This window comes from Bacillus sp. AFS031507 (assembly GCF_002584635.1).
In the GTDB taxonomy this organism is placed as follows: domain Bacteria; phylum Bacillota; class Bacilli; order Bacillales; family Cytobacillaceae; genus Neobacillus.
Genome location: NZ_NUOW01000012.1, coordinates 173,014 through 230,684 on the forward strand (window position 1 = coordinate 173,014; position 57,671 = coordinate 230,684).

General features: G+C 37.8%; 58 protein-coding genes (2 of these 58 only partly in view). 38 read left to right on the forward strand and 20 right to left on the reverse strand.

Annotated elements, in window-relative coordinates:
• The 7 genes from hemH to COE25_RS12170 form a co-directional block, all read left to right on the forward strand.
• Positions 1-484, forward strand: the 3' portion of a protein-coding gene (hemH, locus tag COE25_RS12140; RefSeq protein ID WP_098932832.1) for a ferrochelatase. The gene continues 449 nt to the left of window position 1, outside the view; the window shows 484 of its 933 coding nt (coding positions 450-933); the start codon falls outside the window, past its left edge; the stop codon is at positions 482-484.
• Between the two features lie 30 nt (positions 485-514).
• Positions 515-1,957, forward strand: coding sequence for a protoporphyrinogen oxidase (gene hemY, locus COE25_RS12145; protein ID WP_098932833.1), 1,443 nt, complete (start codon positions 515-517; stop codon positions 1,955-1,957).
• Positions 1,958-2,169: 212 nt separating this feature from the next.
• A complete protein-coding gene (locus tag COE25_RS12150; protein ID WP_257208795.1) occupies positions 2,170-4,524 on the forward strand; it encodes a YhgE/Pip domain-containing protein in 2,355 nt (784 codons plus the stop codon).
• 112 nt (positions 4,525-4,636) lie between these two features.
• Complete coding sequence (locus COE25_RS12155) at positions 4,637-5,371, forward strand: MBL fold metallo-hydrolase (RefSeq protein ID WP_098932835.1); 735 nt, start codon at positions 4,637-4,639, stop codon at positions 5,369-5,371.
• 16 nt (positions 5,372-5,387) lie between these two features.
• Positions 5,388-6,377 (forward strand): lipoate--protein ligase, encoded by a 990-nt coding sequence (gene lplA / locus COE25_RS12160; protein ID WP_098932836.1) that lies wholly within the window; start codon positions 5,388-5,390, stop codon positions 6,375-6,377.
• A gap of 151 nt (positions 6,378-6,528) precedes the next feature.
• The gene (locus tag COE25_RS12165; protein WP_098932837.1) at positions 6,529-8,091 is read left to right on the forward strand and encodes a fatty acid--CoA ligase family protein; all 1,563 of its coding nucleotides are present in this window, start codon (positions 6,529-6,531) and stop codon (positions 8,089-8,091) included.
• Positions 8,092-8,186: 95 nt separating this feature from the next.
• Positions 8,187-9,458 carry a M48 family metallopeptidase gene (locus tag COE25_RS12170; protein ID WP_098932838.1) on the forward strand — a complete coding sequence of 424 codons (1,272 nt, stop codon included), beginning with the start codon at positions 8,187-8,189 and terminating at the stop codon, positions 9,456-9,458.
• A gap of 160 nt (positions 9,459-9,618) precedes the next feature.
• Here COE25_RS12170 and COE25_RS12175 read toward each other — a convergent pair whose 3' ends face one another.
• A complete protein-coding gene (locus tag COE25_RS12175; RefSeq protein WP_088086018.1) occupies positions 9,619-9,855 on the reverse strand; it encodes an IDEAL domain-containing protein in 237 nt (78 codons plus the stop codon).
• A gap of 192 nt (positions 9,856-10,047) precedes the next feature.
• Between COE25_RS12175 and COE25_RS12180 the strand changes: the two genes are divergently transcribed.
• A complete protein-coding gene (locus tag COE25_RS12180; protein ID WP_257208788.1) occupies positions 10,048-10,623 on the forward strand; it encodes a competence protein ComK in 576 nt (191 codons plus the stop codon).
• A 21-nt stretch (positions 10,624-10,644) separates the two neighbouring features.
• On the opposite strand, the gene COE25_RS12185 is transcribed toward COE25_RS12180, so the two are convergent.
• Positions 10,645-11,010 carry a YhjD family protein gene (locus COE25_RS12185; protein ID WP_088086020.1) on the reverse strand — a complete coding sequence of 122 codons (366 nt, stop codon included), beginning with the start codon at positions 11,008-11,010 and terminating at the stop codon, positions 10,645-10,647.
• Between the two features lie 271 nt (positions 11,011-11,281).
• On the opposite strand from COE25_RS12185, the gene COE25_RS12190 reads away from it, so the two are divergent.
• The 5 genes from COE25_RS12190 to addA all read left to right on the forward strand — a co-directional run bounded on the left by COE25_RS12190 (position 11,282) and on the right by addA (position 20,913).
• On the forward strand, positions 11,282-12,217 hold the full coding sequence (locus COE25_RS12190; RefSeq protein WP_098932840.1) for an LCP family protein: 936 nt from the start codon (positions 11,282-11,284) through the stop codon (positions 12,215-12,217).
• Positions 12,218-12,258: 41 nt separating this feature from the next.
• On the forward strand, positions 12,259-12,924 hold the full coding sequence (locus COE25_RS12195; protein WP_088086022.1) for a TVP38/TMEM64 family protein: 666 nt from the start codon (positions 12,259-12,261) through the stop codon (positions 12,922-12,924).
• A complete protein-coding gene (gene lepB, locus COE25_RS12200) occupies positions 12,914-13,468 on the forward strand; it encodes a signal peptidase I (protein ID WP_088086023.1) in 555 nt (184 codons plus the stop codon). The genes COE25_RS12195 and lepB overlap by 11 nt, the downstream gene beginning before the upstream one ends.
• A 171-nt stretch (positions 13,469-13,639) precedes the next feature.
• Positions 13,640-17,122 (forward strand): helicase-exonuclease AddAB subunit AddB, encoded by a 3,483-nt coding sequence (gene addB, locus COE25_RS12205; RefSeq protein ID WP_098932841.1) that lies wholly within the window; start codon positions 13,640-13,642, stop codon positions 17,120-17,122.
• Positions 17,119-20,913, forward strand: coding sequence for a helicase-exonuclease AddAB subunit AddA (addA, locus tag COE25_RS12210; RefSeq protein ID WP_098932842.1), 3,795 nt, complete (start codon positions 17,119-17,121; stop codon positions 20,911-20,913). The genes addB and addA overlap by 4 nt, the downstream gene beginning before the upstream one ends.
• 47 nt (positions 20,914-20,960) lie before the next feature.
• Here addA and COE25_RS12215 read toward each other — a convergent pair whose 3' ends face one another.
• The 6 genes from COE25_RS12215 to COE25_RS12240 are packed head-to-tail and all read right to left on the reverse strand — an operon-like array spanning position 20,961 to position 22,966.
• Positions 20,961-21,179 (reverse strand): spore germination protein, encoded by a 219-nt coding sequence (locus tag COE25_RS12215; RefSeq protein ID WP_098932843.1) that lies wholly within the window; start codon positions 21,177-21,179, stop codon positions 20,961-20,963.
• A 57-nt stretch (positions 21,180-21,236) separates the two neighbouring features.
• Positions 21,237-21,644, reverse strand: a complete 408-nt coding sequence (locus COE25_RS12220) for a spore germination protein GerPE (RefSeq protein WP_098932844.1) — start codon at positions 21,642-21,644, stop codon at positions 21,237-21,239.
• Positions 21,645-21,649: 5 nt separating this feature from the next.
• Positions 21,650-21,826, reverse strand: a complete 177-nt coding sequence (locus COE25_RS12225; protein ID WP_098932845.1) for a spore gernimation protein GerPD — start codon at positions 21,824-21,826, stop codon at positions 21,650-21,652.
• Complete coding sequence (gerPC, locus tag COE25_RS12230) at positions 21,823-22,437, reverse strand: spore germination protein GerPC (protein ID WP_088086029.1); 615 nt, start codon at positions 22,435-22,437, stop codon at positions 21,823-21,825. Before gerPC ends, COE25_RS12225 begins: the two co-directional genes overlap by 4 nt.
• A gap of 34 nt (positions 22,438-22,471) precedes the next feature.
• On the reverse strand, positions 22,472-22,726 hold the full coding sequence (locus COE25_RS12235; protein ID WP_088086030.1) for a spore germination protein GerPB: 255 nt from the start codon (positions 22,724-22,726) through the stop codon (positions 22,472-22,474).
• A gap of 18 nt (positions 22,727-22,744) precedes the next feature.
• Positions 22,745-22,966, reverse strand: coding sequence for a spore germination protein (locus tag COE25_RS12240; protein ID WP_088086031.1), 222 nt, complete (start codon positions 22,964-22,966; stop codon positions 22,745-22,747).
• Positions 22,967-23,079: 113 nt separating this feature from the next.
• Here COE25_RS12240 and COE25_RS12245 point away from each other — a divergent pair, with 113 nt between their 5' ends.
• From COE25_RS12245 to COE25_RS12265, 5 genes are all read left to right on the forward strand, one after another.
• Complete coding sequence (locus COE25_RS12245) at positions 23,080-23,949, forward strand: type II secretion system F family protein (protein ID WP_257208790.1); 870 nt, start codon at positions 23,080-23,082, stop codon at positions 23,947-23,949.
• A 113-nt stretch (positions 23,950-24,062) separates the two neighbouring features.
• Entirely contained in the window at positions 24,063-24,971 is a 909-nt protein-coding gene (locus COE25_RS12250) for a fumarylacetoacetate hydrolase family protein (protein WP_098932846.1), read from the forward strand.
• 140 nt (positions 24,972-25,111) lie between these two features.
• Complete coding sequence (locus tag COE25_RS12255) at positions 25,112-25,471, forward strand: YisL family protein (RefSeq protein ID WP_088086033.1); 360 nt, start codon at positions 25,112-25,114, stop codon at positions 25,469-25,471.
• A 129-nt stretch (positions 25,472-25,600) separates the two neighbouring features.
• Positions 25,601-25,873: a ubiquitin-like small modifier protein 1 gene (locus COE25_RS12260; RefSeq protein WP_088086034.1), complete on the forward strand. Its 273-nt coding sequence runs from the start codon at positions 25,601-25,603 to the stop codon at positions 25,871-25,873.
• A gap of 1 nt (position 25,874) precedes the next feature.
• On the forward strand, positions 25,875-26,147 hold the full coding sequence (locus COE25_RS12265) for a MoaD-like domain-containing protein (protein WP_088086035.1): 273 nt from the start codon (positions 25,875-25,877) through the stop codon (positions 26,145-26,147).
• A 116-nt stretch (positions 26,148-26,263) separates the two neighbouring features.
• Here COE25_RS12265 and COE25_RS12270 read toward each other — a convergent pair whose 3' ends face one another.
• Positions 26,264-28,096, reverse strand: coding sequence for an aldehyde ferredoxin oxidoreductase family protein (locus COE25_RS12270; protein ID WP_098932847.1), 1,833 nt, complete (start codon positions 28,094-28,096; stop codon positions 26,264-26,266).
• A gap of 243 nt (positions 28,097-28,339) precedes the next feature.
• Between COE25_RS12270 and COE25_RS12275 the strand changes: the two genes are divergently transcribed.
• On the forward strand, positions 28,340-29,368 hold the full coding sequence (locus tag COE25_RS12275; protein WP_098932848.1) for a ThiF family adenylyltransferase: 1,029 nt from the start codon (positions 28,340-28,342) through the stop codon (positions 29,366-29,368).
• 46 nt (positions 29,369-29,414) lie between these two features.
• Here the strand turns inward: COE25_RS12275 and COE25_RS12280 are convergent, their stop codons facing one another.
• Positions 29,415-29,978, reverse strand: coding sequence for a DUF2777 domain-containing protein (locus tag COE25_RS12280; RefSeq protein WP_088086038.1), 564 nt, complete (start codon positions 29,976-29,978; stop codon positions 29,415-29,417).
• 220 nt (positions 29,979-30,198) lie between these two features.
• Here COE25_RS12280 and asnB point away from each other — a divergent pair, with 220 nt between their 5' ends.
• Positions 30,199-32,046: an asparagine synthase (glutamine-hydrolyzing) gene (gene asnB, locus COE25_RS12285; RefSeq protein ID WP_098932849.1), complete on the forward strand. Its 1,848-nt coding sequence runs from the start codon at positions 30,199-30,201 to the stop codon at positions 32,044-32,046.
• 114 nt (positions 32,047-32,160) lie between these two features.
• Positions 32,161-33,672, forward strand: a complete 1,512-nt coding sequence (locus COE25_RS12290; RefSeq protein WP_098932850.1) for an alpha-amylase family glycosyl hydrolase — start codon at positions 32,161-32,163, stop codon at positions 33,670-33,672.
• A 214-nt stretch (positions 33,673-33,886) separates the two neighbouring features.
• On the opposite strand, the gene COE25_RS12295 is transcribed toward COE25_RS12290, so the two are convergent.
• Complete coding sequence (locus tag COE25_RS12295; RefSeq protein ID WP_098932851.1) at positions 33,887-34,759, reverse strand: SDR family oxidoreductase; 873 nt, start codon at positions 34,757-34,759, stop codon at positions 33,887-33,889.
• 113 nt (positions 34,760-34,872) lie between these two features.
• The gene (locus tag COE25_RS12300) at positions 34,873-35,370 is read right to left on the reverse strand and encodes a YajQ family cyclic di-GMP-binding protein (protein ID WP_088086042.1); all 498 of its coding nucleotides are present in this window, start codon (positions 35,368-35,370) and stop codon (positions 34,873-34,875) included.
• 136 nt (positions 35,371-35,506) lie between these two features.
• Between COE25_RS12300 and COE25_RS12305 the strand changes: the two genes are divergently transcribed.
• A complete protein-coding gene (locus tag COE25_RS12305) occupies positions 35,507-36,370 on the forward strand; it encodes a CvfB family protein (RefSeq protein WP_098932852.1) in 864 nt (287 codons plus the stop codon).
• A 67-nt stretch (positions 36,371-36,437) separates the two neighbouring features.
• Positions 36,438-36,569 carry a DUF3941 domain-containing protein gene (locus COE25_RS12310; protein ID WP_024028473.1) on the forward strand — a complete coding sequence of 44 codons (132 nt, stop codon included), beginning with the start codon at positions 36,438-36,440 and terminating at the stop codon, positions 36,567-36,569.
• Positions 36,570-36,613: 44 nt separating this feature from the next.
• Here COE25_RS12310 and COE25_RS12315 read toward each other — a convergent pair whose 3' ends face one another.
• Entirely contained in the window at positions 36,614-37,474 is an 861-nt protein-coding gene (locus COE25_RS12315) for a DegV family protein (RefSeq protein ID WP_098932853.1), read from the reverse strand.
• Positions 37,475-37,598: 124 nt separating this feature from the next.
• On the opposite strand from COE25_RS12315, the gene COE25_RS12320 reads away from it, so the two are divergent.
• Complete coding sequence (locus tag COE25_RS12320) at positions 37,599-38,441, forward strand: YitT family protein (protein WP_098932854.1); 843 nt, start codon at positions 37,599-37,601, stop codon at positions 38,439-38,441.
• A 42-nt stretch (positions 38,442-38,483) separates the two neighbouring features.
• Here COE25_RS12320 and COE25_RS12325 read toward each other — a convergent pair whose 3' ends face one another.
• From COE25_RS12325 to COE25_RS12330, 3 genes are all read right to left on the reverse strand, one after another.
• Positions 38,484-38,669 (reverse strand): DUF3813 domain-containing protein, encoded by a 186-nt coding sequence (locus COE25_RS12325; RefSeq protein WP_098932855.1) that lies wholly within the window; start codon positions 38,667-38,669, stop codon positions 38,484-38,486.
• A gap of 1 nt (position 38,670) precedes the next feature.
• Entirely contained in the window at positions 38,671-38,823 is a 153-nt protein-coding gene (locus COE25_RS30725; protein WP_168242474.1) for a hypothetical protein, read from the reverse strand.
• A gap of 112 nt (positions 38,824-38,935) precedes the next feature.
• Entirely contained in the window at positions 38,936-39,751 is an 816-nt protein-coding gene (locus COE25_RS12330; protein WP_088086047.1) for a Cof-type HAD-IIB family hydrolase, read from the reverse strand.
• Positions 39,752-40,028: 277 nt separating this feature from the next.
• Between COE25_RS12330 and COE25_RS12335 the strand changes: the two genes are divergently transcribed.
• Positions 40,029-40,337, forward strand: coding sequence for a metal-sulfur cluster assembly factor (locus tag COE25_RS12335; RefSeq protein WP_088086048.1), 309 nt, complete (start codon positions 40,029-40,031; stop codon positions 40,335-40,337).
• 210 nt (positions 40,338-40,547) lie between these two features.
• Entirely contained in the window at positions 40,548-41,669 is a 1,122-nt protein-coding gene (locus COE25_RS12340; RefSeq protein WP_088086049.1) for a TIGR04053 family radical SAM/SPASM domain-containing protein, read from the forward strand.
• An 84-nt stretch (positions 41,670-41,753) separates the two neighbouring features.
• Here COE25_RS12340 and COE25_RS12345 read toward each other — a convergent pair whose 3' ends face one another.
• A complete protein-coding gene (locus COE25_RS12345) occupies positions 41,754-42,452 on the reverse strand; it encodes a Crp/Fnr family transcriptional regulator (RefSeq protein WP_098932856.1) in 699 nt (232 codons plus the stop codon).
• 359 nt (positions 42,453-42,811) lie between these two features.
• Between COE25_RS12345 and moaA the strand changes: the two genes are divergently transcribed.
• Positions 42,812-43,828: a GTP 3',8-cyclase MoaA gene (moaA, locus tag COE25_RS12350; protein WP_088086051.1), complete on the forward strand. Its 1,017-nt coding sequence runs from the start codon at positions 42,812-42,814 to the stop codon at positions 43,826-43,828.
• Positions 43,829-44,108: 280 nt separating this feature from the next.
• Here the strand turns inward: moaA and ric are convergent, their stop codons facing one another.
• The gene (gene ric / locus COE25_RS12355) at positions 44,109-44,804 is read right to left on the reverse strand and encodes an iron-sulfur cluster repair di-iron protein (protein WP_098932857.1); all 696 of its coding nucleotides are present in this window, start codon (positions 44,802-44,804) and stop codon (positions 44,109-44,111) included.
• A gap of 240 nt (positions 44,805-45,044) precedes the next feature.
• Here ric and COE25_RS12360 point away from each other — a divergent pair, with 240 nt between their 5' ends.
• The 3 genes from COE25_RS12360 to COE25_RS12370 all read left to right on the forward strand — a co-directional run bounded on the left by COE25_RS12360 (position 45,045) and on the right by COE25_RS12370 (position 47,901).
• Positions 45,045-46,310, forward strand: coding sequence for a molybdopterin molybdotransferase MoeA (locus tag COE25_RS12360; RefSeq protein ID WP_098932858.1), 1,266 nt, complete (start codon positions 45,045-45,047; stop codon positions 46,308-46,310).
• The gene (gene mobB / locus COE25_RS12365) at positions 46,298-46,846 is read left to right on the forward strand and encodes a molybdopterin-guanine dinucleotide biosynthesis protein B (RefSeq protein WP_098932859.1); all 549 of its coding nucleotides are present in this window, start codon (positions 46,298-46,300) and stop codon (positions 46,844-46,846) included. The genes COE25_RS12360 and mobB overlap by 13 nt, the downstream gene beginning before the upstream one ends.
• A 323-nt stretch (positions 46,847-47,169) precedes the next feature.
• Entirely contained in the window at positions 47,170-47,901 is a 732-nt protein-coding gene (locus COE25_RS12370; RefSeq protein ID WP_373605351.1) for a YwiC-like family protein, read from the forward strand.
• Positions 47,902-48,047: 146 nt separating this feature from the next.
• Here COE25_RS12370 and COE25_RS12375 read toward each other — a convergent pair whose 3' ends face one another.
• Positions 48,048-48,740: a Crp/Fnr family transcriptional regulator gene (locus tag COE25_RS12375; protein ID WP_098932861.1), complete on the reverse strand. Its 693-nt coding sequence runs from the start codon at positions 48,738-48,740 to the stop codon at positions 48,048-48,050.
• A 279-nt stretch (positions 48,741-49,019) separates the two neighbouring features.
• On the opposite strand from COE25_RS12375, the gene COE25_RS12380 reads away from it, so the two are divergent.
• Both COE25_RS12380 and clpB read left to right on the forward strand, forming a co-directional pair.
• On the forward strand, positions 49,020-49,199 hold the full coding sequence (locus COE25_RS12380; protein ID WP_088086056.1) for a YjzC family protein: 180 nt from the start codon (positions 49,020-49,022) through the stop codon (positions 49,197-49,199).
• A 167-nt stretch (positions 49,200-49,366) separates the two neighbouring features.
• Entirely contained in the window at positions 49,367-51,961 is a 2,595-nt protein-coding gene (gene clpB / locus COE25_RS12385) for an ATP-dependent chaperone ClpB (protein ID WP_098932862.1), read from the forward strand.
• Between the two features lie 47 nt (positions 51,962-52,008).
• Here clpB and COE25_RS12390 read toward each other — a convergent pair whose 3' ends face one another.
• Entirely contained in the window at positions 52,009-52,194 is a 186-nt protein-coding gene (locus COE25_RS12390) for a YjzD family protein (protein WP_088086058.1), read from the reverse strand.
• Between the two features lie 242 nt (positions 52,195-52,436).
• Here COE25_RS12390 and COE25_RS12395 point away from each other — a divergent pair, with 242 nt between their 5' ends.
• The 6 genes from COE25_RS12395 to fabF form a co-directional block, all read left to right on the forward strand.
• Positions 52,437-53,159, forward strand: a complete 723-nt coding sequence (locus COE25_RS12395; RefSeq protein ID WP_098932863.1) for a lipase family protein — start codon at positions 52,437-52,439, stop codon at positions 53,157-53,159.
• A gap of 84 nt (positions 53,160-53,243) precedes the next feature.
• Complete coding sequence (locus COE25_RS12400) at positions 53,244-54,083, forward strand: Rossmann-fold NAD(P)-binding domain-containing protein (protein ID WP_098932864.1); 840 nt, start codon at positions 53,244-53,246, stop codon at positions 54,081-54,083.
• Between the two features lie 219 nt (positions 54,084-54,302).
• The gene (locus COE25_RS12405; protein ID WP_098932865.1) at positions 54,303-55,250 is read left to right on the forward strand and encodes a BMP family ABC transporter substrate-binding protein; all 948 of its coding nucleotides are present in this window, start codon (positions 54,303-54,305) and stop codon (positions 55,248-55,250) included.
• Between the two features lie 18 nt (positions 55,251-55,268).
• Entirely contained in the window at positions 55,269-55,460 is a 192-nt protein-coding gene (locus COE25_RS12410; RefSeq protein ID WP_088086062.1) for a ComZ family protein, read from the forward strand.
• Between the two features lie 288 nt (positions 55,461-55,748).
• A complete protein-coding gene (locus tag COE25_RS12415) occupies positions 55,749-56,681 on the forward strand; it encodes a beta-ketoacyl-ACP synthase III (protein ID WP_088086063.1) in 933 nt (310 codons plus the stop codon).
• A gap of 61 nt (positions 56,682-56,742) precedes the next feature.
• A protein-coding gene (fabF, locus tag COE25_RS12420; RefSeq protein WP_098932866.1) for a beta-ketoacyl-ACP synthase II crosses the window boundary here: on the forward strand, positions 56,743-57,671 show its 5' portion. Its footprint extends 310 nt past the window's final position; the window shows 929 of its 1,239 coding nt (coding positions 1-929); its start codon is at positions 56,743-56,745; its stop codon lies off the right edge, out of view.

A 57,671-nucleotide genomic window follows, 5' to 3' on the forward strand; every position in this document is an offset into this window, starting at 1 on the left:
ACCACAGTTTATCGATTATTGGGCAGGAAAGATTAAAAAAATCTTTGACCAAATGCCTGAAGAAGAAAAGGATGATGCAGTTCTCATCGTTTCAGCGCATAGTCTGCCAGAGAAAATTTTGCAGTTTGGGGATCCATATCCGAGTCAACTGAAAGAAACAGCTGACTTAATTGCTGAACAGGCTGGGGTAAAAAAATACGTTGTTGGGTGGCAAAGTGCTGGGCAAACTCCTGAGCCTTGGCTGGGCCCAGATGTTCAGGATTTAACAAGGGATTTATATAAAGAGCATCATTATAAGGCATTTGTTTATGCACCTGTAGGGTTTGTATCTGAACACCTTGAAGTGCTTTATGATAATGATTATGAATGTAGAAAAGTGACGGAAGAATTAGGTGTAAGCTATTATCGACCGGAAATGCCGAATGCAAAGGAAGAATTTATTGATGCATTGTCGATAGTTGTTCTTAAAATGACAGCTGAATAAGATTCAGATTAGTGGAAGAAGGTGAGTACCGTGGCAGAAGAAAAACAAAAGATTATTATCATTGGGGGAGGAATTGCTGGGCTCACATCAGCTTTTTATCTTCAAAAAGCAATTCAAGACCATAATCTCCCGTATGAAATTAAACTCATCGAAGCATCACACCGTCTCGGTGGCAAAATGCAAACCGTTGTCAGGGATGGTTATACGATTGAGAGAGGCCCGGATTCATTTTTAGCACGAAAGACAAGTATTTCCAGGTTAGCTGCGGAAGTAGGGATGGATGATCAATTAGTCCATAATTCCACGGGAAAATCATTCGTTTTAGTTAACGAGAAACTTCACTCAATGCCCGGTGGTTCGATCATGGGAATTCCAACGGAAGTAGGACCTTTTCTCACAACAGGTCTTTTTTCTATTCCTGGTAAACTAAGAGCTGCGGCAGATTTCCTTTTACCTCGGTCCGAAAGCGGAAGAGACCAATCATTAGGCGAATTCTTCAGAAGAAGACTAGGCGATGAGGTTGTCGAAAATTTAATTGAACCATTATTATCTGGGATTTATGCCGGTGATATAGATCAATTAAGCCTCATGTCTACTTTCCCGCAATTCTATGAGGTAGAACAGAAATATAGAAGCCTGATCATTGGCATGAAAAAATCTACCCCTGCCCAACCCAGCAAACCTGTAAGTAAGGAAAAAGCTAAAGGCGCTTTCTTAACATTTAAAACGGGGCTTCAATCCTTTGCAGAAGCCATTGAAGCAAAATTGGATCCAATATCTATTTTAAAAGGACATCGTGTAGACAAAATCACCAAAGTTGAGAATAAGTATGAAGTTTATCTCAATAATGGGGAAACAATGGTGGCAGATAGCGTCATTGCAGCGACTCCTCATAAAATAACACAGGCGATGTTTGCAGAGTATAGTTTTTTTGATCCCTTGAAATTAGTCCCTTCTACCTCAGTAGCAACAGTAGCTTTAGCATTTCCGGAAGAGGCAGTGAAAAATGACATCGATGGAACAGGTTTTGTTGTTTCTAGAAATAGTGATTATTCGATCACTGCATGTACTTGGACACATAAAAAGTGGGATCATTCAACTCCAAAAGGGAAAGTATTACTCCGCTGCTATGTTGGGAGGTCTGGAGATGAAACCATCGTTGACCTCTCTGATGACAGAATTATTAAGATTGTACTAGATGACTTGAAGAAAACGATGGACATCACAATGAATCCGGATTTTGCAATCATTTCACGTTGGAAAAATTCAATGCCCCAATATACAGTGGGACATAAACAACGTTTAGCTGACATTTTAAAGCATATGAAAACGGATCTACCTGGTGTATTTTTAGCAGGTTCTTCTTATGGTGGTGTTGGACTTCCGGATTGTATTGATCAAGGAGAGGCAGCTGTCAAAGACGTCCTGGAGTTTTTAACAAGAAAAGATTTTTCAAAAGGAGCTGTTCATTGATAACAGCTCCTTTTTTCTGCTTGCAATCAGGCAGGAATCATTGTATACTCTAAAAGTATTAAATGACCGAATTGTTCAAGTGGTCATAATTTATTAGGTAGGGTAATAGTCAATTTTAGGGTTGTCTATGGGATAGTCCTAATTTTTTAAACAAAAATGACTAAATGAACAAAATAGTCATAAATTTAAAAGGAGGGTCATAAGTGAAAAACATGCTATTTAAGGAAGAGCTCCTTGCTATTGTAAGAAATAAAAAAGTGTTAATCCCAATTATTGCTGTCATGTTTGTCCCCGTATTATATGCAGGAATGTTTTTATGGGCATTCTGGGATCCATACGCAAAACTTGATGAACTTCCAGTTGCCGTTGTCAACGAAGATGCGGGTGCAACGCTCGATGGGACCCATTTGAAGCTTGGTGATGATTTAGTATCTAAGCTAAAGAAAAATAAACAATTTGGGTTTGAGTTTGTCGGTAAAAAAGAGGGCTACGATAACTTAAAAGAACAGAAATATTATATGGTCATCGAAATCCCCAAGGATTTTTCAAAAAATGCGACAACTTTATTGGATGAGCAACCGGAAAAGCTGGAATTGGTTTATACACCTAATGAAAGTTATAACTTCTTATCTGCGCAAATCGGCGCCACGGCTGCAGAAAAAATCAAAACAGCTGTTGCTGAAAAGGTAACTGAAACTTATGCTGAAACCATGTTTGATAAAATCAGTGAGCTTGCCGATGGTGTTGTAAAGGCGAGCGATGGTGCAGTCCAGTTAAGTGATGGTTCTGTTGACCTTGAAAAGGGCTCAATGGATTTAAATGATGGGCTAGCAACCCTTGCTGAAAAAACAAGTGAATTTAACGATGGAATGAAAGCTGCTGATGCCGGATCTAATAAGCTTGCAGTTGGATCGAAGGATTTGTATAACGGACTTTCTACTTTAGCCAAAAAGTCGATTGAATTCGACAATGGTGTGAAGGCAGCAACTTCCGGCTCTAAACAAGTAGCCAGAGGATCGACTGAGTTGAAAAAAGGGCTAGCCAAAGCTGATGCCAATCTTCTGTTGCTTATTGATGGAACGAAGGAGGTATCTGCAGGTGCAGAACAATTAAAACGTGACCTTCCCGCAGGGATTGCTGCAGGAATTGAAAAAGAATTGACTGGAAGTGTTGGAGAACTTAATTCGGGTATTGATCAATTTCAATCACAGTTAACTAACACATTAGCAACCCAAATTGCGGATCAAACAATAACGCAACAAACAGAGAAAATGCAGAAACTAGCCCAAACCTTAATTGAGAACAAAGTGGATCCAGCACTGGTTCAAGGAATAATGGCTAATGAGAAAAAAAATGCACCAACGAAAGAACAGTTAGAGCAGCAAATTTTATCAGAACTTAACCCTAAAATGGAGGCTGGTTTTAACCAATTCAAAACAGGGGTAGATGGAAAATTAGCAGGTTCATCGAAGGGCTTAGAGGATAAAATAAAAGCTCAAACAACCCCTTATTTTGATCAATTAATTGCCGGCATTGGCAAAGTTAATGGCGGTCAGCAGGAATTGCAAAAAGGGATCCATGATTTATATGCAGGTTCATCAAAATTAACAGATGGCACCAACAATCTTTCTGAAGGAATAAGTCAGTTGGCAGATGGTGCTGATAAAATTTCCACAGGAACCGGACAATTAGCATCAGGTTCGGGAAATCTGAAAAAAGGGGCCGCGGATCTTACAAATGGTATGAATCAATTAACAGCGGGTGCGTCTGCCCTAACATCTGGAACGGGACAATTGTCAGATGGTTCCGGGCAGTTAAAAGACGGTACATCGAAACTTTCTAATGGGGCCAAGGAATTAGCAGATAAACTATCAAAAGGTGGAAAGGAAGTTGCAAAGGTTCACTCAAATGAAAAGACTTATAATATGATGGCAGATCCGGTAAAGCTCGATAGTGAGAAAATTAATCATGTGCCAAACTATGGAACGGGATTTACACCATATTTCCTATCGCTAGGCTTGTTTGTAGGTGCACTTCTTCTCTCAATTGTCTTTCCACTTCGTGATACAGCGATTGCTCCGGCCAATGGATTTAACTGGTTTTCTAGTAAGTTTTCAATCATGGCTGGGATTGGAATTTTCCAAGCTTTATTGGCAGATGTGATTCTCCTTGGAGGATTAGGTCTAGATGTACAAAGCGTACCAAAATTTATTCTTTTTTCAATAATAACAAGCTTAACGTTTATCGCGTTAATTCAGCTCCTTGTCTCTGTATTTGCCGAGGCTGGCCGCTTTATTGCGATTATTATCTTGATTTTACAATTAACTACCAGCGCCGGAACATTCCCGCTTGAGTTAATCCCGAACTTCTTACAGCATTTCAATGCCTATCTGCCGATGAGCTATTCGGTTCAAGGCTTTAAGGCTGTTATTTCAAGTGGCGATTACAGTTTCATGTGGCAAAATCTCATAATTCTAATAGGCTTTATGCTTATTTTCTCTGTAGGAACCATTGCTTACTTTACAATAAGATTAAATCACAAATATAAACATCAAATGAATGAATAATTAATGAAAAACCAGCCGTGAAAAAAATGCGGCTGGTTTTTTGTACTATACTGAAAAGAAATCATTTTTTGAGTATATTAGAAATATAAACATTGAATTGGAGGAGTTTAATTTGAAACTTACGGTTATTGGTTTTTGGGGTGGATATCCGAAACTGAATGCGGCTAGCTCGGGTTATTTACTTGAACATGAGGGATTTCGTCTATTAATCGATTGTGGAAGCGGGGTACTTTCTAAGCTCCAAAATATTATCCAGCCCGAAGAACTGGATGCTGTTTTACTTTCGCATTATCACCCCGATCACATTGCAGATATTGGTGTTTTGCAGCATGCGAGATTAATCCAAGGGTTTTTAGGAAAGAAGACCCCAACACTAACTCTATATGGTCATGATATGGATCCATATGAATTTAGCAAATTAACCTATAAAGAGATTACAAAAGGAGTAGCCTATAATCCTAGTGATATTCTCACAGTTGGTCCATTTCAGGTTTCATTTCTAAAAACAGACCATCCAGTCCCTTGTTATGCAATGAGAATAGAGGCAAATGGAAAAGCAATCGTCTACACTGCTGACAGCTCCTTTAAGGAAGAATTTATCGAGTTTAGTCGGAATGCGGATGTATTATTGTGTGAGTGCAACCTTTACGGACATCAAAACGGTAAGTCTGCAGGACATATGAATAGTATCGACGCTGGAAAATTTGCTCAAAAAGCTGATGTTAAGCAATTAATTCTTACCCATTTGCCGCATTATGGCTCAATAACTGAGTTAATCACCGAGGCTGCCAGTGAATTTACTGGTATAATCATACTTGCAGAAGAATTTCAATCTATTTCACTATAAAAAGGGGAAGTAAACTATGTTATTCATCGATAATAAAGGGATCACCGATCCGCAGATAAATTTGGCAATCGAAGAGTACGCACTGAAGAATCTTGATATTAATGAAACGTATTTATTATTTTACATAAATGAACCTTCTATCATAATTGGAAAGAATCAAAATACTATTGAAGAAATTAATACGGAGTATGTGGGAGGAAATGGAATAAAAGTGGTCCGCAGGCTTTCAGGCGGTGGAGCGGTTTATCATGATCTTGGAAATTTAAACTTTAGTTTTATTACCAAGGATGACGGGGAAAGTTTTCACAACTTCCGTAAATTCACAGAACCGGTCGTGGCAGCATTGAAAAAATTAGGAGTAAATGCGGAATTAAGTGGCAGAAATGATTTAGAGGTTGGAGGTCGAAAAATCTCTGGTAATGCCCAATTTTCAACAAAGGGCAGAATGTTTAGCCATGGTACATTGATGCTTAATTCAGAAATCGAAAATGTAGTATCAGCTTTAAAAGTAAAAAAAGATAAAATCGAATCAAAAGGAATTAAATCAGTCCGCAGCCGGGTTGCCAATATTTCTGAGTTTCTTACTGAAAAGGTGGAAATTGATGAATTCCGGTCTTTATTGTTAAAGAATATTTTTGAAGGGCAAGATGAAATACCAGAATATGTTTTGACGGACGAGGATTGGGAAAAGATTTACCAGCTATCAAAAGAACGCTATCAAAACTGGGAATGGAACTATGGGAAATCACCTAAGTTCAATCTACAGCACTCTCACCGCTTCCCAGTAGGCTCCATTGATGTCCGCCTTGAAGTTAATAAAGGTGTCATTGAAAATTGTAAAATCTACGGTGACTTTTTTGGTGTTGGTGAGGTAAGTGAAATTGAGGAGAAGTTAATAGGCACTCGCTATGGAAAAAATGAAATTGACAAGGCGCTTGCAGATATTGATACAACCCATTACTTTGGAAGTGTTACGAAAGATGAGTTTTTAAACTTACTATACTAAGACCAGGGCACAGCGTTTATTGCGCTGTGTTTTCATTTTTGTGTGAATTTTTAGTATTATACTTGAATAGATTACTTTCTTTTAATATAATATATTTAGAAAATTGTAACAATTTTGTGAATGAGTATTCATTCAACTTAGGGGGAGAAATATGAATCTTTTATCACAGTTTGAAGAATCTGCGAAGAACTTTTCCACTAAACCGGCCTATCATTTTATGGACCAAATATGTACTTATGCTGAATTGGATGGGGCAATTACGAAATTTGCATCGGGTCTCGAAAAATTAGGGGTGGGAAAGGGGGATCATATCGCATTATTGTTGGGTAACTCCCCTCACTTTGTAATCAGCTTATATGGGGCATTACGGTTAGGGGTAACTGTTATTCCCGTGAATCCTATTTATACTGCAGATGAGATTAGCTACATATTAAATAATGGCGATGTCAAAGTAGTGATCGCTCTTGACTATGCGATCCCGTTAGTCGAAAAAGTGCATACTTTCCTACCTAAAATTAAGCATTATATTTTTTGTGAAACGACCCCAAATAGCAGAATAGAATCGAAAATTGAAAACCTCTCAGGCTCTTCAAAAATGAAATCGTTTACAGCGATCGTGGCTTCTGGAGAATTAAACTTTAAGGGACCAAATCTCGGAGACGATGATACAGCCATTATTCTTTATACCTCGGGTACAACTGGCAAACCAAAAGGTGCTATGTTAACTCATAAGAATTTGTATAGTAACGCTAAAGATGTCAGCGAATACTTGAAAATGAATCCCGATGATAGAATAGTAACGGTTCTGCCGATGTTCCATGTTTTCTGCTTGACAGTTGCTTTAAATGCACCTTTATTAAGTGGGGCGACACTATTAATTGCACCCAAATTTAGTCCAAAGGAAATTTTTGAGCTTATCAAAGATAATCAGGCGACTGTTTTTGCTGGTGTCCCGACCATGTATAATTTCCTCTTCCAATTTCCTGATGGCAATCCTGATGACCTAAAATCCTTACGCTTTTGTATTTCAGGAGGAGCTTCATTGCCTGTTGCCCTCTTAAAGAATTTCGAACAAAAGTTTAATGTTGTAGTATCTGAAGGTTATGGTTTATCGGAGGCTTCACCTGTTACTTGCTTTAATCCGCTAGACCGCCCGCGCAAGCCCGGTTCAATTGGAACATCTATCCTGCGTGTCGAAAATAAAATTCTGAATGAGCTTGGTGAGGAAGTACCCGTTGGTGAGGTGGGTGAACTTATTGTTCGTGGTCCCAATGTAATGAAGGGGTATTATAAAATGCCAGATGAGACGGCGGCGGCCATTCGGAATGGGTGGCTTCATACCGGTGACCTCGCCAGAATGGATGAAGATGGGTATTTTTATATTGTCGACCGAAAAAAGGATCTAATCCTTGTTGGAGGCTATAATGTCTACCCGCGAGAAGTGGAGGAGGTTATTTATAACCATTCGGATGTCCTAGAAGTGGCTGTCCTCGGCGTTCCAGACCCAAATCTTGGTGAGGCTGTTAAAGCCTATGTTGTAAGTAAGAATCCAGGGCTAACGGCAGAACAATTACTAGATTATTGCAGGGAACACTTGGCTAAATATAAACTTCCATCTTCGATTGAATTTATCGAAGAACTTCCAAAAAATACAACTGGGAAAATATTAAGGAGGGCACTAAAGGCACAAGTAGCCAAAACTGTCAGTAACTAATTCTTAAATAGTTGGGCAGGTCACTTTTACAGTTCTAATTTGTCCTTTTTTAACTAAACTAAGTATAGAGAGTCTGTACACAAAGGAGGACAAATATGGCGAGAAAAATGGGAGTCTATGCGGTTATGGGCTACATTCTATATGGATTATTTTTTTATTGGTATTTATTCCATTTTGCCGATACAAACCTGCCATTTGAATTCGAAGGATCAAAGGCGGACCCGACAACCTTTTTAAATGGCAGGGAACTTATGCTGAGCGAGGAGTATTCAAAAATAAGGAATTTATTATTTTTCCTATCTACTCCGTTTGAATGGCTTTTATATTTCTTAATTTTATTATTTGGTTTTTCCAAGGCATTCAAGCGCTGGGCGGAAAACTCATCAAAATATAAGCTCCTTCAAACAGCCATTTATCTTATTTGGTTATCGGTATTCGCTTATTTGGCGACATTTCCTCTCAGCTATATTAGTTTTTCTTTATCAAAAACATATCATATTTCAACTCAAACCTTCGCTTCCTGGATGAAGGATGAGTTGATTGACTTTTGGCTTAATTATGGGACATGGTTGATCATTGTCCCCGTATTATACTGGCTCATGAAGAAAAGTCAAAAGCGGTGGTGGCTTTATGGATGGCTTTTATCGATTCCATTTACATTATTTATGATGTTTCTCCAGCCAGTTGTTATTGACCCGTTATACAATGACTTTTATCCATTAACAAATAAGGAATTGGAAACGAAGATACTGGCTTTGGCCGATAAGGCTGATATTCCAGCACAAAATGTTTTTGAAGTGAATAAGTCAGAGGAAACGAATGCTTTAAATGCCTATGTTACAGGAATTGGCTCTAATGCTCGGATTGTCCTGTGGGATACTACCTTAAATAAATTAACAGATGATCAAATTTTATTTATAATGGCTCATGAAATGTGCCATTATGTCGAGAAACATATTTATTTTGGAATTGCTGGATATTTGCTAATTTCGCTGCTCGGATTGTATTTGACGTATCGGATTATGAATTGGGCAACAAGACGCTGGGGCAAGGAATTAAATATCTCAGACGTTAGAGATATCCGATCACTTCCATTATTTTTTATGATTCTTTCGATGCTCCTATTTGCTGCAAGTCCACTGACGAATTTTACTTCTCGTTATCAGGAAACACGCGCTGACAAATATGCGATTGAGATGACCAAAAATCCAGAAGCAGCGATTACTTCTTTTCAGGAATTAACCCGCTCTGGATTAAGTCAAGTAAATCCACCGCTATTGGTGAAAATTTTCCGCTATACCCATCCTTCAATGCTTGATAGAATTTCGATGCTTGAAGATTATGAAGTTAAACAAAGGAACAAATAAATACAATCCATGGAAGGCTGAGACATTTTGATATGTCTACAGTCTTTTTTTTTACAAAAATATGTTATTTACGAGCCTTCGTCCACTTACATTTTCTATTTATGCGTTAGAAAAATATACAATGAAAAAGCCGTCAATCTATGACGGCTTTAACAAAATTCTACGTTCCAAATCGTTTGTTGATTTCATTGAGCTGTCCGGATAGAAGGAGGAATGACTTTTTGTCTTGACAATCAATGGCCACATCAATTTTCTGTAATAATTTTTCTTTTTCTACTTTTAGTTGAATTTCGGACAACAGCATTTCGATGTATAAATCTTGGACGAAGTTCTCTTTCAGACGATTTCGTTTCATGGCTCCTAGTTTCATTAATTCCGTGTATGATTTTTCATTCATGAAAATCACCTCTGTTGCTTTTTAAAATTATATGGTTTTTTTTGAAGAATATCATTAGTTTTTATAATTTTCTGATAAATATTTCTTTGACATGAATTTTGTGAATAAATTAGGAACAATTCAGAAAAGTGAGGGAATTAAAAACCAATAGTGGTAAGATATGGTGGATAATATGAAAAGGAGTTGAATGGGTTGAAGCATCCTCAAATCGAAGAATATGAGATAAATACGTGGACGATGTTTGTAGAACCGGTGACATATGGAGGGAAAATTTATTCACGTGCAGTAGAAATAGAAGATGAATTCTTGTCACCCTTTAAGCCATTGGATATCATCAAAAAAGGCTGCGTTTATTTTGGTGTTGATTACGAAAGCAGGAAAAAGGGAACAAGACAACTAATTGGCTATACTCGAAAAATCCCAATTGTAATTGAACCAATTAACCACATCTATTTTTTTCCTACTGTATCGCCGCTAACTCCTGAGTGTATATGGATTTCACTTGAGCATGTGGAGTGTTATCGTCGCGTATCCTCTAAGAAAACGATGATTATTTTCCGCAATAAGCAATCTCACATTTTTCCAGTTCCAATTGGTACAATTGAGGGGCAAATGTTAAGAACCTCATTACTAAAAACAAAACTTTTGCAAAGAATAGAAAGTAATGGGAGAAAGTTATTTTATCAGCCTAACGGGCCCCAATCGTTAAATGCCTTAGAAAGATCCCGTGAATATGATGCTGATTCCCATTCAAAAGACCCGAAATAAAGGGTTGAATTTTCTTAACTATTAACGGGACAGATGTTTTTTTAATAAATAGGCCTCCATTAATTCTTGGACTTTGTTGCGGATTCTTGGATTAAAGTAATTATGATTTTCTTCATAGCCTTTATAAATAAACCTGTACAACGTAAAAGCATCGTCCCGTTTTGTTTCAATCACCTGAAGCTTATTCTTTTTCATATATAGTTTTACCTCAGCAAGTTCCCTTTGGATCTCCTTCATCGTTTCCTCAATCAAATCCAAATATGGTTGTTTTAATTTAAACGGGCTATTTGCAACTACAGTTAAATCCCTGTTTAAGATAATTAGAACCATTGGTAAATACATAGCCTTTTCCATTATGTCTCGATCATCTTCGGGGATTCTGGTCATTTTTTCAGTCACACCTTTCTATATTAAACGAACAAACGTTCCTCTTTATTTTACAAAAAAGAACCGTCAAAAGCAATAGGACTTTCCATTTACAAAAACTCGTCATTGGGCGAGTTTTATTTATTGAAATGTTTAGTTGATATATGAGAAAGTTTTTATTAATAGAAGGATATCTGATAGGGGAAAATGAATTAAATGAAGAAACCCTGAAAAAGAAAAAACAGTTATAAATTTAGAAGAATAAAAAACCTGGATGAATAGGTGATAAACAATGAGATCTGATAAATATCAAACCAAGAAAAAGAGAAGATGGCCATCCGTTTTACTTGTCTTCTTACTGATAATAGGTGCAGGGGCAGGTTATGCTTATTATCAATACAAGCAGGGCGTTAACCAATCATTAAAAAAAATGAATAACAAAGCATCTAATGTTGTCTATGATTTCGAAGGAAAAAAGGATCAGTATGGGGGGACAAATATCCTCGTGCTTGGTAGTGATGCTAGAGGAAAGGAAAAATCTCGGGCAGATACAATCATGATTGTTCATTATAATGAAGACAAAGGAACATTTAAACTAACTTCTATTATGAGGGACAGTTACCTTGAGATTCCGGGGCATGGAAAGCATAAAGTTAACTCCGCATTCGCACGCGGTGGTCCAGAATTAATGAGACAAACTATTAAGCAAAATTTTGATATTGACCTCCAATACTATGTCATTGTGGACTTTCAAGGATTTGTGCAACTAATTGATGAAGCATTTCCCAATGGTGTAGAAATCGATGTAGAAAAGAAAATGTCAAAAAATATTGATGTCACTTTAGAACCAGGTCTGCAAAAATTAAATGGAGCAGAAATGCTCGGGTATGTCCGCTACCGTCATGATGCGATTGGTGATTTTGGAAGGGTAGAACGTCAACAAAAAGCGGTTAAGGCCATTGGGGACCAATTGATGGGCCTCCAAACGATTCCAAAACTCCCGAAGCTAATTGGTGTTGTCACGCCTTATGTGAATACAAATATGAGCACTTCCGACATAACATTTATGGCTAAAGATTTCTTTTCGAATGATCGAGGAAATATCGATACTTTACGGATTCCTGTTGAAAATAGCTATTCCGATGCTCGAGTCTCAGGGGAGGGAGCCGTATTAGAGATCGATGTCGAAAAAAATAAAGAGGCACTCCATCAATTTATTACAAAGTAATCATAGGCACAGCTAATTAGTAAAAAATGAGGAGAAACCGGATGGATATTGAATCATTAAAAGCATGGTTTACGCTTGAACATATTATGAGTCTTATTCAAGAATACCGAGCCCTTGGACCCATACCAGGCGTATTGCTTATTGTCATTGAAGCATTCTTGCCATTTCTCCCATTGTTTTTATTTGTAATGGCTAATGCCAGTGCCTTTGGACTTTGGTTAGGATTTTTGTATTCATGGCTTGGAGCCTGTATCGGGGCAATGCTCGTATTTTCGCTTATTAGAAGGTATGGGCAAAAAAGGTTATTATCCTTTTTACCTAAGCACCCTCAAGTCCGTAAGCTAATGGACTGGGTAGATCGTCATGGGTTTGGCCCACTCTTTCTACTGCTTTGTTTTCCATTTACACCCTCGGCAGTTGTTAACATTGTCGCTGGTCTTTCCAAAATTCGATTTTCCCAATACATGCTGTCCGTGTGTATTGGGAAAATGGTGATGATTTTCACGATTAGTTTTGTTGGCTATGATATTCAGTCATTACTGACGAAGCCTCTTCGGACTGTTGTAGTATTGCTTGTTATTTTCATTCTTTGGTATGTTGGTAAAAGAATTGAAGGCAGAATGAATAAGGGCACGGAAACTGACCATAATGGTGAAATAGATAGAAATTATAAGCAGGAGAAACGGAGGAGCTTTAATGAAGATTGAATGGAAAAAGGAAGGCATGGAATGGGCAAAGGCTTTTGCGATTGGTATCATTATTTTTGCTTTTATTCGTACATTTTTCTTTTCAAATTATGTGGTAGAAGGCGAATCGATGATGCCGACGCTGCAGGATGGTAACAAACTGGTAGTCAACAAGCTTGGTTATCAAGTCGGGGAATTGAACAGATTTGATGTCATCGTTTTTCATGCCAATGAAAAAGAGGACTTTGTCAAACGTATTATTGGGCTGCCAGGGGATAAAATTGAATATCGTGATGATCTACTGTATATAAATGGGCACAAGTACGAAGAGCCATTTTTAAATGTTTATAAACAAAAATCACCTGGAATCAGGATTACTGGAGATTTCAGTTTAAAGGAAATAACCGGTGAAAATATAGTTCCTGATGGAAAATTGTTTGTCCTTGGTGATAATCGATTAGGTAGTTGGGACAGCCGCCAATTCGGTTTTATCTCAGCTAGTCAAGTTGTCGGCAAAGTTGATTTACGTTATTGGCCAATAAATGAAATGGACGTCCATTTTTAGATGAATAGATTGAGGGAGGAGCACGATAATTAAATCGTGTTTTTTTTTCTGTCATAAAATTACCATTTTTGCCTCTAATCTGTGTTATCGCAATACAAACGTTTGTGCTTGTTTTATGGTAGAATGAGAGATATAAAGTTTATGAGTGGTTGTGGAAAGCGAGGTTTTTACATGTCATTAAGAATGGTAATCGGTCGGTCAGGAAGCGGAAAAACAGCTATGTTCCTTGATGAAATAAAGGGGCGGCTTGTGGAAAACCCAGATGGGACACCGATCATTTATATCGTTCCAGAACAGATGACGTTTTTATCTGAATATCGCTTGGCAACTGACCCGGCAATTAGCGGAATGATTCGTGCCCAAGTTTATAGTTTTTCCCGCTTGGCGTGGCGTATCTTGCAAGAAACAGGCGGGATTAGCCGAACACATTTAAGTAGTGTAGGGATAAGTATGTTAATACGCAAAATCATCGATGAGCAAAAGGAACAACTAAAGCTTTTTCAGCGAGCTGCAGATAAGAATGGTTTTATCCAGAAGCTTGAGCAAATGATAACAGAATTTAAACGTTACTGTATTACGCCAGAGGAGCTAATTCAAGGCTCATCCTTATCGAATGAAGATTCCAATGCGTTAAATGATAAACTACAAGATTTAGAAATGATCTATAAAAAGTTTGAGGACGAAGTTTTTGGTAAATATATCGATTCGGAGGATTACTTTCAACTCCTATCCGAGAAAGTATCCTTCTCTTCATATTTAAAAGATGCAGAAATATATATTGATGGTTTTTATAGTTTTTCACCGCAGGAATATCAAGTAATGATCGAATTGATGAAACATTGTAAAAACGTTTCAATTGCATTGACGACTGATCACCTCTCGATTGATTCTCCACCGGACGAGCTTGATCTGTTTCGCTTATCAGGTGAGACTAGTTATTCTCTCTATGATTTAGCTAAAGCTAATGGTATTGAAATCGAGCAGTCTGTTGTTCTAAAAGAACAAAGAAAATGGACAGAGCCGTCTTTAAGTCATTTTGAAGAAAAATTTGATGCCCGGCCTGCAGTATCATATGTTGGTGAGACAAAAATTAATATTTGCCAAGCCGTAAACCGTAGAGCTGAGATTGAAGGGATTGCAAGAGAGATTCGCCAATTAGTCAGGACAAAGGGATACCGGTACCGGGATATCGCTTTATTAATTCGAAATGGCGGGGACTATCATGAGATTGTTGAGCCAGTTTTCGACGATTATCAGATTCCCTATTTTATTGACCAAAAAAGAACGATGCTGAACCATCCATTGATCGAATTCATTCGCTCAAGCCTTGAAGTCATTAATTCCTACTGGCGCTATGAGCCGGTGTTCAGAGTGATCAAGACAGAATTGCTATATCCACTACAAGAAAAGCCGGCAAAAATGCGTGAGAAAATGGATAAACTAGAGAATTATTGTTTAGCTTACGGAATTAACGGAAGTAAATGGACGAAAAAAGAGCGTTGGAGCTATCGACGCATTCGAGGACTGGAATTAGAGGTAAACTCGCAAACAGATCTAGAAAAAGAAATGGAACAAGAGTTAAATGAATTAAAGCTTATGGTAACTGCACCCATTCTACGGTTATCAAGACGTTTGAAAAAAGCGGATTCAGGCAGAAAGTTTTGTGAAGCCATCTATTTGCTGCTAGAGGAATTGGATGTCCCAACAAAGCTTGAAAAATGGAAAGCAGCTGCCGAAGAAAAAGGTAATCTTGTAAAAATGCGGGAGCATGAACAAGTATGGAATGCTGTGATTGATCTCCTGGACCAATATGTTGAAATTCTAGGGGAAGAGCAAGTCACATTAAAGGCGTTTACTGCTGTTTTAGAGTCAGGATTCGAATCCTTACATTTTTCACTTATTCCGCCGGCACTTGATCAGGTACTGATTGGGGATTTAGAAAAATCAAGGCTAAATGAAATCAAAGTAGAATTCGTAGTTGGCGTCAATGAAGGAATTTTGCCTGCAAAAATATCTGATGAAGGAATCCTCTCTGATGAAGACAGGGAAATGCTCCTAGCAACAGGTGTTAAAATCGCACCAAGCAGCCGGACACGTTTGCTGGATGAAAATTTTCTTGCTTATAAAGCTTTTACAGCACCATCAGAAGCCCTTTATGTTAGTTATCCACTTGCGAATGATGAAGGAAAAGCGTTAATTCCATCTTCGTATATTAAGAGAATAAAAGATATGTTTCCTGATGCTAATGAGCTATTTTATTTGACAGACCCATCACAAGTTTCGGAGCCCAGTCAACTAGGCTTTATTTCAAATTTTACAACGACGTTATCTTTCCTTAATGCGCAGCTTCAATGGAAAAAGCGAGGGTACCCCATTTCAAATTTATGGTGGGATGTATATAACTATTACCTTGGAAGTTCGGGAAAGGGCAAAGCTCAGAAAGTGTTTTCAAGCCTTTTTTATACAAATTCAGCCGTACAGCTCTCTAAAGATTCAGCGGATGAATTATATGGTGAGGCCATTCAAGCCAGTGTTTCTAGAATGGAATTATATAACTCCTGCGCATTTTCTCATTTCGTTCAGCATGGACTAAAGCTTCGTGACCGGCAAGTGTTTCGTTTGGAGGCTCCGGATATTGGGGAGCTGTTTCATGCGGCATTAAAGCAGATTGCAGATATTGTTAATGAACAAAATCTTTCTTGGGCCGAGCTGTCGAGGAAACAATGTGAAAACCTTTCTAAGGAAGCGGTCAAGTCATTAGCCCCTAAATTGCAAAACGAAATATTGTTAAGCTCAGAGCGCCATCATTATATTAAACGGAAATTGGAGCAAATTATTACACGAGCTTCTGTCGTGTTAAGTGAGCATGCAAAAGTAAGTGGATTCTCACCGATTGGTTTGGAATTAGGCTTTGGACCCAATGGAAAACTGCCGCCACTAACATTTTCACTGAAAAATGGAAAGAGAATGGAATTGGCCGGAAGAATTGACAGAGTCGATCAGGCAAAAGCAGAAGACGACAGCGTCTTTTTACGAGTGATTGATTATAAATCAAGTGAAAAGGATGTCAATTTTAGTGAAGTATATTATGGACTTGCTCTGCAAATGTTAACCTACCTTGATATTGTCATGACCCATTCGAATGAATTGGTTGAGATGAAAGCTAGTCCTGCAGGTGTCCTCTATTTTCACGTTCATAATCCATTCATTAATACAACTAAAATGCTAACGATTGATGAAATTGAAAAGGAAATGATGAAAAAGTTTAAGATGAATGGATTAATGTTAAGCGATCAAAATGTGATCCGGCTTATGGACCAAACACTTGAATCAGGTGATTCACATATTATTGCCGCAGGAATAAAAAAGGATGGAAATTTATCCAAAAAATCCAAGGTTGCTAGTTTATCGGAATTTGACGATCTGAAAACGTATGTCCGGAATTTGTATCAGAGAACAGGTAACGCCATTATTGATGGTCAAATAGACATTGCTCCTTATAAATTAAAGGACAAAACACCTTGTACATTTTGTTCTTATAAATCAGTATGTCAATTTGATGAATCAATTGAAACGAATCAATTCCGGGTTCTCACACCCCACTCGAAGGAAGATGTTTTAGAACTAATTAGGAAGGAGGTACGTCAATCTTGAACAATTTCGTCATACCGCCTAAGCCAGAAGACGTGACATGGACAGACGACCAATGGAAAGCAATTATGGCAAAGGATCGAGACATCCTAGTTGCTGCAGCAGCAGGTTCGGGAAAAACTGCAGTCCTAGTGGAAAGAATGATCCAAAAAATTCTCGCAAAAGAAGACCCGATGGATGTCGATGAATTATTGGTGGTGACCTTTACGAACGCATCAGCTGCAGAGATGCGCCATCGGATTGGGGAAGCGTTAGAAAAAGCCATTGATGAAGACCCGTGGTCGCGCCATTTAAGAAAGCAACTGAGCTTATTAAATAAAGCATCGATTTCAACACTTCATTCCTTTTGTATGGAAGTGATTCGAAAGTATTATTACTTAATCGATGTCGATCCCGGATTTCGAATTGCCGATGAAACAGAGGCACAATTAATCCGAGATGAAGTGATGGACGAGTTGTTTGAAGAAGAATACGGGAAAAAAGATAATGAGGCATTCTTCAACTTGGTCGATTCATTCACAAGTGATCGAAGTGATGCCGCATTAATGGATATTGTTCGATCGATATACGATTTTGCACGCTCTAATCCCTTACCGGACCAATATTTAAAGTCAATCATTCGTATGTATGATGTTTCAGCTATTAATAATCTAGCCGAACTCTCCTTTATTCAGGCACTTCTTTTTGATATTGAGTTGCAACTAGAAGCTTCCAGAGAAATGATTAAGCGGGGATTAGAAGTAACAAAGCTCCCTGGCGGACCGGCACCGAGAGCTGAAAACTTTTTAGATGATTTAAAGATGATTGATACTCTTCTTCTTGCCAAGCAGGACTCATGGGAAACTCTATATCAAGCAATGCAGACCTGGTCTTTTTCACGGGCAAAGCAAGTGAAAGGTGACCACTATGATAAAGAGCTGACAGAAAAGGCCCAAAAACTCCGAGAAAAAGCGAAGAAAAAAATCCAAGATATCAAAGAAGAGCTATTTACGCGAAAGCCTGAAAGCTTTTTACGTGATATGGATGAGATACGGCCGTTAATAGAAACGCTAGTTCATATTGTCAAAGAATTTTCTCTGCGGTTTGAAAAGGTAAAAAGAGAAAAAGGGCTTGTAGACTATGCAGATTTAGAGCATTACTGCCTAGCAATTTTGACAAAGGAAATCTCAGCAGAGGGAGAATTTCTTCCATCCGAGGCGGCACTCGCTTACCAAAGGCATTTTAAAGAGGTCTATTGCGATGAATATCAAGACACAAATATGGTCCAGGAAACGATCCTAAAGCTTGTAACTAAAAAGGATGAGTTAAATGGTAATATGTTTATGGTCGGAGATGTTAAGCAGTCGATTTATCGCTTTCGTTTGGCTGAACCGAACCTTTTCTTAGGCAAGTATAATCGCTTTAAAGCCGATGGAGATACTACGGGACTACGTATTGATCTAGCAAGAAATTTCCGAAGCCGAAAAGAAGTGCTCGATGCAACCAATTATTTATTTAAACAAATTATGGGGATTAAAGTTGGTGAAATCGAATACGATGAGGCGGCAGAATTGCGTGCTGGCGCACCGTATCCAGACGATGAGCCCTATCCGGTAGAACTTTTGCTTATTGATCAAAATGCACAGGATAATGAGTCGCCTGTAACGGAAGGCGAGACAGAGGTGTCAGAACTAGAAGAATTTGATGCTATCGGTCTTGAACAATCCCAACTCGAAGCGAGGATAATTGCTTCTAAAATAAAAGAACTAGTTGCAAGTGGAGCACCCGTATATACTACAAAAACGAAATCCAATCGGCCACTTATGTATCGGGATACGGTCATCCTGCTCCGTTCAATGACTTGGGCTCCGCAAATTATCGAAGAGTTTAAGCAACAAGGGATTCCTATTTATGCTAATCTTTCAACAGGGTATTTTAATGCAACCGAAGTGGCAATTATGATTTCATTACTACGAGTTATTGATAATCCCTTCCAAGACATACCGCTTGCAGCTGTTTTACGCTCACCCATCGTTGGGTTGAACGAAGAAGAACTATCAATCATCCGCATTCATCAGAAGCGAGGTTCCTTTTGGGAGGCTGTTACCGCTTTTTGCAAGAGTAAAGAAGCCAAAAATACGGCCGAATTTTACGAAAAGCTGCGCCGCTTTTATGACTTTCTAGAAGAGTGGCGCGAGGTGGCAAGACAGGGTTCGTTGTCTGAGTTAATTTGGCAGCTCTACCGTGATACCCAGTTTTATGACTTTGTCGGCGGTTTACCAGGGGGAAAACAGCGCCAAGCTAATTTACGGGCATTATATGACAGAGCTAGACAGTACGAACAAACATCGTTCCGTGGACTGTTCAGGTTTCTTCGTTTTATCGAGAGAATGATTGAAAGAGGGGACGATCTTGGTGCAGCAAGGGCACTTGGTGAGCAAGAAGACGTTGTCCGGATTATGACCATCCATAGTAGTAAAGGACTTGAATTTCCCGTTGTATTCATGGCGGGAATGGCACGGACTTTTAATATGGCCGATGTTCGGAAACCATATATGCTCGATAAAGAATACGGATTTGCATCTAAGTATGTAAATGCGGAAAAAAGGATTTCTTACCCATCCTTACCGCAAATTGCTTTTAAGCGAAAAAAGAAAATGGAGATGCTCGCGGAAGAAATGCGCGTGTTATATGTGGCGATGACAAGGGCGAAAGAAAAACTTTATTTAACGGCTACGCTTAAAGATGCGCAAAAAAAAATCGACCAATGGAATGAAGTTTCCTCCCATACAGAATGGTTGTTTAAGGATTATGAGCGGGCAGCAGTTTCAAGCTATATTGACTGGATTGGACCAGCGCTTGTTCGCCATCAGGAAGCCAATGAACTAAGGCTTAGTAGTACGGGAAATGCCCTTGTTCCTGAGGAAATTACAAGTCATCCTTCTTCATGGAAAATTTCTCTAATAAGTGCAGAAGAAATCAAGAAGACGGAATTAGAAATCGGGAAGAATGAAGACCAATTTCTTGAAATGGTCCAAAAAGGGGAACATGTCCCAGCCACGTCGCCATTTGATGAAGAAATTAAGTTACGCTTAGACTGGGAGTATTCCTTCTCAAGTGCCGCAGCCCATCGCTCCAAGCAATCCGTTTCTGAAATGAAACGCCAAAGAGAAATGGCAGATGAACAAAGTGGGACGGACCTTGTGAACCATGTGAATCACTATAAAAAGTCGATAGTTAAACGCCCGAAATTTATGCAGGAAAAGCAATTAAGTCCAGCTGAACGGGGATCTGCCATGCATATGGTTATGCAGCACGTAGATTTAACCAATTCAGTTAGTCAAGAATCTCTCCAGGAACAGTTAACATGGATGGTAAACAACGAATTGTTAACCCCAGACCAAGCAGAAGTCATTGACAAAAATTTAATTGTTCAATTCTTTCATTCAGATTTAGGGATTAGATATTTTAACGCAAAAGCAATCAACAGAGAGGTTCCCTTTACCCTTTCCATGCCTGCTCGTGATGTGTACCCCACCTGGAAGGATGAAGAAGAATCTGTTTTTGTGCAAGGGATCATTGACTGTGTCTTTGAGGATGAAAACGGTCTTATTTTGGTCGATTATAAAACGGATCAAATTTCCGACAGGTATAAAGGTGGGTTTGACCAAGCAAAGTCCATACTTGAAGACCGTTACAAGATGCAAATTAACTTATATACAAGAGCAATTGAACAAATATGGAAAAGAAAGGTCACAGAAAGGTACTTGTTTTTCTTTGATGGAGCACATATTTTGAAAGTTGAAAAGGATTAAACGAACAAAAAATGACATAGACCATTTAGGATGGTTTATGTCATTTTTTAATTATTCCCGACAATTGGCTGGTCAATTAAATTGGTATCAAGAACATTGGTTCCACTTAATCCGGAATTCGATACGATTAATCCACCAGTATTAAATGCACCTGAACCAGCATTTGTCTTTGAGGTGCTCTTTGGAGAGATATATACGGTATCGCCAAATTGCACTATACCTCCACTTACGTGAACGATTTGGACAGGACCAATAATCGCTGGCATGACAAACATCCTTTTTTAGTATATTCCCGGCATTTTCCCTTAACGTAACTTATGCTTTTATCTTTGTCCCTGTACTTCTACTTCTTCTTCTTTTCTAGGAATAGGAAGTAACTGTCGAATATGCTTAATTCTAGTCTCCATGGAAACATGGCGGCTGTTCCCAACGTGTAAAATGGAAGCTGAAGATATCCCGATAATATCTATTTTACCTACCCTAATTAGTGGGTTGGGATTTTGGCGGGCGTATGAAAAAGGTTCATCGATAGGTTGAAAAGGAATAGGTTCAGAATAGACTCGGTAAGGGGATAAATTCCCTTCATTTCCATAAAATACATCGGTTTCCCTTTGGACAGCGAGCGCTCTAGAAAGTCCATTGATTATACAGGAATCTCCTAGCTGTACCGTAGAGGAAAAAGAGGCTATTTTTATATTTATTGTGTCTACACAAGAAGTCCTCTGCAGCATGAAGGTCACTCACTTGATAGGGGAACAAACGGACCTATGATTAACGATTCTGCAGGGGTATCAAAAGTTGAGGCCAACTGTATCGTTTCCGTATCTCCTACCATGACTAACGATGAACTTGCTACCCCAGTGATTTTTATATTTTCGACAAAGAGTTCTCGGTTATAAACCTCAAAGTTCATTCTGTTTTCATTCCTTTCAAATTTTCAGGTAAATTGCTGAAAAAAACCATTACCCCATTTTGAATCTCCTTTTTTAATCCTTCAATAATTAAATCGTCGGAAGGGGCATTTTCAAAGGAGCGGCTACTAGCGGAATGGGTGTTTAAATGTTGTTCAATTCTGCCAGGAAGTTGTTTAATGATGTCTTGTTTTATGAACGATAAATATTCATCATTCGGTTGAACGGTTAATTCCCTTTGGGCATTTTCTACTAATTGAGGTAGATCCGTTTCTAAATATCTGTAAATAGCTTCCTCAATTTTCATTGATCTTTGCATTTGATGTTTGGGTGATATTGGTGTGGATAAGGATTGATTTTGTACTGCGAAGTCTTCGATTCCTGCTAATTCGGATGGGTTCAGCCCTATGTTTAATGTGCCTTCAAGCGTCTCAACTTTCAATTGATCAAATTTATATTCAATTTTGTCAACATGGATAGCCTTTTTATCATTTAATTTTTTCATATCTTCTTTCATTTTTTGGAGAGCGTTCTCTAAAGCTAGGATTCTCTGCTCCTGTGCTTGAATACACATCTGCAGCCATTGAAGATATTGGGAATAATCCTGATACATGTAATCACCTCACAATTATTTCACCAATGGTTTATCAAGTTTCGTTTGCTTGGGAGGCTGACATATCCTGCTTTCTAACGGCGGCTTGTAATGGTACTGATGGTGCCCCTAATGATGCGCCTGAAGGTTGAAGCGTTTGTGGTGCTGGTTGTGTAAAGCCACCGGTATTATATAAATGAGATGTAGGTTTGATAATTCCAGCACTGCCTATTTGTAAGACTGAGGAATTGGTAATCCCGCCAATTTTAATGAAATTAATTTGAATGGTCTGCTGGATATAAAAATTCATTTGAAAATCACCCATTCATTAAGCATTAAGTGCAATTCCTTGATCGTAAACATCTGAATCATGGGTATTTGTGGAACTAACATTATTATGGAGCTGTAAGCTATCCCCTGTGTTAAAGGAACCAGCACCGGAAAAGGTTTTTGCAGTAGAAAATGGCATAATTTTATAAACATCTCCAATATGGAAAACAGAACTGCTGCCAAGTGTAATGACCTGTGCAACTCCAACAATCGCTGGCATTTTCAACACCCTTTTTTCATAGTATCTTCTACATCCTATGTATGGGCGCAGGTAATGTGATTGATTCGCCCAAATAAATTGGAAACAGAGGCTTGAGCATTTATGGGATTTATTTGATTAGGTTTGAAAAAAAGGACAATGTAAAAGAGAGAGTAAATTTCTTCTTACTAAATGAACAATCCAATCCCTTGGAAGTAGAAGAGAGTGAAAAACAACAATCGTTTTTTGTAAGATTTATTAAACCCTTATTTCTTGATTTTAAAAAAAGCTTTAAAAAGAGAATGCCAGGGGAAAAAGAAGCAAAAATAGATCAAAAGCTTCAACTGGCTGGAAATCCTTTTGGTATGACTGCTGTTGATTTTCGGATTGTTCAGATCGTATCAATAGTTGTTCTTCCGCTTATATTTGGAGGATATGGAGCACTGTTAAATGCTGGAACTGGGGCCATTGTCCTCTTTATATTGGCAGGGTTTCTTCTTGGTTTCATTGCACCTCACCAATATTTAAAGAAGAAAACAAAGGCGAGAAGTCGTCATGCCTTAAGGGAATTTCCTGATATATTGGACCTTTTAACAGTAAGTCTTGAAGCAGGACTTGGATTTGATGCCGCAGTGTCGAAGGTTATCTCAAAAAAAGAGGGGGTCCTCGCTTACGAATTTCATCGTTGTTTGGAAGAAATTCGGCTTGGGAAAACCAGAAGGGAAGCATTAGCAGGTATTAGAGATAGGCTTGATGTAGATATTGTTAGAGCGTTTATCAGTAATGTTTTACAAGCTGAAAAATTAGGAATCGGCATGGTTCGAGTGCTCCGAGTTCAATCCAATGAAGTCAGAGAACAGAGAAAGCAACGGGCGGAAGAGACGGCTATGAAAGCACCAATCAAAATGCTCTTTCCGTTAGTTCTTTTCATATTTCCAAGTTTATTTATCGTTTTGTTAGGACCGGCAATCATCCAATTTATCGATACTTTTAAAAATAGTTAAGGGCTGATTCCCTTTTAATTAGGGATCGGACATTTTTGATTCTTTATATTTGTTCGGTTCATCTGTTTCTTTTAATATATAAAGTGTAATTACTATAAATTGAGGTGAAACCGATGAAATTTGTAACAGTCAAACATAATCATGAAACGTTTGTTGGTTTAGTAGACTCAGATGAATCAAAAGTCCTTTTACTAAATCCTGCTGAAGAAGTAAGGACAGGGAAGAGAAGTTTCCCATCTTCATTGCAGGAATGTATCGATTTAGGAGAAAGTTTTATCGAACAAGTCCAAGGTTTGCATGATTGGGTAATTAGTGGTGCGCATGCTGCATCTTTATATGTCTCATTGGATGAAGTCACCTTGCTTGCTCCTATTCCAAGACCAAACAAGAATATTTTCTGTGTAGGAAAAAATTATGAAGAGCATGCGATTGAAATGGGTAGTGAAGCAGATATCCCGGAACATGTAATGGTCTTTACGAAAGCCCCAACAACTGTTATTGGACCGAATGAAACAGTGCTAAACCATCAAGATGTAACGAATCAACTTGATTATGAAGGTGAGTTAGCTGTCATCATCGGTAAAAAGGGAAGGGCGATAAAAAAAGAAGAGGCTCTCGACTACATTTTTGGTTATACCATTCTGAATGATGTGACCGCACGAGACTTACAATCAAGACACAAGCAATTTTTCATTGGTAAAAGCTTGGATACTACCTGTCCAATGGGACCCTGGATTGTCCATAAAAGCGTGATAGAAAATCCCAACCATTTAAATATAGAAACAATTGTAAATGGGGAAGTAAGACAGAGTTCAAATACAAAGAATTTTATTTTTCCGATTGAGGAGGTTATCTCCGTTCTTTCGGCCGGGATGACACTTGAACCAGGCGATATTATTGCGACCGGTACACCAGCAGGGGTGGGAAAAGGGTTTAAGCCTCCTAAATTTTTATCCTCTGGCGATCAGATGGAAGTCACCATTGAAAAAATCGGAACACTTAAAAATACCATTAAGCAATAGGCATTCGTTTAACACCTCAAAATAGTAGGGTAACATATCCATGTTTGTTACTAGATTGACTTACTTTTTTCGTTTTTATCAAAGATTTATGGTATGATAAGGTCGAAATAAATGAATTTCATTCATTAGGAGGTACTATATTGATTCACGGTCATATCACTGCATGGGTTTTAGCTTTAATTTTATTTTTCATTGCACTTTCCTTACATAAAAGTGGAAAAGCAAAAGGATTTAAAATTCTACAAATGATCTTACGAGTATTATACTTAGTTATAATAGCAACAGGTGTAGGACTTCTGTTTTCGGTTTACAGAATTGATGTGTGGTATATTTTAAAAGCGGTTGTAGGTCTATGGATAATCGGATTATTTGAAATGATCCTTGGCCGTGTGGCTAATGACAGAAGAACTTCTGTATTCTGGATTCAGTTTATCATTGCATGGGTGCTTGTATTATACCTAGGCTTTGCAAAATTACCAATGTCATTTTTACACCCATAAAACCTAATGTAACTAGTAAAGGCTGCCGAGAATTTCGGCAGTCTTTTTATATTTGCAAAAATGATAAACATCGTGACAACTGCTTAGTTTGGTCTTAATATTGAAATTAGTAGAGAGGAGAGGATCCATATGCTCGTAAAAGTGTTTGCTAATCTCCGGCAAATATGTGGTGGGGTAACGGTAGACGTTCAGCCTGATGGTGAACGGGTAATAGATGTACTTGATAAAATGATAGAAATGTTTCCACTATTAAAAGATGAAATCTTTACAACTGAAAAGGAACTGCTTCCATTTGTTCATGTCTATGTAAACGGAAGAAATATCATCCACCTTGATGACCTTCAGACAAAAGTAGAAGAAAAGGATCAATTTGCTCTTTTTCCGCCTGTTGCAGGTGGCTGATATGGTTATCAGAGAATTAGAGTTTCGTGGTATTAGAATTGAACATCTTGGTCTGTATTTTGAAGAACTTGGAGCTTTACAGAGGACAGATATGTTTCCATACGTCTATGAGGCGGATAACTGGAAGGGACAAATACTTTCGGAAAAGGAAATTTCTTTTACTTCAAGTTTTAAGGTGAATACCGTCCAAGTTCGATTTTGTGCAAAGGACGATCATGCTCTAGATGTGTTAATCAAAAATTACCGCTATAAAACAACAAGAATTGGCGGTTAATTAAGAATAGCATTAGCGCCGGTTTAGGAGCTTGCGCAAGCAAGTTATCTAAGTTCAAAAACTTACGCATTGAAAAAAAGCTTCTGTACTTGTGCAGAAGCTTTCTAAATTAATTCTTAGACACTTTGTTTTACTTCAGGATCGATAATTCCTAATTCACGAAGCTTTTCATCTGTAACGAGGCCGTCTTTCCAGCCGCGAACTTGATAATATTCTTCTAGCATGATATCCATCCGGCTTACATGGCCCGCACTGTTTCCAGACGCTGGTTCTTCTGTAAAACGTTTTGGAAGGAAGTCATCTTCACGTTTATTAAAGCCTGCAAGATTGTTGTAATAACGTTCAAGATTATAGATTCTTTCCCCAGCCTTCATAACATCCTCAGCTGTTAGTTGAACTCCAGTCATTGAACTATATTGCTCTGCATAATGCTCTGCGTTTTCTGAGAAGGATGAGAACTTACAAATATTCATAGAATCTGAGAATGCAAGCATATCTTGGAATACTTTTAGTAATTCGCCTTTTCCTTCTGGCTTTAATCGGTCAGTTGGTTCAGGAATACCGGCAATTTCACTGGCTACAGTGTATCCACGAAGGTGACATGCACCGCGGTTACTTGTAGCATAACCAAGTCCAATACCTTGAATGCCGCGAGGATCATAGGCAGGGATGGATTGGCCTTTAACAGACATTGATAATTCAGGTGCACCCCAAAGTGCTGTTGCACGTGCAGGCCCTTCAGCAAGTACGCCGCCAAATCCTTCACGGTAAGCGATTTTTTTGGTTAATTCAATCATAGAATCAGCGTCGCCCCAGATTAATTCCTGATTAATAATCCCTTTTTCAAAAGCTTCCATAGTAACGGAGAAACAATGTCCAAGTTCAATTGTATCAAGACCATATTCATTACAGCGGTCGATCATATATGAAATCGCTTCTGCATCACTTAATAAACAGTTTGATCCAAGTGACCAAGCGGATTCGAATTCGATGCTCTCTACACGTGTTTTATATTTACCATCTTTTACTTCTACCTCAATTTTACAACCAACCGGGCAGGCATGGCATGTCTTGTTAGCAACACGTAAATTAGTGTTGTAATATTCACCACTGTGTTTCTCAGCTTCATCCCAGTGTGTTAATTGGGAGTTCTTTGTTGGAAGCGCTCCCACTTCATTGATCAAGTTGGTTAATACATTTGTTCCATATACGGATAATCCGCCTTTATTAGGTGCCGTTAAGCCGCCATCAAGGATCGCCTTTACAGCTTTTTTATTGGCATCTTTGTAATCGGAATCTAATTTTGGTTGTGGCATATTGCCTTTTTGAGCAGCTTTGATAACAATTGCTTTTAATTTTTTATAGCCCGCAACAGCAGCTGTACCACCACGGCCTGCAGCACGGTCATGCTCATTAATAAATGCAGCAAAGCGGACGGTGTTTTCACCTGCTTGACCAATCGTCATAACACTTAGGTCTTCTTCACCGTGTTCGTCTTTCATTGCTTGAATAAAGGCACGTGTGCTTGTTCCCCAAAGGTTTGAAGCGTCACGAAGCTCTGCTTTACCTTCTTCAATAAATAGGTATACAGGCTTGTCACTTTTTCCTGAAAAAATAATATTATCCACACCTGCCCATTTGAGCCGCGCTGCAGTCCACCCGCCGATGTGTGAATCCGTTACCGTACCAGTCAGCGGAGATTTAGTAACAACACAAAGCCGTCCGCTCATCGAAGAACGTGAGCCTGTGACAGGGCCTGTCATAATACAAATGATGTTTTCTGCAGATAATGGCTCGACTTCAGGGCCGTTATCTAAAACATACTTAACCCCTAGGCCACGACCACCTATGTACTTAACTGCATCATCTTCGTTGATTCCTCTGTAATCAACCACACCATTTGTTAAGTCGACTAATACTTCTTTGTTTTTAAAACCGCCTAGATTCAAAGTTTTTCCCCCTCATTCCCATATTAAAAAAATATATACTAATCTCTTATAATATTAGATATTGTTATTAGAGATTCCTCCCAAATTATACTAAAACCCATTATTAATTATATCTTTTTTCCATTATTTTTAAAATTAAAATATTTATAAAAGACAATCGAGCATAATTTGGTAAGATAATAGTAATATAACTTTTCCTTTTGCGGAGCATGGTTACATTTTATCTTAGGAAAGAGGTGGATCATGAGTGATTTAGGACGCTATTCAAGACAGATTCTTTTTCAACAGATTGGCGAGTCAGGACAAATGAAATTGCAAAATAGTAAAGTGGCAATTGTCGGGGTTGGTGCACTTGGCACGGTAATCGCAAACCATCTGGTTCGTTCAGGGGTTGGCTATATAAGGTTAATTGATAGGGATTTGGTTGAACTATCAAATTTGCAGCGGCAGACACTTTTTGATGAAGAGGATGCAAAATTACAGCTCCCAAAGGTAATTGCTGCAAAAAAAAGATTAAATAAAATTAATTCTACTATTACAGTCGACGCTGTAATTGCCGATTTAAATCTAGATAATGCAGAAGAATTATTAAAGGAATTTAATTGTATCGTTGATGGTACTGATAATTTTATGACACGATTTTTAATCAATGATGTGGCCGTTAAGTTCGGAATCCCTTGGGTTCATGGTGCTGCTGTAAGTTCAAGGGGCATGTTTACCACGATAAAACCCGGAATCACACCCTGCTACCGCTGTCTCTTTCCGCATGTCCCATCTGGGACGGGGGAAACATGTGATACAGTCGGAGTATTGTCACCATTAACGGATATTATCGGTTCCTTTCAAGCCATGGAAGCAATGAAAATATTAGTTGATGAAAAAACTACACCTAATCTAGAACAAATTGATATTTGGGATTATACCACCATGCAAATGGATATTTCAGAGGGTAGAAATCCAAATTGCCCGACATGTGTAAATCATCAATTTGATTTTTTAGATCGATCCTCGGAACTCCAGGTCGCCTATACGACACTTTGTGGGCGTAATACAATCCAAATCAATCCAAGAAATAAACGCGAACTAGATGTAAAAAAGGTGGCTGCGAATCTTAAGAAAAGTGGTAAAGTATCAGGGAATGACTACTTAATCCGTTTTACACCTGAAGAAGATATTTCTATTGTCGTGTTTAAAGATGCACGTGTATTGATCCATGGGACAAATGATGTGGTCCAAGCAAAATTGCTTTATTCAAAATACATCGGGAACTAAATTGTTTCCAAATGAAAAAGGCGTGGGCGGTGCCCATGCCTTTTTCTTATGAGATCATTTTTTCGATTACTAATCGTTTTCCGGTATTTAATGTAAATTCAAATCGATCATTAACTTTTTCAAAGTAACAAAAGTGGTGCTGGACATTACAAATTTGCTCCTGATTATCGAAAACCAGAAAATTAACTCCATCCTTGCGGTTTTCATCCGATAAGAAGGATAAATGGTTGTAACAATAGATGCAATCGTAAATAGAAAAGTTTAAGGAGTTTAAAGTGGTCACAAATTGAAAAAAAGCATCATCATTGATCCCATCTAAAAGCCTCTCAAGCGAATAAATTAAATGTTTCCTAATTCTTACTAAATCATGGTTACGAAGCATCGTTGATTCGTTTCCAATTCGGACCTTTCCTGTTTCATACAATTTACCTTTCTTCCAACGATTCATTCGGAAGACTTCTATTTCTTGCTGAAGGTAATCATCTAACATTTCAGCTTCCTCTGTTTCCTCATCAAAAAAAATCCATTGTTCATTAATTTGTTCAACAGTTCCTTCTGTGTATGCTCTTTCCTGAAAATCGTAAAGTCTCATTCGTTGTTGTCGATTCATTATTAACCTCCGTGCCAGATGCTATCATATTCTTTTTAGACATCTTCATGAAATTTTATAACTGAAAGATAAAGTATTATCTTTTAAATCATTTAACTGTTTGTTGCTTCATTGCACTTCCGCTTTTCTATATGGACAATTAACCATTTCCTATGGGCTGAATACTATAAAAACATGAATTCATGTACAGTAGTTCTGTTATTGAGGAGTGTGATAGGAAATGTGTGGTATTACAGGCTGGATTGATTATGATAAATCAATTAAGAACGAAGCGGGTACACTTACAAAAATGACCAATACACTGGCAAAAAGAGGACCTGATGAGACTAATATCTGGTCTGAGACACATGTCGCTTTTGGCCATAAGAGACTTATTGTTGTTGACCCTGAAGGGGGAAGGCAGCCAATGTCCAAACAAAAAGACGGGTTCCATTACACCATTTGCTACAACGGAGAACTATATAATACAGAAGATATCCGCAAAGTTCTCCATACTAAAGGATATTCATTTAAAGGTCATTCTGATACAGAAGTTCTATTATCTGCCTATATAGAATGGGCGGAAGAGTGTGTCAATTACTTGAATGGGATTTATGCATTTGCCATCTGGGATAGTAAGAAGGAACAACTCTTTATTGGACGTGACCGCTTAGGAGTCAAACCATTATTTTTCAGAGAACACAAGAAGGGGCTTTTATTTGCCTCTGAACTCAAGGCTATTTTAGCCCATCCAGAAGTGAAAACAGAAATTGATCAAGAGGGGCTTGCTGAGATCTTTGGAATCGGCCCTTCCAGGTCACCGGGGTCTGGTGTATTTAAAGGGATTAAAGAACTAAGACCAGCCCATGCATTAACATTTTCAAAAAATGGTTTAAAAATTTGGAGATATTGGAATGTAAAAAGTGGTCAACACAAGGATAATGTGGAAGAAACAGCAGAAAAGGTCCGTTATTTAGTCACCGATGCCGTAACAAGGCAGCTTGTTTCCGATGTTCCTCTAAGTACCTTTTTGTCTGGCGGACTAGATTCTAGCATCATAACGGCCATTGCCGCAAAGGGTTTCCAAGAGCAGAACAAAGGACAGCTCCATACCTATTCAATCGATTATGAAGGTAATGATAAATTCTTTTCTTCAAATGAATTCCAGCCGGATGCTGATGGGAAATTTATTCAAATGATAACGGATAAATTTAATACAAAGCACCATAACAAAATTATTACTCAAAAGCAATTAGTCAATGATTTGGTGGAAGCTACACATGTCAGAGATCTTCCAGGGATGGCTGATGTGGATTCATCGTTACTATGGTTTTGTAAAGAAATTAAACAGGATTTTGTTGTCAGCCTTTCAGGGGAATGTGCTGATGAAATTTTCGGGGGGTATCCTTGGTTCCATCGAAAACAAGACTTAGAACGTCCAGGATTTCCGTGGATGAGATCTGTATCAGAAAGACAAAATTTGTTGAAATCGCATTGGCAGGAAAAATTAAAATTAAATGACTACGTAATGGAAAAGTATTATCAAGCGGTCGCCGAAACCCCGAGGCTAGAGGGTGAAAGCGGGGAAGATTCTAAGCGCAGAGAATTATTTTATATTAATATGATTAATTTTATGACGACATTACTTGATCGAAAAGACCGAATGAGCATGGGCGCAAGCCTGGAAGTCAGAGTTCCCTTCGCTGATCACCGTCTTGTCGAATATGTATGGAATATCCCATGGGACATGAAAATGTATCGAGGCAGGGAAAAAGGGATTCTTAGAAAAGCCTTTGAAGGTATATTACCAGAGGAAGTATTGTACCGGAAAAAAAGCCCTTATCCAAAAACACATAATCCTGCCTATACCATTGCCGTTCAAAAACTGGTGGAAAATATATTACAAGATAAATCCTCAGCATTGCATGAATTTTTTAATAAAGAACAGCTTGAGAGTATCGTCAAGTCTGGTGGTAATTCATTTCAAGAACCTTGGTTTGGGCAGTTGATGACAGGACCACAGTTATTAGCATATCTTGTGCAGCTCCACACATGGTTTAAGGATTACAATATTAACATAGTAAATTAAAAATGAATTTCCGATAAAACGAAGAATTAATATTTGGAATAAGGACTTGATTAGATTAAAATGGTGTAGGGAAGAGGATATCCTCTTCTTTTTTTTAGAGGAGGATATAACTTTATGAAAAAAATTACACTGATTTTAATGCTATTATTACTAAATTCATCAATTCCTGCAAATGCTGCTGTTGAAAAGGAAGAACGTTTGTGGCAGGATGAATCCGTTTATTCTATCATGGTAGATCGTTTTAACGACGGGGATAGAAAAAATGACATCGATGTTAATGCCAAAGACCCATTAGCATATAACGGTGGTGATATCCAAGGTATTATTGATAAATTGGATTACATCCATGATATGGGATTTACTTCGATTCGACTATCTCCGATAGTTGACAATGCGAAGAATGGCTACCATGGTTTTTGGGTGACTGATTTTTACAAAGTGGACGAGCATTTTGGCACAATTAAGACTTTCCAAACGCTTGTAAAAGAAGCGCATAAGCGAAAGATGAAGGTTATCATGGATTTTGTGACGAATAATGTAGCTGCGGAACATCCATGGTTAAGTGATACTAATAAGCAGGACTGGTTTCATAAAAAAAAGGATACCCTAGCTGGAAATGAAAATCAGAAGGAGCTTGAAATGGGCTGGTCGGATGGCCTGCCTGACCTTAATCAGGACAACCCTGAAGTAAAAAAATACTTAATTGATGCAGCAAAATGGTGGATTAATAAAACAGATATTGATGGGCTTAGTCTACCTGAAGTAAATTATGTTCCAGTAAGCTTTTGGACAGATTTTTCAACTGAAGTTAAGAAAGAAAAAAAGGATTTCTTTCTGTTGGGAGTCATGTCAAAAAATACCTCAACTAATCTGAAAGAGTATGAAAGTGCCGGTATAGATAGTGTAGTTGATTACTCGTATAGTGAAAAGTTAAGAAAAACGTTTGCAGGTACGGATCAATCTTTCAGCACACTTTATTCGGATGCTGATAATGGTCAGAACGCCTTATTAAGGGCAAATTTTATGGATAACGAATATACGTCAAGATTTACGAGTGATATTGTGGCAAAGAAACAATTCCCTGGCTCACGCTGGAAAACTGCATTGGTTTATCTTTATACGACGCCTGGAATCCCCTTCTTTTATTATGGAAGTGAAATTGCTTTAAATGGGGGAGAAATCCCGGATAACCGTGGGCAAATGAGCTTTCGAGCGGAAAAGGAACTGATTGATTATATTACCAAGGTGAGTGAATTAAGAAATCAGCTTCCGTCGCTAACAAGAGGGACAATGGAAATGCTCTATGATCAAAAGGGAATGGCAGTTTATAAACGAGTTTATAAAGGTGAAACGTCAATAATTGCCATCAATAATTCGAGTAAATCCCAAAGTGTTACTTTAACAAATAGGCAAATTGAAGGTGGAAAAGAGCTGCGGGGCCTGTTGGCAGGAGATAAAGTTAAAAGTGAAGATAATAAATACATGATCATCCTTGATCGGGATAATTCTGAGGTATATATTTTAGCTGAGAAAAGTGGCATCAAATTCTCATTAATTGCTAGTGTAGTCGTTGTATACCTATTGTGTTTCTTATTTCTTTATAAAATAAGGAAACGAAGAAGATAAAATGTCGGGGAAATCCCCGACATTTTTTTAAAAGATAAAAAAGTATAAGTATTTGAACTTAGATAACTGTCTAGCTCCGGCGCCCAGCGTCTAGTGGACTTCGCTCTTTTCCCTACGATAAGTCAAGCATGAATGCGCTAACGCTCTCCGTGTTTCCTTTATCTCAGTTAAAGCGTTCCAGTCCATACGCCGCTAAACGGGCGCCTCCGCTTTTCTATCCATTGATAATTTCTCCGCCATTTACATGAATCATTTGCCCGCTTACATAGGAGGAGTCATCTGAAGCTAGGAAAACATAGCTTGCGGCCAATTCAAATGGTTGTCCGGCTCTCCCCATTGGGGTAGTTGATCCGAAAGCTGCAACCTGGTCTGCAGGGAAAGTCGATGGAATGAGTGGTGTCCAAATGGGACCTGGAGCCACACCATTAACACGAATCCCTTGAGGTGCAAGAGACATCGCTAAAGAGCGGGTAAAGGTAACAACCGCACCTTTTGTAGCTGAATAGTCCAATAATTGTTCATTTCCCTTGTAAGCAGTAATCGAGGCAGTATTAATGATGGATGCCCCTTGTTTTAAAAAAGGCAGCACCATTTTAGTCATATAAAAAAAGGAGAAAATATTCGTTCGGAACGTTTTTTCCAATTGATCCGAAGTAATAGACAATAAGCTTTTTTGCGGATGTTGTTCCGCTGCATTGTTGACGAGTATATCTAATCGGCCAAACTCAGAATGAATCTTATTTACAATCTCCTTACAAAAATCTTCATTGCCAATGTCACCCGAATAAAGAAGACATCTTCGGCCCTCGGCTTCAATCATTTGTTTAGTTTCTTCTGCATCTTGATGCTCTTCTAAATAGACAATAGCAATATCTGCCCCTTCTTTGGCAAAATAAATAGCAACAGATTTCCCAATACCACTGTCGCCTCCGGTAATAATCGCTGTCTTCCCTGCTAATTTTCCTCCAGGCTTATAATTAGGATCAACTGAAATAGGCCGAGGATTCATTTCACTTTCTATACCAGGTTGATGGTTCTGATGCTGAGGTGGAAAGATATTCTTTTGTTTATTTTGATTGTTGCTCATTTACTAAAACCTCCAAGTGTTTACTCACAATTAGTTTTAGTTAAATGGGTTAAATTATGAAAAATAAAGATAATAAAAAGCGAAAGGATTTTAAATCCTTCCGCCGTTTTGTTTTACCGATAATTAATAAACTGGACATCTACAGTTAAGTCCGCTTCGCGCACGAGGGAGATTATTTTTTGTAAATCATCGCGGTTTTTACCGCTAACACGAACTTGGTCGTCCTGTACCTGACTTTTTACCTTGACGCCACTATTTTTAATAATTGTATTGATTTTTTTGGCATTTTCTTTATCAATACCTTGAACAAGCTTGGCTCTTTGGCGAACAGTTCCGCCTGATGCTTTTTCGACTTTCCCATAGTCAAGATTTCTAACGGGAACGCTTCGTTTCATCAATTTGCTAAATAAAACATCTTTAAGCTGGTCCATTTTATATTCATCATCTGAAATAAGAACAAGCTCTTCTTTTTCCTTATCAAGTGAGACTTCACTTTTACTGCCTTTAAAATCATAGCGAGTGCCAATTTCCTTCATGGTTTGGGCAATCGCATTTGAAACTTCAGATAAGTCTACTTGAGATACAATATCAAATGAGCTATCTTTTGACATAACAAAACCTCCATTTTATAACGATATGTGAAACCCAGCCTGCTAAAGTTTCCCTTTATGGGTACATTATAGTAAAATATAGCAGTTGTAACAACCGCTTAGGAAAATTCTCCGAAAAAGAAAGAAGGAGTTATATATGTCTTTAAATGAACTTATTGGTCAAACAACCACATTAACAGTCGCCCGTAAAGCATCCTTTGGCTATTTTTTAACAGACGGTAATGAAGATGTTTTGCTGCATATAAATCAAGCCAATCAAGAATTAGAAGAAGAGGATCAGGTTGAAGTGTTTCTTTATGTTGATTCAGAAGGTCGAATCTCTGCATCAACCACTATTCCTGAGGTTGCGATTGGACGATATGCTTGGGTTAAAGTAACGGACATAAATCCCAGAATTGGCGTCTTTATCAATATAGGACTTCCAAAGGATATTTTGTTAGGAATCGATGATTTGCCTGTGCATAAGACAGTATGGCCAATGCCAGGAGATTTAGTCTACATAACTTTAAAGCTAAGCAGCAATTACCTTCTTTACGCGAAGCTTGCCAGTGACCAAATAATTGAGTCTATTTCCGTAAAAGCAACAAGAGAAAATTTCAATAAAAATGTGCAGGGACATATTTATCGTACAGCTAAAGTAGGCAGCTGGATCTTTACAATAGAAGGGTTCAAAGGTTTCATTCATGAATCACAAAGACCAGAAGAGCCCCGTATAGGTGAAAAGGTTGAGGGAAGGATTATTGACGTTAAGGAAGATGGAACAATTAATGTTTCTTTACTAGCAAGGAAAGAGGAATCGCAGGATCTAGATGCGGAACGGATATATGAATATCTAATGAGCAGAAATGGAGCCATGCCCTATAACGATAAAAGCATGCCTGAAGATATAAAAGATCGCTTCGATTTGAGCAAAGGTGCCTTCAAGCGGGCCCTTGGTAAGCTTATGAAAGAGGGCAGGGTATACCAAGAGGGCAACTGGACATATGTAAAGAAAGATTAATGTGTTTTTACATACTCTTTTCAAATTGACAGAAACTAAAGTGAATCTATTTGAAAGGGGTAAGGATATGCCACATACATCAGACAACGATAAAAAAGCAAAAGACAACAATGCCCTTCGCCATGAAAAGAATATGATGCGCGAAAAAAATCGTCAAGCTGGAAAAAATCAATACTCCAAGCAGACAGACCATAAATAGAGTAATGAAAAATGAGTGAGGTGCGCACCTCACTCATTTTTTTATTAAGATGGTAATTGATTTAAGAAGAAAATGGCGATTGTTCCTGCACCTGTATGTGACCCAACGGCAGAGCCAATGGAAGAAATGAATACCTCTTTTGGATGGAATTCTTCTTCAATCATTACTTTCATTTCTAATGTGGTTTCTTCACAATCGGCTTGGCTAATCCCAATCACCTGGTCTTCCATATTTGCCCCGCGTTCCTTCATAATTTCGATGATACGGCGCATCATTTTTTTCTTCCCACGGATTTTTTCAATTGGAACAAGTTTTCCGGCTTCCACATTTAAGATTGGCTTAATGTTCAATAATCCGCCGAGGAAGGCAGATGCTTTTGATACTCGGCCACCCTTTGCTAAATAATCTAAATCTTCAACAGTAAAAAGATGTTCCATGTGTTGGCTTCTAAAAACAACATCTTCTAAGATTGTTTCTTTATCGACACTTTTCATGGCGAGTGATGCTGCTTCTTTAACCACAAGACCAAATCCAAGCGATGCACATTTTGTATCGACAATTGTTAACTTAAAATTTGGATATTTTTCCTTCACTTGGTCAAGAATCATAACAGCGGTTGAATATGTACCAGATAATGCTGAAGAAAAAGCTATGTATATCCCATCTTCATCTTTTTCTGCCATTTCGGTAAATACTTCCTCAAACAGAAGTGGGGAGACTTGAGAGGTTTTTGGAACAACGCCATTACGGATTGCCTCATAGACGGTGTTTGGATCAATTGTTTTTACATCTTCAAATTCTTTGCCATTAATCTCGACTTTTAAAGGAAATAAAGTAACATGATTCTCTTCATAAAAACTTTTTGGTAAATCGCATGCGCTATCAGCTAGTATTCTTACCTGCATGAAGCTCACCTGCTTTCAGGCTAATTTATAGTTTCAGTTTATCGGTTTCACCATAAAAATACAATTAGCAATCACCACAAAAGTATTAATGGACTGACAATCATATAAAAAGGGGGAAATTGAAATGATATGGCTCCAGGCGCAAAAACTGGCAGTGGTGGCAGCGGGCTCATTGTTAGGTGCGTTAGCGATGAATTTATTTTTAGTACCGGCAAATATTTATTCAAGTGGATTTACTGGAATAGCACAACTACTTTCAAAGGTGTTAAGTGACTATACTCCTATCCATGTTTCACTAGGGTTCTTATTATTATTGCTGAATATTCCTGTGGCCATTTTAGGCTGGAAAAAGGTAGGGAAATCCTTTACCGTCTATAGCTTTATAAGTGTTGCTCTATCCTCGTTGTTTTTAATACTAATTCCTATTAAACAAGTTTCGAATGATATTCTTCTAAATGCTGTTTTTGGTGGTGTCATCCAGGCTGTTGGCGTCGGGATTACGTTAAAATGGGGAGCTTCAACAGGCGGAGTAGATATCATTGCAATGGTTTTATCGAGAATGAAAGACAAGCCGATTGGACCCTATATGTTGGTTATAAATGGAGTGATTATTATAACAGCAGGATTTTTGTATGGCTGGGAGAAAGCCCTTTATACACTTGTCACTTTATATACTTCGACAAGAGTGATTGACGCCATTCATACTAGACATGCAAAACTCACTGCAATAATTATTACCAAAAAGGCTGATGTCATGAAAAAAGCAATACAAGAAAAACTTGTAAGAGGAATCACGATTCTACCAGCAAAAGGTGCGTTCTCAAACGAAGCAAGAGAAATGCTGATGGTTGTTATTACACGCTATGAGCTCTTTGATTTGGAAAGGATCCTTAAGGAAGTGGATCCCAATGCCTTTACAAATATCATTCAAACAACCAATATCTATGGATTTTTTCGTAAGGAATAAAAAGAAAAGCGGAAGCGCCCGTAGGTGCCTCCGCTTTTCTTTTTAAGTCATCTGTTCAAGCTCTTGTTGCATTTGTTGGAGCTGCGCTTGTTCTGTTACAGTCGAATTTGCATAAGCAGAACTTAATGCATTTTTAGCTTTCGCGACAGCAGAATCAAGATCAGCTGGGTCGGCAGACTTCGCCATTTCAACAAATCTTCGTGCTTCTTGGAACAATTGGTTTCCCATGTTAAATTCCTCCAAGCGAGGATTCTTGCACATTGGACATCTTCTGAGCTTCCGCTTCAGCGTAAGTCATGTGATAAGGAATACGTTCAGCATGCTTACTGACCGTATCCACTCCTTGCTGGACAAAGCGTTTTGATTTGTTTCGTTTACCCATTCGAATCCCTCCAATATGCTCATAGCTCATATTGAAACAGCAACGCTGCCTCAAAAAATAGTATGTACCAAAAGGGGGAGGTTCATTTAGGTAAACAATGGTGAAATGAGTGTTAATATTTTATATTTAACAAATCTGCCAAATATTGAGCAACACCATCTTCTTCGTTACTTAAAGTGACGTCATTAGCAATATTTTTCGCTTTGTCGATTGCATTTCCCATGGCAATCCCATGCCCAGCAAATTCAAGCATTTCAAGGTCGTTGTCTTCATCGCCAAACGCAATAATTCTCTCAGCGGGAATACCGTAATAATCAGAAGCCTTTTTTAACCCCACAGCCTTACTTAAGCCAACCTTTATAATTTCAACCACATGCCATGGAGCGGCCCAACTGCGATGATCGATAACTTCTGCATGGACGGCCGATAAGTGTTCGCGAATTATCTTTAATTGATCCTCCTCTGTATGAATTAATAAACTCGTGGGTGAATCATTTAAATAATTTGCCAGATCTCCCGTAGTGATTTTTGGATTGCCAAAGTTGAAAATATCTAACAGCTTTTCATCGTGATAATGGAAGTAAACATCATCGATCACTTCGGCAATTATATTATGGAAGTGGAAACTTCTGCACGCTTCCACAATTTCTTTTGCCACCTTTATATCAAGAGGTTCATGATAAAATCCCCAATCAGGTTTTCGAGGGTGATGCATAAATGCTCCATTGAAATTGACAATCGGTGTGTCTAAATCCAATTCCCGATAGTACATCTCACTGGAACGATAAGGCCTTCCTGTTGCAATCATAACGATATGACCTTGTTCTCTTGCTTTTTTAATAATTCCGTGTGTTTTTAATGATATCGTTTTATCATCTTTTAATAATGTCCCATCTAAATCTAATGCAATTAAGTGTCTATCTGTCATAATAACTCCTTCTAATTATAATTTTCATCGCTAATAAAGTGCGTCGCTTTAGGAAAAAATTTATATACATGTTACACTGCAATTATGAATTTAATACTTAGTGGAATTTCTTATTCCTATATTTACTATGTTAACAATTTTATATCTAAACTGTAAAAAAATTCACACCAAAAGATATAAAAAAACTATATACTTTTTTTAACTAAGTCTCAATCTTAGCATACTTAATCATTTGCTATAATAGAGTGGGACAAGATAATGAAGGAGTGGATAAAACATGAATGAAGAACTAAAAGAAAATATCATGGGTGCCTTAGAACTAGTAATTGACCCTGAACTAGGGGTAGATATTGTTAATTTAGGATTAGTATATAATGCTGAAATGGATGAAGAAGGAAACGTAACGATTACCATGACGTTAACTTCAATGGGCTGCCCACTTGCTGGAACAATTGTTGACCAGGTTAAACGGGCATTGGCCGACATTCCGGAGATCAAAGAAGTAGAAGTAAATATTGTTTTTAATCCTCCATGGAATAAAGAAATGATGTCACGTTATGCGAAAATCGCATTAGGAATTCGCTAAGCTTAATTAGAGGCTTTTGAACTCTCAGTAAAATAAGCGTATTTTTTAGAAACAGCAGATTTTCTGCTGTTTTTGTATTTTTCTTCACGTTTCAGACATATCTAGCATACAGAATGTGAGATAGTTCACTTTTTTCAAATATAAACACCTTTATAATACAGATTAATAAGGCTGTTGGATTTGAATAGCCGTTATTAGGAGGCGTTTCATATGGCTATTAGCCGAGATTTTAATAAAGACCCTTTTATAGTAATATGGGAACTCACTAGAGCTTGTCAATTAAAGTGTCTGCACTGCCGTGCCGATGCACAGTATAAAAGGGATCCACGTGAACTATCATTTGAAGAAGGAAAAAATCTAATTGATCAAATATATGAAATGAACAATCCGATGCTTGTTTTTACTGGCGGAGACCCGCTGATGAGAGAAGATGTTTTTGATATTGCGAAATATGCAGTTGAAAAAGGCGTACGGGTATCAATGACCCCAAGCGCGACACCAAATGTAACAAAAGAAGCAATTGAAAAAGCAAAAGAAGTTGGTCTTGCTCGCTGGGCATTTAGTATTGATGGTCCTAGGGCTGAGATTCATGACCATTTTAGGGGAACAGCTGGATCATTTGACCTTACCATGGAAAAAATAAAATATTTGCATGAAGTTGGATTACCCATTCAGATTAATACGGTGATTTCCCGTTACAATATTGACTACCTTGATGAAATGGCAAAAATGGTTGAAGATTTAGAATGTGTGTTATGGAGTGTCTTTTTCCTAGTGCCAACAGGAAGAGGTCAACAATCAGATATGATTTCTCCAGTTCAACATGAAAAAGTATTCAGATGGCTATATGATTTAAGTAAGCGCGTGTCTTTTGATATCAAAACAACAGAAGCCATGCACTATAGACGTGTTGTGATTCAACAAAAAATGCGCGAAGCGAAGGAAACAACAGATGAGATTGAGTATTTAAGCGCATTAACAGAAAAAGGATTAACAGGCTCTATCGATGGTTTAGGACGAGCACCAAAAGGTGTTAATGATGGTAATGGTTTTGTTTTCATCTCCCATATTGGCGATGTATATCCAAGCGGACTATTACCCGTTAAAGCGGGTAATATCCGGGAAACGCCATTAGCTGAAATTTATCGTGAATCACCAATTTTCCAATCATTAAGAAATCCAGATCTTTTTAAAGGGAAATGTGGTGTCTGTGAATTCCGTCATGTTTGCGGGGGATCAAGGTCTAGAGCTTATGCAATGACTGGAGATTATCTAGAAAGCGAGCCATTCTGCGTTTATATTCCTAAATTATTAAGAGAAAAGCAAGTATAGTAATTAAAACCGAAAAAAAAGGCTGCCTCATTATAGTGAGACAGCCTTGCGTATAAAGATAACTGCAAATAAGTAAAGGCCATCCTATTCGATATTGCAATAAACGGCAGAACAATTTTCACAGTCGATTTCATTTTTTAAGTATTGTAAATCCAATATTGAGATCTTTCCTTTTTTAACTGAAATGATTTTATCTTTCTTTAGTTCACTAAGTATACGGTTTGTACTCTCACGTGATGTACCGCAGAAGTTGGCAAGTTCTTGGTTGGTTAACGGCAGATCTATTAAGATTTCATTATCTTTTTGAATACCATAGCTATTCGACATACGGATAAGAGTTGAGAAAAGGGCACCTCGTTTTCCATTTAAAACGAGGTCGCGAAATTTTGTTTGTGTTTTCCGGAAATGATCACTCATCCATTTCATAAATTCAAAAGCAAGCTTACTGTTTTGGAAAATTTCACTTTCGATTATATCCTTTTTTATTGCTACTATTTCTCCTTCTTCAAGAACCATTGCACTTAATAAATATCTGGGATTATCAGTAAATAGGGTTAATTCCCCGCATATATCATTTTCTCCACAAATTCTTAATGAAAGTTCACGGCCATCTGAAGTAATTTTACTGATTTGAATTTTGCCGGAAATGATAATGTAAAGTTCTTCCGCAAGCATTCCTTCTTGAAATAAAAAGCTTCCTTTTTCACTTTTAAATTTCCGGTCTGCAAATTTAAGCAATTCTTTTATTTCAATTGAATGAGTTGGTTTCATTATTGCTGTCATCAGCTTCACCTCAATGTGTCATATTAACAACCATCTATTTTCCAAAGTGATCAATGTTTAGTTTGTTAGTACCATTTTATCTCATAAGGAATCAATAAGAAGAAGTAAACAATGACAATATAGTGAAAACTCATATGAAATTAATCATGTTTATTTATTTTCTATTTGAATTATCGTTTAAATGATTAATCTGTAGAAGAAAATTTTTTCCAAAACAGTTATTTATAGATTGTAAAACTTCTGCTAAGATAAGAATTGAATTAAAAAGTATTGTTATAGTGAATAAAGTAACAGTTTTTTTATCTAAAGACTGGTACACTGAATATCATTAGGTTCCAAAAATAATGGAGTTGATATGGATGGAAAAAACCATTATTAAAGATAAATTAAATAGACCATTGCATGACTTAAGAATTTCTGTAATTGATCGATGTAATTTCCGTTGCCAATACTGTATGCCAGCAGATCAATTTGGTCCTGATTTTGAGTTTCTTCCTAAAAGTGCTTTGCTATCCTATGAAGAGATCGAACGAATAGCGAAAATTTTTGTTAATTTGGGTGTGGAAAAAATTCGCCTAACTGGAGGAGAACCTCTTCTTCGAAGAGATATGCCCATTCTTGTTAAGAAGCTGTCAGCTATTGAGGGCTTACTTGATATCGGATTAACGACGAATGGTGTGCTCCTGCCGAAATTTGCCAAAGATTTAAAGGAAGCAGGACTCAAAAGAGTAAATGTCAGCCTTGATACCTTAAACGATGAATTGTTTGGCCAAATTAACGGGCGTGGGGTTGGAACTGGGCCAGTTTTGGAAGGCATTGAAGCAGCGAAACAGGCAGGTCTTGGGGTCAAAATAAATATGGTTGTCAAAAAAGGTTTGAATGATACTGAAATTATTCCAATGGCAAAGTACTGCAAGGAGAACAGTCTGGAGCTTCGCTATATAGAATTCATGGATGTTGGCTCCACGAACGGCTGGAAAATGGATGATGTTATTACAAAAAAACAGATTTATTATTTGTTAAAAGAACAATTTGATCTTGAACCTGTTGACCCAGCCTACTACGGAGAAGTGGCGAAGGTGTACCGTTATAAAGATAAAGATGTGAATGTAGGATTTATCACGTCTGTTTCGGAATCGTTTTGTTCAAGTTGCACTCGTTCTCGACTTTCAGCGAATGGTCAGATTTTTACTTGTTTATTTAATGGGAATGGGCATGATATCCGTAATTTTATGAGAAACGGTGCCTCTGATGAAGAAATCCGTGAGCGGGTGAGCGCCATTTGGAATGGAAGAGATGACAGATATTCAGACGAACGAACAGCCGAAACGCACAAAAACCGTAAAAAAATAGAAATGTCCTATATTGGTGGTTAAACTCTCTTCCATGAAGAGAGTTTTTTTGTTGGATAGAAAATTATAAAATTATTTATTGTGGATAACTTGAAATAGTTCTCTGAATCCAGCTCCAGCGCCTAGCTGCTAGTGTACTTCGCTCTCCGCCCTACGATAAGTCAAGCACGAATGCGCTAACGCTCTCCGTGTTTCCTTTATCTCCAGTTGGAGCGCTCCAGTCCATACGCAGCTAAACGGGCGCTTGCGCCTTTTGTTCTACAAAGAAACAGCCCGCTTTAAGAAAAGCGGACTGTTGATTTTATTAAAGATACCTAGGAAATAGGATGTTGTTTTCAAGATGCACATGCATAAAGGTTAATCCTTCTAACGCTTCTAAGCGTGCATATACTAATCGGTACGTACCGCATGCATCCAGAGGTAGAGTGTAGTCAGAAGTTACTGCACGGATCTCTCTTAAAATTTCACCGGCATGGTCATGTTCTTTTTCTAATTCAACAATCATTGCAATTGCTTCTTCACGATTCTCCACGGTTCCATCTGCGAGCTGCTTAATTAATGGGAATACAACAGCTTCCTCTTTCGCCATATGATCCATCAATTCTTTTTTGAATTCATAGAAGAGTTCGTAAACCTTTAGTAACTCTGGATGGTTATCTCCATGGACACGTGAAACCTTCGTTACATAGGGACTTAGCATAGTTAGTTCCTCTTCAGATACACGATGGTAGTTTGAAATAACATGATCAATAATTGTAGTTGAATCAGAATTAGTCCAAACTTCAACATCTTTCTCGGTGTTTTCGTATTTTTCAAAAACTTCTTTTAATTCATCTAACAAACTATCAAGGTTAAGCTTATTTTGAGCAACTGCTTCTGTTAATGGGATATTACCACCGCAGCAAAAATCGATTCGGTTCTTTTTAAAAACATCACTTGTTTTAGGTAATTCGTTAACAATATCTTTAACTAATGAATTAGGTGTAATTGTGAAACTCATCTTTAATTTCCTCCCAAAGTCCAAGATTAAATCTAACCTAATCATAATGTAAAATAGAAAAAAACTAGGTGACCTGAATCACACATTCCCTATGATTTTATATTTTTTGGCAAGATTCTTTTATATTGTGACATTTGATATGTTAGTTAGTTTTTAATAAGCTTATAATGTTGATTAGTCGATGACTATTAGTACATATCACAATGGATAGATATTTGTTTAAGGCAGGAGCTGATTATTTTGTTCGAAAGAAGAAGACCGATACCAATTGGAGAAGCGGTCAAAAGCATAATGGAATATCAATTACTTGGTGTGACCGAACAAGTTTCGATAAATGAAAGCTTTGGCCGCTTTTTATCGAAGGATTTGATCGCAACTAGCGATGTGCCCCATTTTGACCGTGCACCGTATGATGGCTTTGCTGTTAGGTCAATCGATACACGTGAGGCTTCGCTATCCAATGTAGTTGAATTTGAAGTGGTCGATCACATCGGCGCAGGAATGGTTTCTACTAAAGTAATAGGAGAGCACCAAGCTGTTAGGATTATGACTGGCGCAATGATGCCAGTAGGAACAGATGCTGTCGTTATGTTTGAGGTGGCTAAGGCCTACGAAAAGAATGGAATCCCATATATGTCCATTAAACGCAGCTTTAAAAAGGGTGATAACGTTTCGTTCAGTGGTGAAGATGCCAAGCAGGGTGAAGTTTTGGTGAAAAAAGGAACATTGATAAATCCTGGAATTCAAGCCATGCTTGCAACATTTGGATATGAACGAGTGTCCGTTGCGAAAAAGCCACGTGTTGGTTTGTTTGCAACAGGGACAGAGCTTTTAGAAGTAAATGAAGCCTTGGTTCCAGGAAAAATTCGTAATAGTAATTCACATATGATTGCAGCCCAAATTGAAAGAGCGGGAGGCATTGTTCACTATTTTGGAAAGCTTCCTGATGAATTTGACACTTGCTTTGAAGCAGTCCAAAAAGCAATAAATGAAGTAGACTTATTAATTACCACCGGTGGGGTTTCAGTTGGGGATTTTGATTATCTGCCTGCTATTTATGAAAAGCTTGGGGCAGAGGTTTTCTTTAATAAAGTTGCCATGCGGCCTGGAAGTGTGACGACGGTTGCACAGCACAATGGGAAGCTTCTCTTTGGGCTTTCGGGTAATCCTTCGGCTTGTTATGTAGGCTTTGAATTGTTTGCCCGCCCAATTATCCGTAGGATGCTTTTTTCAGAAAAACCTCACCTTCGTAAAGAGCAAGCACTTTTAGAAGTCGATTTTCCTAAAGCCAATCCATTTACAAGGTTTGTCCGAAGTTCTACGTTTATAGATGCGGGAAGACTAAAGGCAACACCGAGTGGACTTGACAAGTCTAACATTATTATGAGCCTTTCTGGAGCAAATTCGTTGATGATTCTTCCAGGCGGAACTAGAGGCTTTACAGCCGGAAGTGAAGTGGACGTCCTCCTGCTTGAAGACCAGGTTGGCAGTTTGTGGCCGTGGTAAAGCCTGTCGTCTTTCAGGTGGTTGGTTATCAAAATAGTGGTAAAACCACGATAACAGCCAAACTAATCGAAGACTTAGTAAAAAAAGGACTTAAAACAGTTACGATTAAGCATCATGGTCATGGAGGCAGGCTTGCAGCCCTGCCGCAGAAAGATACAGAAAAACATCTAAATGCAGGTGCACTTGCCTCGATTGTTGAAGGAGATGGAAGTTTAATGTTACAGGCTGACAATTTCTATCCATCACTAGAAGATCAGATCGAGTTAATGAAATTCTTTCATCCAGATGTAATATTAATCGAAGGTTATAAGTTAAAGTCTTTCCCGAAGTTACTGCTATTAAGAGATGAAAGGGACCTTTCTTTGTTAGATACCGTAAGTAATGTTTCTGCTATTGTATATTGGAAGGAAGAAATGCAGGAGCAAATCACATCAAGAATCAAAGTGCCCAGCTTTCATATCAACGATGAAGGTGCATTAATCTGGACTGCGCAAGTACTTCAGGAGCATGTTCATAATATTGATCAAAAAAGTTAATAAAATTGTCAAATCTGTTACTTTTATCACAGCTTGAAATATGGATATACTCTACAATACAAATTAGGGGATATAATGTTTGTTAAAATAGAATTATGGGTCTTTAATGGAAATACAGCAATCACTCATCAGATAACCGACCTAGAGAAGATTGAAGTTACCTAGTAGATGATATAGATTTGATGTACTTCCATTTTAACCTAAACAAATTTGTCACAAAAAGAAGGCGGAGTCCTTCTTTTTACTGTAATTATGTGATGTGTTTCACTTATTTTTCCGCTTAGCTGGCTTATATTTAGGTTAGTCAAGGAAGAGGAGTGAAAATGATGAAGTTATTTTTACCGAAACAACATGGTGCATGGGCAATGCTAATCATCCCTTTTTGGCTTGGTGTCATTGAAGGAGGGTTTATGTGGAAGCATGTCCCATTTTTCTTTGGATGGCTCCTATTATACTTGGCGACCTATCCGATGCTTCTTTTATTTAAAAAGAAAAAACTTCAGTTTTATACTAAATGGACACTTGTATATATGATTCCATCCCTATTACTTTTACTTATTCCTCTTTTGGAAAGACCAACGATTTTTTATTTTGGTCTACTAATGATTCCGTTTTTTATAATAAATGCTTACTTTACTTCCAAAAATCAAGACCGTGCTTCTATGAATGACATCTCTGCTATTTTTGCCTTTTCAATTGCTGGATTAGCAAGCAGTTATTTAGGACACGGTGTTATGAACATAGAGACACTTGTTTTCGCCTTTGTAACTTCGGTCCTGTTTTTTGTGGGCTGTACTTTTTATGTCAAAACAATGATTAGGGAGAAGAAGAATACCCAATTTAAATGGATTTCATGGATTTCCCATTTTCTTTTAGTGGCAGTGTGGTTCGGAGTTGGCTTTTGGATCGTTGCAATAGCATTTATCCCAAGTCTTCTGAGAGCTATTATATTTTATGGGAAACCACTATCGCCAAAACAAATTGGCATTTACGAAATAATAAATTCAGCTATATTCTTTACGATCATGGCGATTCAAATAATCTTATTAAAATAAGAGCTATGTTACACTTGGCTGATTTCCGCTCCAATCAACATGTGCCAAAATCAGCAATGAGCTTTAACATAGCCATTAAAATAAAAAAATCGGTCGATATGACCGATTTTTTTTGCTTTATTTTAAGTTGTTTGCCAGCAGCAATTCTAATCAACTTTACAGATTTCGGTTGGACAATCTTCACAATCAATTTCTCGTTTTAAATACTCTAAATCATGAATAGTAATTGTTCCTTTATCTATTGACAGGATACCGGCCTTACGTAAATCACTCAACAAGCGATTTACTACTTCTCTTGATGTACCACAAAAATTGGCTAACTCTTGATTGGTTAGTGGTAATTCAATTAATATTCCTTTATTGGTTTTAATTCCATAACTATTGGTAATTCGAATAAGTGTGGAATAAAGAGCCCCTTTTTTTCCATGAAGAACCAAATCACGAAACTTGGTTTGTGTTTTTCGATATTGCTGACTCATCCACTTTATGAATTCAAATGAGAGTGCCAGATTTTGTGAGAGTTTTTCTTCAAGCGTGTCTTTCATAATAACGGCTACTTCACCACTCTCGACAACACGTGCACTTAATAAATATCTTGAAGAAGGGGAAAATAAGTTTAATTCACCAACAAAATCACCACGCGAGCACATTCTTAACGTAAGTTCTCTTCCATCAGGGATGATCTTGCTGATTTGAAGTATGCCACTTTGAACAATATACAATTCATCGGCTACAGATCCTTCTTGAAATAAAAAGGTACCTTTTTCAACTTTTTTTATATGGTGAACGGTATCTAAAAGATGGGACAGTGTTACCGGCATTTCTTTTACTGACTGCATACTCATAACCACCTTTAAAGGTACGAATTCAATGCTCATTTGATTTTAAAAAATGACAGTCAAGGTTAAATTTGCTAGATAATACTATAATTATATTGTTAACAAAGAATAATTAGCAACAAATGTGCGATAAGTTCATACAATCGTCAAAAATTTGTTTAATCTTTACGTATTTCTTAGGAAATAATGTCGACTCATAAGATAATTTGCAAGAAATTCCAATAATGACAACCCGTTAAAGGGTAATAATAAGGAATGTGAAGCAAAGGAGGGAAAAGAATGGGCCAAAATCGTCAGTTTAAGTCAGGGAGTAAAGCCCCAAATAATGGTGTTTATATTGAAGTTGGAGATACTGGAAGCAATGTTAATAATCCCAAAAAAATAAGGCTAAAAGCAGGAGATGCATTTCCTGAGACTTCAAATGATGAACGTGTTTGGACATATCAGCGGAAACCATGAATAAATAAGGAAAAGGTCATCCATGGGGTGGCTTTTTCTTTTGCCTGAACCTAGGCGTCAGTAGGCAATTTTTGCCGATATTCTTCTTTGCAAAAATTTACTTTTTATATAGGAAGTTTTATAATAAAAGAAAAGGTCAGAATTGGTCAAAGAGGGTGTGGTAAAAAATGGACATGAATCGAATGACTGAAAGGTTACAAAAGGGGCTAATGGATGCTCAGTCGCTGGCTATCAAAAAAAATCATCAAGAGATTGATGAACCCCATTTGTTTTTATGTTTAATGGACCAAGAAGATAGTCTCATTTCTTCTATATTAGAAAAGTCAGGTATCCCTCCCGAAAAAATTAGAAAGAACCTTAATGAGGCTCTTGCTAAAAAACCAGAGGTTACAGGAAGTGGGGTTGAACAAGGAAAACTTTATATCACAGCCAAGCTGCAAAAACTTTTTGTCAGTGCCGAGGAGTTTGCCAAAAAGTTTTCTGATGAGTATTTATCAGTTGAACATATTCTGTTAGCTGCAGTATACGCGAAGGATTCAGAAATGCGAAGGCTTTTACAAAACGTTGGAATTCAACCAGACAAAGTTTTGCAAGCAATTAAAGAAATTAGGGGGAACCAAAGAGTGACATCACAAAATCCAGAAGCAGGATACGAAGCACTAAAAAAATATGGACGGGATCTTGTTGCTGAGGTTAAAGAAGGAAAAATGGATCCAGTTATTGGCCGTGATTCTGAAATCCGCAATGTAATTCGGATATTATCAAGGAAAACAAAGAATAATCCTGTTTTAATCGGTGAACCTGGTGTAGGGAAAACCGCTATTGTGGAAGGGTTGGCACAAAGGATAGTTAGGAAGGATGTACCGGAAGGACTTAAGGATAAAACAATTTTCTCATTGGATATGAGTGCGTTAATTGCTGGAGCCAAATTTAGAGGTGAGTTTGAAGAAAGATTGAAAGCAGTCCTAAATGAAATCAAAAAAAGTGAAGGACGAATATTGTTATTTATTGATGAAATTCACACGATAGTAGGAGCCGGTAAGACGGAAGGCGCGATGGATGCAGGCAATATGTTAAAACCAATGCTTGCCCGTGGTGAACTTCATTGTATTGGAGCAACTACTCTAGATGAGCACCGAAAATATATCGAAAAGGATCCAGCGCTTGAACGTAGATTTCAGCAGGTACTGGTCCAAGAACCAAACGTTGAAGATACCATTTCAATCTTAAGAGGGCTAAAAGAACGATATGAAGTGCATCACGGTGTTAAAATTCATGACCATGCCTTGGTTGCTGCCGCCACATTATCTGATCGTTATATCACCGATCGTTTTTTGCCTGATAAAGCAATTGATCTAGTCGATGAGGCTTGTGCTTTAATACGTACTGAAATAGATTCAATGCCTACCGAATTAGATGAAGTAACACGCAGGGTAATGCAATTGGAAATTGAAGAAGCTGCCTTAAGTAAAGAGGTTGATGACGGAAGCAAGTTGAGGCTGGAGGCTCTCCTAAAAGAACTAGCTGATTTAAAAGAAACAGCCAATGAAATGAAGGCAAAATGGCTTCAAGAGAAACAAAGTATACAGAAATTGCAGGAGAAAAGGGAACAACTGGAAAAACTTCGCAGGGAGCTGCAACAAGCTGAAGATAAATACGATTTAAACCGAGCGGCAGAGCTTCGCCACGGTCAAATTCCGTTAGCAGAAAAAGAGCTAAAGGAACTCGAAAGGGCAACTGCTAAGGACGAACGTATACTTCGTGAAGAAGTGACTGGAGAAGAAATCTCCAATATCGTATCAAGATGGACAGGAATACCTCTTTCTAAACTAGTAGAAGGGGAGAGAGAAAAGCTGTTAAAATTGGAATCCATCCTACACGAAAGAGTCATCGGTCAGAATGAGGCAGTAAATTTGGTGGCAGATGCAGTACTCAGGGCTCGTGCTGGAATTAAGGATCCTAAGCGACCAATTGGATCGTTTTTATTTTTAGGCCCGACAGGTGTTGGGAAAACGGAGCTTGCGAAAGCATTGGCCGAGTCTTTATTCGACAGTGAGGAACATATTATACGTATCGATATGTCTGAATATATGGAGAAGCATGCTGTTTCCCGCCTAATTGGAGCCCCTCCAGGCTATATTGGCTATGAAGAAGGAGGACAGTTGACGGAAGCAGTAAGGAGAAGACCATATTCTGTTGTTTTAATGGATGAAATTGAAAAAGCTCATCCTGAGGTATTTAACATTCTCTTACAAGCGCTTGATGACGGAAGAATTACTGACTCAAAAGGGCGTGTCGTTGACTTTAAAAATACAGTTATTATTATGACTTCTAATATTGGCTCACATTTTTTACTAGAACGAAGTGAAACCGAGGTTGAAATCTCTGAAGCGGTAAGGGAGAAAGTGATGAGTCAATTACGGGGACATTTCCGTCCTGAGTTTTTAAATCGAATTGATGAAACGATCCTCTTTAAGCCGCTATCATTGGACGAAATTAAGAATATCGTTGTCAAAATGATGAAAGAACTTCAAGATCGGTTAAAGCATCAACAAATTGATATAATCATTAATGAGGAAGCAAAAGAATTCATTGCCGTAAATGGATTTGATCCAATTTATGGGGCAAGGCCTTTAAAACGATTTATTCAAAGAAACATTGAAACCAAGCTAGCCCGTGAAATAATCGCTGGCAAGTTACATGATCAGTCAAGAGTGGAAATAAATATTAACGACGGTCAAATTACTTTATCGGTTTATTAAATTCCTATAGAAAAAAAGGTCATCCATTTGATAGGATGACCTTTTTCTTAATGTTTTGTCGCAGGCTCGTTAGGAATTATTGCAGCAGCAATGTAAATCAAAATCGTTACCCCAACTGAAGCAATAGCAGCAGGCATAAATTCATATTTAGCACCTGCAGTCATTGCACTTACTACATATGTAAGCATTTGCACTAAAAGAAATGACCAGAAAAAGGTCCAAAAAAATCGCACTATTTTTCACCTCTAACCTATTTTACATCTTAATTTATATTATCATATGATTCTGAAATGATAAAGTGAAACTTACACCAGTGGTAAGTAATACCATTCAGGCTTTTCCGAGCATTTTCCATTTTTTAATGGGGGGCCACTGATTTTCCAGATGAGCTTAATAAAAATAGGCTAACCCCCCTTTCATCTTTAATAAGACGGCATACAATACTGTGAGGAAATATGTAAAAGGAGATTTATCTATGGAGAATCGTAATTTTCAGATGGATACCCAATGGAATATTATTCACTACCCTGAAAAGCCTACCGGATTTGGGATCTTAATAATTGGAGATGAAAGACATTTTGTCGATGAAAGTAAATGCTTTTGGACACAAAATGAAGGAAGGTTAGCCATTGTTAACCAGCTCAAAGAAAAAGGGTATACCATTTTTTCCTCAAATCTATATGGGCGAAACTGGGGGAGCAATAATGCAGTTGAGCTTGCCGAGAGGTTATACCAGCATGTGATAAGAAGTGAAATACTTAATAACAAAATCCATATCTTAGCCGAAGGTATGGGGGCACTGGTTGCCACAAGTTTAATGGAGAAAATGAAAGGGCGGATACGGTCAATTATTCTGCTCAACCCCATTATTTCCTTGAAAAGCTATCTTGAACAAGAAAAGGAACATAAATTCTTTTATAAAAAGTTAATGAGGGAATTAGTAGCAGCGCATCAAATGGACCAACAAGTACTCGAAAACCATATTTTTAGTATGGATGATAAAATAAATCTTCAATTTGGATGTCCAGTTAAAATTATTCATGTCCTGTCAGGGGGGAAATCGTATAACCAATCTAAAGTGTATCCTCAAATAATCAGTAATTCAGAAATAAACCCTACTTTCATTCTTCCTGAAAAAAAACAACAGCTTGGCCAAATGATGTTAAAGTTTTTCAACAAACATGAAACGATCCTCTAGGCTAGGCTGGTCCTCCCCAAAAAGAAATAATTCCTTAGCGATACGCATAGGATTCATTAAGGTAAGTATGGGGAGGAATAATTTATGGACAAGGCAATTATATTTGGGATGTTTGACTTTGTTGGTTTTCATGTTGGCAAAAACCTGCTGAATAAGGGAATAGAGGTCATTGGCGTTCATATAGATGAGTTTGATAATATAGATTTTCTTGATGAAAAAAGACTTGAAGTTGGTCGAAATGCAAACTTTCTGGAAAAATCGTTATTCGATTTGGAGAATAGTCCTAGAGAAGACATAAGTAATACAAGGCTTATATTTTCGATATATGATTTATTTATGCTTAAAAAGGAACAAATTTTACAAAATGAAGAGGTAACAAAGCCGATAATTCAGTATATAGAGGACAATAACAAAAATGCGAATATCGTTTTTATTCTTCCAATTCAAATGCTTACCAGAACATTTAGGGGAAAAGAAATTGAGGGATTCCTAAGTAAGATAAACGGATTAGTAAAGAATACACAGATATTGTATTTACCTGCTATTTATGGTCCATGGCAGCCGTTAGCTTTTTTGTTTCAACAAGCTATTGTTTCCAAATTTAAAAAGACAGATATAACTCATGAAGAACGGGAATGGACAAACGATGTCATTTTTGTTGATGATGCCATAGAATCAATCTTAGAAATCATAGAGAAAGCAAAACCTGGCAGTTATTTGATTGAAAGTGGAAGTGATGACCAATGGATCAGATGTGCTTCTTACCTAAAAATCGATGAAAGTCAGGCTCGGTTAAGTAACTTATCATCAATACAAGATGATCTTCCAGTATTAAAAGTAACAGTAAGAAAGGTTACCCCAATTTCAGCTTCTATCCTGGCACAAATGGAACATGTGAAGCGATTGTATGATAATCGTTTATAAGGCACTTGGCATACTGTTTGAAAGAATCATGAAATATATGACCATAAAAAAAAGATCCAGATGTGTTGTGGTGTTAAAATTGTCTTTTCATTTATTTGTTGAAAGGTTAGAATAAAATTGGAAAAAGCAGTCATAGAATTATTTTCCTTTGTTCTATAAATTAATAATGTAAAGGAAACGTGTTATAGAAATGGCAACAGTACAAAGGAGATGCATGAAATGATAAACCGTTTCGGAATCATACTTTTATGCCTTTTTTTGCTTGGTGCCTGCGGAGCTACAAAACCTACAGGTAAAATAAAAAAGGTTGGATTGTTAGTACCCGAAACGGTCAATGACCAAGTATGGGGGACGAAGGGCTTTAAAGGTTTGTTAAAGATACAGTCAAAATTTGATGTGGATGTGTTTTATAAAGAAGGGATGAATTCAGAAGCAGTTGTCGAACGTGCAGTAGAAGAGTTTGACCAAAAAGGAGTAAATCTAATATTCGGCCATGGGTCTGAATATGCTGAATACTTTAATAATCTTTCTAAGGATTATCCTGATATTCATTTTATTAGTTTTAATGGTGATGCTAAAAACAAAAACACAACTAGTCTGAATTTTAAAGCACACGCGATGGGTTTTTTTGGAGGAATGGTAGCTGCACATATGTCAAAAGCACAAAATGTCGGTGTTATAGCTGCATATGAATGGCAGCCAGAGATTGAGGGCTTCTATCAGGGGGCTTTGGCTGAAAATAAAAACACGAATGTTAGTATAGAATATGTAGGAAATTGGGATGATGAAATAAAAGCCGTTCAATTAGCAAATGACATGATGGAAAAGGGAATTGATGTGATTTATCCTGCTGGTGACGGGTTTAATGTGCCAGTAATAGAAACGGTAAAGGAACACGGCATGTATGTAATCGGTTACGTTTCGGACCAATCTGATTTAGGTGAATCTACGGTATTAACAAGTACCATACAGCAGGTAGACATTTTATATGAAAAGGTTGCAGATCTATACAATAAAGGGGAACTAAAGACAGGAAACCTTTCCTATGATTTTCAAGACAATGTTATTTCACTTGGTAAATTTAGTCCTCATGTAAACAAAGAATTCATTCAGAAGATAAACAATCAAATTGAAGATTATAAAAAAACAGGAAACTTGCCAAAATGAAAAATTGAAGGAGTACATATGAACAGTCAAGATAAAACATTTCAATTTATGCAGATCGCGATGAAATACTTACCAGAAGCAAAGGAACAATTGGACACGGCTGGTGTGGAATTATCAATGGAATTAATCGAGCCATTCATGAATCTTTTTACAAAGGTCATGCAAGAAGCATATGAACTCGGTCTAGCTGAAGGTCGAAAAGAACTATAAAGAGGAAGTAAGCTCTCGAATAGGGGGCTTATTTATTTTTTTTGCTATGTTAAGGATTATTGTTGATTTTACAGCCAAGTTGATTGGAGCGAAGCGCCTGAAGCGTAAATCAACTGCCAAGTTTAATTGAGCCATTTTATTTAATGGAATATACTTTTGCGGAGAGTGAAATAAGAAGAAACAGTTGCTTAAAATAGGCTTTATTTGATAAAATTAGTACCAAGTCATAATAATTGATATTAAACTTTAGGATATAGAGAATCTTGCGAAAAAAAGGAGTTGGAACTTGTGAAAGCAGGTATTGTTGGGATTGGCAGGTATTTACCAGAGAAAATTGTCACCAATAAGGATTTAGAAAAAATAATGGATACCTCTGATGAATGGATTCGTACGATGACAGGTATCGAAGAAAGAAGAATTGCTACCGATGATGTTAATACATCAGATATGGCATTTGAAGCAGCAAAAAAGGCCATTCAAGATGCTGGAATTACCGCTGAAGAAATTGATTTAATTTTGGTAGCTACAGTTACACCTGATACTCCTTTTCCATCGGTTGCCTGCAGAATTCAAGAAAGGCTGGGAGCAAAAAAGGCGGCAGCGATGGATGTCAGTGCAGCATGTGCTGGCTTTATGTACGGAATTGTGACAGCGAAACAATTCATTGAAACCGAAGTTTATAAATATGTCTTAGTCGTTGGCGTGGAAAAGCTTTCGAAAGTTACCGACTGGAGTGACCGCAATACGGCAGTATTGTTTGGGGACGGCGCTGGTGCCACCATTATTGGACCTGTTTCAGAAAATCGCGGAATCCTTTCCTTTGAGCTTGGGGCAGATGGGACTGGATCAAAACACCTTTACCAGGATGAATATATTATTATGAATGGTAGAGAAGTGTTCAAATTTGCTGTAAGGCAAATGGGGGAAAGCTGTATCAATGTTCTCGAAAAAGCAGGTTTAACAAAGGATGATGTTGATTTCCTTATTCCTCATCAAGCCAATATTCGTATTATGGAAGCATCTAGACAAAGATTAGATCTGCCAGTCGAAAAAATGTCCAAAACGATTAATAAATATGGTAATACTTCTGCTGCATCGATTCCAATTTCGATTGTGGAAGATTTAGAAGAGGGAAGAATTAAAGATGATGACCTCATTGTCATGGTTGGCTTCGGCGGAGGATTAACTTGGGGAGCAATTGCCATTAGATGGGGAAAATAAAGAGAATTTTTTTGATAAATAACCATACGAAACAAGATACGAAATGAAGGGGATAGATAACATGGAAAAACGCAGGGTCGTTGTAACAGGCATAGGTGCAGTAACGCCACTAGGAAATGATGCTGAAACAACATGGAAGCACATATTAGAAGGTAAATCAGGGATTGGGCCATTGACAAGAGTTAATGCAGATGAATATCCTGCAAAAGTTGCCGCAGAATCTACTGATTTTGACCCAGAAGCCTTTATGGATAGAAAAGATGCACGCAAAATGGACCGTTTTACACAGTTTGCAGTTGCATCGGCATTAATGGCAGTAAAAGATGCTAATTTAACAATTAATGAAGATAACTCCCATCGTGTTGGAGTGTGGATTGGTTCTGGCATCGGCGGAATGGAAACATTTGAACAGCAATACGAAATATTTCAGAAGAGAGGTTACAAGCGTGTAAGCCCATTCTTTGTACCAATGTTGATTCCTGATATGGCAACAGGACAGGTTTCAATTATACTCGGCGCAAGAGGCTTCAATTCTTGTACAGTAACAGCCTGTGCAACAGGAACTAATTCCATTGGTGATGCCTTTAAAGTAATTCAACGCGGCGATGCAGATGCAATGGTGACCGGTGGAGCGGAAGCACCAATCACAAAAATGTCTGTCGCAGGCTTTTGCGCGAATACCGCTCTTTCGACAAATCCAGACCCGAAGACAGCAAGCAGACCATTCGATAAAAACCGCGATGGCTTTGTTATTGGTGAAGGTGCCGGGATCATTGTTCTGGAGGAACTTGATCATGCCTTAGCACGTGGTGCTAAAATCTATGCCGAAATTATTGGTTATGGGGCAACTGGTGATGCCTATCATATAACTGCACCAGCACCTGGTGGTGAAGGTGGTGCCCGTGCAATGAAAATGGCTATTAATGATGGCGGATTAAAACTTGAGGAAATTGATTATGTGAATGCGCACGGGACTAGTACTGAATATAA

Coding starts and splice junctions, on each gene's coding strand:
- COE25_RS12150 (WP_257208795.1), top strand. CDS start 2,170: ATGCTATTTAAGGAAGAGCTCCTTGCTATTGTAAGAAATAAAAAAGTG.
- lplA (WP_098932836.1), top strand. CDS start 5,388: ATGTTATTCATCGATAATAAAGGGATCACCGATCCGCAGATAAATTTG.
- COE25_RS12165 (WP_098932837.1), top strand. CDS start 6,529: ATGAATCTTTTATCACAGTTTGAAGAATCTGCGAAGAACTTTTCCACT.
- COE25_RS12170 (WP_098932838.1), top strand. CDS start 8,187: ATGGCGAGAAAAATGGGAGTCTATGCGGTTATGGGCTACATTCTATAT.
- COE25_RS12175 (WP_088086018.1), bottom strand. CDS start 9,855: ATGAATGAAAAATCATACACGGAATTAATGAAACTAGGAGCCATGAAA.
- COE25_RS12185 (WP_088086020.1), bottom strand. CDS start 11,010: ATGACCAGAATCCCCGAAGATGATCGAGACATAATGGAAAAGGCTATG.
- COE25_RS12190 (WP_098932840.1), top strand. CDS start 11,282: ATGAGATCTGATAAATATCAAACCAAGAAAAAGAGAAGATGGCCATCC.
- COE25_RS12195 (WP_088086022.1), top strand. CDS start 12,259: ATGGATATTGAATCATTAAAAGCATGGTTTACGCTTGAACATATTATG.
- lepB (WP_088086023.1), top strand. CDS start 12,914: ATGAAGATTGAATGGAAAAAGGAAGGCATGGAATGGGCAAAGGCTTTT.
- addB (WP_098932841.1), top strand. CDS start 13,640: ATGTCATTAAGAATGGTAATCGGTCGGTCAGGAAGCGGAAAAACAGCT.
- COE25_RS12215 (WP_098932843.1), bottom strand. CDS start 21,179: ATGCCAGCGATTATTGGTCCTGTCCAAATCGTTCACGTAAGTGGAGGT.
- COE25_RS12220 (WP_098932844.1), bottom strand. CDS start 21,644: ATGCTGCAGAGGACTTCTTGTGTAGACACAATAAATATAAAAATAGCC.
- COE25_RS12225 (WP_098932845.1), bottom strand. CDS start 21,826: ATGAACTTTGAGGTTTATAACCGAGAACTCTTTGTCGAAAATATAAAA.
- gerPC (WP_088086029.1), bottom strand. CDS start 22,437: ATGTATCAGGATTATTCCCAATATCTTCAATGGCTGCAGATGTGTATT.
- COE25_RS12235 (WP_088086030.1), bottom strand. CDS start 22,726: ATGAATTTTTATATCCAGCAGACCATTCAAATTAATTTCATTAAAATT.
- COE25_RS12240 (WP_088086031.1), bottom strand. CDS start 22,966: ATGCCAGCGATTGTTGGAGTTGCACAGGTCATTACACTTGGCAGCAGT.
- COE25_RS12250 (WP_098932846.1), top strand. CDS start 24,063: ATGAAATTTGTAACAGTCAAACATAATCATGAAACGTTTGTTGGTTTA.
- COE25_RS12260 (WP_088086034.1), top strand. CDS start 25,601: ATGCTCGTAAAAGTGTTTGCTAATCTCCGGCAAATATGTGGTGGGGTA.
- COE25_RS12265 (WP_088086035.1), top strand. CDS start 25,875: ATGGTTATCAGAGAATTAGAGTTTCGTGGTATTAGAATTGAACATCTT.
- COE25_RS12275 (WP_098932848.1), top strand. CDS start 28,340: ATGAGTGATTTAGGACGCTATTCAAGACAGATTCTTTTTCAACAGATT.
- COE25_RS12280 (WP_088086038.1), bottom strand. CDS start 29,978: ATGAATCGACAACAACGAATGAGACTTTACGATTTTCAGGAAAGAGCA.
- asnB (WP_098932849.1), top strand. CDS start 30,199: ATGTGTGGTATTACAGGCTGGATTGATTATGATAAATCAATTAAGAAC.
- COE25_RS12290 (WP_098932850.1), top strand. CDS start 32,161: ATGAAAAAAATTACACTGATTTTAATGCTATTATTACTAAATTCATCA.
- COE25_RS12295 (WP_098932851.1), bottom strand. CDS start 34,759: ATGAGCAACAATCAAAATAAACAAAAGAATATCTTTCCACCTCAGCAT.
- COE25_RS12300 (WP_088086042.1), bottom strand. CDS start 35,370: ATGTCAAAAGATAGCTCATTTGATATTGTATCTCAAGTAGACTTATCT.
- COE25_RS12305 (WP_098932852.1), top strand. CDS start 35,507: ATGTCTTTAAATGAACTTATTGGTCAAACAACCACATTAACAGTCGCC.
- COE25_RS12310 (WP_024028473.1), top strand. CDS start 36,438: ATGCCACATACATCAGACAACGATAAAAAAGCAAAAGACAACAATGCC.
- COE25_RS12315 (WP_098932853.1), bottom strand. CDS start 37,474: ATGCAGGTAAGAATACTAGCTGATAGCGCATGCGATTTACCAAAAAGT.
- COE25_RS12320 (WP_098932854.1), top strand. CDS start 37,599: ATGATATGGCTCCAGGCGCAAAAACTGGCAGTGGTGGCAGCGGGCTCA.
- COE25_RS12325 (WP_098932855.1), bottom strand. CDS start 38,669: ATGGGAAACCAATTGTTCCAAGAAGCACGAAGATTTGTTGAAATGGCG.
- COE25_RS30725 (WP_168242474.1), bottom strand. CDS start 38,823: ATGGGTAAACGAAACAAATCAAAACGCTTTGTCCAGCAAGGAGTGGAT.
- COE25_RS12330 (WP_088086047.1), bottom strand. CDS start 39,751: ATGACAGATAGACACTTAATTGCATTAGATTTAGATGGGACATTATTA.
- COE25_RS12335 (WP_088086048.1), top strand. CDS start 40,029: ATGAATGAAGAACTAAAAGAAAATATCATGGGTGCCTTAGAACTAGTA.
- COE25_RS12340 (WP_088086049.1), top strand. CDS start 40,548: ATGGCTATTAGCCGAGATTTTAATAAAGACCCTTTTATAGTAATATGG.
- COE25_RS12345 (WP_098932856.1), bottom strand. CDS start 42,452: ATGACAGCAATAATGAAACCAACTCATTCAATTGAAATAAAAGAATTG.
- moaA (WP_088086051.1), top strand. CDS start 42,812: ATGGAAAAAACCATTATTAAAGATAAATTAAATAGACCATTGCATGAC.
- ric (WP_098932857.1), bottom strand. CDS start 44,804: ATGAGTTTCACAATTACACCTAATTCATTAGTTAAAGATATTGTTAAC.
- COE25_RS12370 (WP_373605351.1), top strand. CDS start 47,170: ATGATGAAGTTATTTTTACCGAAACAACATGGTGCATGGGCAATGCTA.
- COE25_RS12375 (WP_098932861.1), bottom strand. CDS start 48,740: ATGCAGTCAGTAAAAGAAATGCCGGTAACACTGTCCCATCTTTTAGAT.
- COE25_RS12380 (WP_088086056.1), top strand. CDS start 49,020: ATGGGCCAAAATCGTCAGTTTAAGTCAGGGAGTAAAGCCCCAAATAAT.
- clpB (WP_098932862.1), top strand. CDS start 49,367: ATGGACATGAATCGAATGACTGAAAGGTTACAAAAGGGGCTAATGGAT.
- COE25_RS12395 (WP_098932863.1), top strand. CDS start 52,437: ATGGAGAATCGTAATTTTCAGATGGATACCCAATGGAATATTATTCAC.
- COE25_RS12400 (WP_098932864.1), top strand. CDS start 53,244: ATGGACAAGGCAATTATATTTGGGATGTTTGACTTTGTTGGTTTTCAT.
- COE25_RS12405 (WP_098932865.1), top strand. CDS start 54,303: ATGATAAACCGTTTCGGAATCATACTTTTATGCCTTTTTTTGCTTGGT.
- COE25_RS12410 (WP_088086062.1), top strand. CDS start 55,269: ATGAACAGTCAAGATAAAACATTTCAATTTATGCAGATCGCGATGAAA.